The sequence below is a fragment of the Aeromonas sanarellii genome (assembly GCF_000820085.1).
In the GTDB taxonomy this organism is placed as follows: Bacteria; Pseudomonadota; Gammaproteobacteria; order Enterobacterales; family Aeromonadaceae; genus Aeromonas; species Aeromonas sanarellii.
This window is the reverse complement of the sequence record NZ_CDBN01000077.1, coordinates 1-57,366: the sequence shown is the minus strand read 5'-3', so window position 1 is coordinate 57,366 and position 57,366 is coordinate 1. Positions and strand designations below refer to the sequence as shown.

The 57,366-nt window shown below is 65.2% G+C and carries 50 protein-coding genes (1 of these 50 only partly in view); 33 read left to right on the top strand and 17 right to left on the bottom strand.

Features of this window, described 5'->3' with window-relative positions:
* Both BN1132_RS15025 and BN1132_RS20050 read right to left on the bottom strand, forming a co-directional pair.
* Positions 1-183 carry the beginning of an amino acid permease gene (locus BN1132_RS15025; protein ID WP_042078547.1) on the bottom strand. Its footprint begins 1,194 nt before the window's first position, so the window shows 183 of its 1,377 coding nt (coding positions 1-183); its start codon is at positions 181-183; its stop codon lies beyond the left edge, outside the window.
* Positions 184-208: 25 nt separating this feature from the next.
* Complete coding sequence (locus tag BN1132_RS20050) at positions 209-493, bottom strand: hypothetical protein (protein WP_157005456.1); 285 nt, start codon at positions 491-493, stop codon at positions 209-211.
* 47 nt (positions 494-540) lie between these two features.
* On the opposite strand from BN1132_RS20050, the gene BN1132_RS15020 reads away from it, so the two are divergent.
* A complete protein-coding gene (locus BN1132_RS15020; RefSeq protein WP_084202974.1) occupies positions 541-834 on the top strand; it encodes a hypothetical protein in 294 nt (97 codons plus the stop codon).
* Positions 835-954: 120 nt separating this feature from the next.
* Here BN1132_RS15020 and ppsR read toward each other — a convergent pair whose 3' ends face one another.
* Positions 955-1,767: a posphoenolpyruvate synthetase regulatory kinase/phosphorylase PpsR gene (gene ppsR / locus BN1132_RS15015; RefSeq protein WP_042078546.1), complete on the bottom strand. Its 813-nt coding sequence runs from the start codon at positions 1,765-1,767 to the stop codon at positions 955-957.
* A gap of 307 nt (positions 1,768-2,074) precedes the next feature.
* Between ppsR and ppsA the strand changes: the two genes are divergently transcribed.
* Positions 2,075-4,447: a phosphoenolpyruvate synthase gene (gene ppsA / locus BN1132_RS15010; protein ID WP_042078545.1), complete on the top strand. Its 2,373-nt coding sequence runs from the start codon at positions 2,075-2,077 to the stop codon at positions 4,445-4,447.
* A 121-nt stretch (positions 4,448-4,568) separates the two neighbouring features.
* Positions 4,569-6,023: a molybdate ABC transporter ATP-binding protein ModF gene (gene modF, locus BN1132_RS15005; RefSeq protein WP_042078544.1), complete on the top strand. Its 1,455-nt coding sequence runs from the start codon at positions 4,569-4,571 to the stop codon at positions 6,021-6,023.
* 18 nt (positions 6,024-6,041) lie between these two features.
* Here the strand turns inward: modF and BN1132_RS15000 are convergent, their stop codons facing one another.
* The 3 genes from BN1132_RS15000 to BN1132_RS14990 form a co-directional block, all read right to left on the bottom strand.
* A complete protein-coding gene (locus tag BN1132_RS15000; RefSeq protein ID WP_244462950.1) occupies positions 6,042-6,233 on the bottom strand; it encodes a hypothetical protein in 192 nt (63 codons plus the stop codon).
* Positions 6,234-6,238: 5 nt separating this feature from the next.
* Positions 6,239-6,778 (bottom strand): hydrolase, encoded by a 540-nt coding sequence (locus BN1132_RS14995; RefSeq protein WP_042078542.1) that lies wholly within the window; start codon positions 6,776-6,778, stop codon positions 6,239-6,241.
* A 77-nt stretch (positions 6,779-6,855) separates the two neighbouring features.
* The gene (locus BN1132_RS14990) at positions 6,856-7,242 is read right to left on the bottom strand and encodes a VOC family protein (protein WP_042078541.1); all 387 of its coding nucleotides are present in this window, start codon (positions 7,240-7,242) and stop codon (positions 6,856-6,858) included.
* Positions 7,243-7,595: 353 nt separating this feature from the next.
* Between BN1132_RS14990 and BN1132_RS14985 the strand changes: the two genes are divergently transcribed.
* On the top strand, positions 7,596-8,417 hold the full coding sequence (locus BN1132_RS14985; RefSeq protein WP_042078540.1) for a MetQ/NlpA family ABC transporter substrate-binding protein: 822 nt from the start codon (positions 7,596-7,598) through the stop codon (positions 8,415-8,417).
* A gap of 62 nt (positions 8,418-8,479) precedes the next feature.
* Here BN1132_RS14985 and BN1132_RS14980 read toward each other — a convergent pair whose 3' ends face one another.
* A complete protein-coding gene (locus BN1132_RS14980; protein ID WP_042078591.1) occupies positions 8,480-9,202 on the bottom strand; it encodes a phosphatase PAP2 family protein in 723 nt (240 codons plus the stop codon).
* Between the two features lie 243 nt (positions 9,203-9,445).
* On the opposite strand from BN1132_RS14980, the gene BN1132_RS14975 reads away from it, so the two are divergent.
* The 7 genes from BN1132_RS14975 (at position 9,446) to dedD (ending at position 18,280) form a co-directional block, all read left to right on the top strand.
* Positions 9,446-10,573, top strand: coding sequence for a 4-phosphoerythronate dehydrogenase (locus tag BN1132_RS14975; RefSeq protein ID WP_042078539.1), 1,128 nt, complete (start codon positions 9,446-9,448; stop codon positions 10,571-10,573).
* Between the two features lie 140 nt (positions 10,574-10,713).
* Positions 10,714-11,730, top strand: coding sequence for an aspartate-semialdehyde dehydrogenase (locus BN1132_RS14970; RefSeq protein WP_042078538.1), 1,017 nt, complete (start codon positions 10,714-10,716; stop codon positions 11,728-11,730).
* Between the two features lie 286 nt (positions 11,731-12,016).
* A complete protein-coding gene (locus tag BN1132_RS14965; RefSeq protein WP_042078537.1) occupies positions 12,017-14,122 on the top strand; it encodes a FimV/HubP family polar landmark protein in 2,106 nt (701 codons plus the stop codon).
* 164 nt (positions 14,123-14,286) lie between these two features.
* Positions 14,287-15,096 carry a tRNA pseudouridine(38-40) synthase TruA gene (gene truA / locus BN1132_RS14960; RefSeq protein WP_042078536.1) on the top strand — a complete coding sequence of 270 codons (810 nt, stop codon included), beginning with the start codon at positions 14,287-14,289 and terminating at the stop codon, positions 15,094-15,096.
* A 119-nt stretch (positions 15,097-15,215) separates the two neighbouring features.
* The gene (gene accD, locus BN1132_RS14955) at positions 15,216-16,079 is read left to right on the top strand and encodes an acetyl-CoA carboxylase, carboxyltransferase subunit beta (protein ID WP_042078535.1); all 864 of its coding nucleotides are present in this window, start codon (positions 15,216-15,218) and stop codon (positions 16,077-16,079) included.
* 2 nt (positions 16,080-16,081) lie between these two features.
* Entirely contained in the window at positions 16,082-17,335 is a 1,254-nt protein-coding gene (gene folC / locus BN1132_RS14950) for a bifunctional tetrahydrofolate synthase/dihydrofolate synthase (protein WP_042078534.1), read from the top strand.
* A gap of 144 nt (positions 17,336-17,479) precedes the next feature.
* On the top strand, positions 17,480-18,280 hold the full coding sequence (gene dedD, locus BN1132_RS14945; protein WP_042078533.1) for a cell division protein DedD: 801 nt from the start codon (positions 17,480-17,482) through the stop codon (positions 18,278-18,280).
* A 107-nt stretch (positions 18,281-18,387) separates the two neighbouring features.
* Here dedD and BN1132_RS14940 read toward each other — a convergent pair whose 3' ends face one another.
* From BN1132_RS14940 to BN1132_RS14930, 4 genes are all read right to left on the bottom strand, one after another.
* On the bottom strand, positions 18,388-18,732 hold the full coding sequence (locus BN1132_RS14940) for a TusE/DsrC/DsvC family sulfur relay protein (protein ID WP_042078532.1): 345 nt from the start codon (positions 18,730-18,732) through the stop codon (positions 18,388-18,390).
* Positions 18,733-18,892: 160 nt separating this feature from the next.
* Positions 18,893-21,034 (bottom strand): YccS family putative transporter, encoded by a 2,142-nt coding sequence (yccS, locus tag BN1132_RS14935; RefSeq protein WP_042078531.1) that lies wholly within the window; start codon positions 21,032-21,034, stop codon positions 18,893-18,895.
* 1 nt (position 21,035) lies between these two features.
* Positions 21,036-21,203, bottom strand: coding sequence for a hypothetical protein (locus BN1132_RS20045; RefSeq protein WP_157005453.1), 168 nt, complete (start codon positions 21,201-21,203; stop codon positions 21,036-21,038).
* Between the two features lie 95 nt (positions 21,204-21,298).
* Positions 21,299-21,955, bottom strand: a complete 657-nt coding sequence (locus BN1132_RS14930) for a Bax inhibitor-1/YccA family protein (protein ID WP_042078530.1) — start codon at positions 21,953-21,955, stop codon at positions 21,299-21,301.
* Positions 21,956-22,421: 466 nt separating this feature from the next.
* Here BN1132_RS14930 and BN1132_RS14925 point away from each other — a divergent pair, with 466 nt between their 5' ends.
* Positions 22,422-22,676: a DUF6719 family protein gene (locus tag BN1132_RS14925; protein WP_157005451.1), complete on the top strand. Its 255-nt coding sequence runs from the start codon at positions 22,422-22,424 to the stop codon at positions 22,674-22,676.
* 90 nt (positions 22,677-22,766) lie between these two features.
* Here the strand turns inward: BN1132_RS14925 and prpF are convergent, their stop codons facing one another.
* The 4 genes from prpF to prpB all read right to left on the bottom strand — a co-directional run bounded on the left by prpF (position 22,767) and on the right by prpB (position 28,777).
* A complete protein-coding gene (prpF, locus tag BN1132_RS14920) occupies positions 22,767-23,966 on the bottom strand; it encodes a 2-methylaconitate cis-trans isomerase PrpF (RefSeq protein WP_042078528.1) in 1,200 nt (399 codons plus the stop codon).
* A gap of 71 nt (positions 23,967-24,037) precedes the next feature.
* A complete protein-coding gene (gene acnD, locus BN1132_RS14915; protein ID WP_209428976.1) occupies positions 24,038-26,656 on the bottom strand; it encodes a Fe/S-dependent 2-methylisocitrate dehydratase AcnD in 2,619 nt (872 codons plus the stop codon).
* On the bottom strand, positions 26,656-27,813 hold the full coding sequence (gene prpC, locus BN1132_RS14910; protein ID WP_042078526.1) for a bifunctional 2-methylcitrate synthase/citrate synthase: 1,158 nt from the start codon (positions 27,811-27,813) through the stop codon (positions 26,656-26,658). Before prpC ends, acnD begins: the two co-directional genes overlap by 1 nt.
* A 64-nt stretch (positions 27,814-27,877) precedes the next feature.
* On the bottom strand, positions 27,878-28,777 hold the full coding sequence (prpB, locus tag BN1132_RS14905; protein ID WP_042078524.1) for a methylisocitrate lyase: 900 nt from the start codon (positions 28,775-28,777) through the stop codon (positions 27,878-27,880).
* Positions 28,778-29,159: 382 nt separating this feature from the next.
* On the opposite strand from prpB, the gene BN1132_RS14900 reads away from it, so the two are divergent.
* The 12 genes from BN1132_RS14900 to BN1132_RS14845 all read left to right on the top strand — a co-directional run bounded on the left by BN1132_RS14900 (position 29,160) and on the right by BN1132_RS14845 (position 44,870).
* Positions 29,160-30,140: a quinone oxidoreductase family protein gene (locus BN1132_RS14900; RefSeq protein ID WP_042078523.1), complete on the top strand. Its 981-nt coding sequence runs from the start codon at positions 29,160-29,162 to the stop codon at positions 30,138-30,140.
* Between the two features lie 71 nt (positions 30,141-30,211).
* Positions 30,212-31,060 (top strand): TauD/TfdA dioxygenase family protein, encoded by an 849-nt coding sequence (locus tag BN1132_RS14895; RefSeq protein WP_042078522.1) that lies wholly within the window; start codon positions 30,212-30,214, stop codon positions 31,058-31,060.
* An 80-nt stretch (positions 31,061-31,140) separates the two neighbouring features.
* The gene (locus BN1132_RS14890) at positions 31,141-32,190 is read left to right on the top strand and encodes a beta-keto acid cleavage family enzyme (protein ID WP_042078521.1); all 1,050 of its coding nucleotides are present in this window, start codon (positions 31,141-31,143) and stop codon (positions 32,188-32,190) included.
* A gap of 188 nt (positions 32,191-32,378) precedes the next feature.
* The gene (locus BN1132_RS14885) at positions 32,379-33,713 is read left to right on the top strand and encodes an MFS transporter (protein WP_042078519.1); all 1,335 of its coding nucleotides are present in this window, start codon (positions 32,379-32,381) and stop codon (positions 33,711-33,713) included.
* A 75-nt stretch (positions 33,714-33,788) separates the two neighbouring features.
* Complete coding sequence (locus BN1132_RS19735) at positions 33,789-34,787, top strand: DsbA family protein (RefSeq protein ID WP_084202970.1); 999 nt, start codon at positions 33,789-33,791, stop codon at positions 34,785-34,787.
* A complete protein-coding gene (locus BN1132_RS14875) occupies positions 34,775-35,800 on the top strand; it encodes a YeiH family protein (RefSeq protein ID WP_042078518.1) in 1,026 nt (341 codons plus the stop codon). The genes BN1132_RS19735 and BN1132_RS14875 overlap by 13 nt, the downstream gene beginning before the upstream one ends.
* Positions 35,801-35,973: 173 nt before the next feature.
* On the top strand, positions 35,974-36,669 hold the full coding sequence (locus BN1132_RS14870) for a CoA transferase subunit A (protein ID WP_042078517.1): 696 nt from the start codon (positions 35,974-35,976) through the stop codon (positions 36,667-36,669).
* Positions 36,670-36,671: 2 nt separating this feature from the next.
* Entirely contained in the window at positions 36,672-37,301 is a 630-nt protein-coding gene (locus BN1132_RS14865) for a CoA transferase subunit B (protein WP_042078516.1), read from the top strand.
* A 456-nt stretch (positions 37,302-37,757) separates the two neighbouring features.
* Positions 37,758-39,671 (top strand): DUF1302 domain-containing protein, encoded by a 1,914-nt coding sequence (locus tag BN1132_RS14860; RefSeq protein WP_042078515.1) that lies wholly within the window; start codon positions 37,758-37,760, stop codon positions 39,669-39,671.
* A 29-nt stretch (positions 39,672-39,700) separates the two neighbouring features.
* Positions 39,701-41,059, top strand: a complete 1,359-nt coding sequence (locus tag BN1132_RS14855) for a DUF1329 domain-containing protein (RefSeq protein ID WP_042078587.1) — start codon at positions 39,701-39,703, stop codon at positions 41,057-41,059.
* 142 nt (positions 41,060-41,201) lie between these two features.
* A complete protein-coding gene (locus tag BN1132_RS14850) occupies positions 41,202-42,287 on the top strand; it encodes a WD40/YVTN/BNR-like repeat-containing protein (protein ID WP_052447028.1) in 1,086 nt (361 codons plus the stop codon).
* Between the two features lie 69 nt (positions 42,288-42,356).
* On the top strand, positions 42,357-44,870 hold the full coding sequence (locus tag BN1132_RS14845; RefSeq protein WP_042078514.1) for an efflux RND transporter permease subunit: 2,514 nt from the start codon (positions 42,357-42,359) through the stop codon (positions 44,868-44,870).
* A 229-nt stretch (positions 44,871-45,099) separates the two neighbouring features.
* Here the strand turns inward: BN1132_RS14845 and BN1132_RS14840 are convergent, their stop codons facing one another.
* A complete protein-coding gene (locus BN1132_RS14840) occupies positions 45,100-46,152 on the bottom strand; it encodes an AraC family transcriptional regulator (RefSeq protein WP_042078585.1) in 1,053 nt (350 codons plus the stop codon).
* 298 nt (positions 46,153-46,450) lie between these two features.
* On the opposite strand from BN1132_RS14840, the gene BN1132_RS14835 reads away from it, so the two are divergent.
* The 3 genes from BN1132_RS14835 to BN1132_RS14825 all read left to right on the top strand — a co-directional run bounded on the left by BN1132_RS14835 (position 46,451) and on the right by BN1132_RS14825 (position 50,432).
* A complete protein-coding gene (locus BN1132_RS14835; protein WP_042078513.1) occupies positions 46,451-47,029 on the top strand; it encodes an RBBP9/YdeN family alpha/beta hydrolase in 579 nt (192 codons plus the stop codon).
* A 71-nt stretch (positions 47,030-47,100) separates the two neighbouring features.
* Positions 47,101-48,759 carry a fatty acid--CoA ligase gene (locus BN1132_RS14830; protein ID WP_042078512.1) on the top strand — a complete coding sequence of 553 codons (1,659 nt, stop codon included), beginning with the start codon at positions 47,101-47,103 and terminating at the stop codon, positions 48,757-48,759.
* Positions 48,760-48,878: 119 nt separating this feature from the next.
* Entirely contained in the window at positions 48,879-50,432 is a 1,554-nt protein-coding gene (locus BN1132_RS14825) for a methyl-accepting chemotaxis protein (protein WP_042078511.1), read from the top strand.
* Between the two features lie 123 nt (positions 50,433-50,555).
* Here the strand turns inward: BN1132_RS14825 and BN1132_RS14820 are convergent, their stop codons facing one another.
* Complete coding sequence (locus tag BN1132_RS14820) at positions 50,556-52,148, bottom strand: GGDEF domain-containing protein (RefSeq protein WP_042078509.1); 1,593 nt, start codon at positions 52,146-52,148, stop codon at positions 50,556-50,558.
* A gap of 89 nt (positions 52,149-52,237) precedes the next feature.
* On the opposite strand from BN1132_RS14820, the gene BN1132_RS14815 reads away from it, so the two are divergent.
* The 6 genes from BN1132_RS14815 to BN1132_RS14790 form a co-directional block, all read left to right on the top strand.
* Positions 52,238-52,882 carry a TIGR01621 family pseudouridine synthase gene (locus BN1132_RS14815; RefSeq protein ID WP_042078508.1) on the top strand — a complete coding sequence of 215 codons (645 nt, stop codon included), beginning with the start codon at positions 52,238-52,240 and terminating at the stop codon, positions 52,880-52,882.
* A complete protein-coding gene (locus BN1132_RS14810; protein ID WP_042078507.1) occupies positions 52,879-53,529 on the top strand; it encodes an HAD family hydrolase in 651 nt (216 codons plus the stop codon). The genes BN1132_RS14815 and BN1132_RS14810 overlap by 4 nt, the downstream gene beginning before the upstream one ends.
* A 236-nt stretch (positions 53,530-53,765) precedes the next feature.
* Positions 53,766-54,896: a 4-hydroxyphenylpyruvate dioxygenase gene (gene hppD, locus BN1132_RS14805; protein ID WP_042078506.1), complete on the top strand. Its 1,131-nt coding sequence runs from the start codon at positions 53,766-53,768 to the stop codon at positions 54,894-54,896.
* Entirely contained in the window at positions 54,889-56,037 is a 1,149-nt protein-coding gene (locus BN1132_RS14800) for a homogentisate 1,2-dioxygenase (protein ID WP_042078505.1), read from the top strand. The genes hppD and BN1132_RS14800 overlap by 8 nt, the downstream gene beginning before the upstream one ends.
* Positions 56,038-56,047: 10 nt before the next feature.
* Entirely contained in the window at positions 56,048-57,046 is a 999-nt protein-coding gene (locus BN1132_RS14795; protein ID WP_042078504.1) for a fumarylacetoacetate hydrolase family protein, read from the top strand.
* A 68-nt stretch (positions 57,047-57,114) separates the two neighbouring features.
* Positions 57,115-57,366, top strand: a 252-nt coding sequence (locus BN1132_RS14790) for a glutathione S-transferase N-terminal domain-containing protein (protein WP_042078583.1), incomplete at its 3' end; no start/stop codon positions are given.

The window sequence follows — 57,366 nt, the reverse complement described above, 5'->3', positions numbered from 1 at the left end:
GATGAGGAAGGCGATGAAGCCGCCGATGGCGTAACCCAGCAGGACGGAGGGACCCGCCATCTTGATGGTGTCGGCAATGCCGAGGAACAGGCCGGTGCCGATGGCACCGCCCAGTGCGATGAGCTGGATATGGCGGTTTTTCAGGCCGCGCTTGAGCTCTTCGCCGTTTTGTTGAAGATCCATTCTTCCTTCCTTAACGTCGCTGAATTCACTCGTCTTCCGCCTCGTCGGCCATGGCACTTCCTGTGCCAGGCGCAGCATCTTGTGCCGAAAACGTGACGAAATCCGTATTTATATCGTTACGGTTCGCCGCCTGCTGTTTTTTATGGCGGCTACCAACCCGAGCAGAATAGTGATAAACGCTCGCCCATGCACCTGTTTTCATCATCATCAGCTGGCTTTTTGTGCGCCATGCAGGTTTTTTATGATCTGGAAAGGGGTTCTGGAAGTGATTGGTTGTTTTGTGGTCAGTTGGATTTTCGGTATTTGACAAGTTGCCAGAAATATGGGTTATTGCCGGCTTCTCCAGAAGGGACTCATATGATCGAGCGTGTTGTCGGTGGTCTGTTGACTGCCGTGCTGTGGCTGGGTGTCTGGCTTTCCCCCATGTTGTTGACGATGGCGATGGTTTGCCTCGTGGTCTGGGGATGGCTGGGGGCGGAGTATCTGGTGAGCCATATCGTCATGGTGCTGGCCCTGGCTGCGGGCCTCGGCCTGTTCCCCGCCTGCTGGCTGAGCGAGCGGGTGCGCAGGTGCCACGGCTTGCCGGGTTTTTATGGCATGTTGATGAACAACAGGGAGCTCAACAAGCCGGTTTCCCCGCCCAATCCCTGAGCAGGATGACGCCAGCCACCCCGCTGGCGTCATCGGCTTCACATCCCTACCGTTTCAATCGTTCACTTATCTTGACAGTGGTGATTGTGCTGGTGTTTCTCGCTGCTGTGATTCGCATCGTCAGCAGAGTTGGCGGCGCAACCCGGTGGCTTCCAGGATCTTGGCGCTGATCTCCTCCACCGAGTGGGAGCTGGTATCGAGGAAGCGGATCGCCTCCTGGCGGAACAGCCGCTCGACGCTGGCCAGCTCCTGCTTGCACTGATCAAGCGAGGAGTAGCGGCTGTTGGCACGGCGCTGGTTGCGGATCTCGTGCAGCCGCTGTGGCGCTATGGTGAGGCCGAACAGCTTGTGGCGGTTGGCCTTGAGGGGGGCGGGTAGATCCAGGGAGCCCATGTCCTGCTCGATGAAGGGGTAGTTGGCGGCGCGGATGCCGAATTGCAACGCCAGGTAGAGGCTGGTCGGTGTCTTGCCGCAGCGGGAGACACCGATGAGGATGATGTCCGCCTCGTCATACTCCTTGGTGGTGATGCCGTCGTCGTTGGCCAGCGCGAAGTTGACCGCCTCGATGCGATCGTCGTAGAGCTTGCGGTTCTCCATGCCGTGGGTGCGGTGGAGCCTGGGCTCGGCCTTGATCCCGAGCTCCTGTTCGAGGGGGCTCACGAAGGTGTTGAGAAAGTCGTGGCTGCTGGCCTGGGCCTTGAGCACTTCTTCCCGTACTTGCGGGTCGACTATGGTGTGAAACAGGATGGGGCGAACCCCGGTCTGGCGGAACTGCTCGTCGATGCGGGCCCGCACCTGGCGCGCCTTCTCCAGGGTTTCCACGAAGGGAATGGTGACCTGCTCGAAGGCCAGGGGAAACTGGCTCAGCACGGCGTGACCGAAGACTTCGGCGGTGATGGCGGTGCCGTCGGATACATAGAATACGGTGTGCACTGGGGGCTCCTGTGGTGCGCTCCGGGGGATGACGAGAAACAAGTATCTCTCGAAACCATATCGTTTTTGTCAACAGATCTGCCGTGCCCAAGTTGTGAACTCGCTTGCAAACCTGAGTCGTTACCTTTTTGTGTCGCTATTGTAGAATGCCTGTGTCAAACGACCATCCCCAACTCTTGCTCGGGGATTTTTTTGACCATAAATAGAAAACGTTTTCACGGTCGTTGGCAACAGACACTAACAAAAACACATGACTTGGCACAGCAGGTGAGTTGTCACCCTGGCCCCCCAACCTGGAGACATGCAAATGCAACAGTACGTACTCTGGTACGAACAGCTCGGTATGCAGGACGTAGAGCGCGTCGGCGGCAAGAATGCATCCCTTGGCGAGATGATCAGCAACCTCTCCGGTGCCGGCGTGTCCGTGCCGGGTGGCTTTGCGACCACCGCCTTTGCGTTTAACGAGTTTCTGGAGTTAAGCGGCCTCAACGGCAAGATCCACGACCTGCTCGACAGCCTGGACGTGGACGACATCGCCGCCCTCAACCGGGCCGGCCAGCAGATCCGCGACTGGGTGGTGGAGGCGCCGTTCCAGCCCGCGCTGGAGCAGGCGGTGCGCGAGGCCTACACCAAGCTGAGCGCCGGGCTCGAGGCCTCCTTTGCCGTGCGCTCCTCCGCCACTGCCGAGGACATGCCGGACGCCTCCTTCGCCGGTCAGCAGGAGACCTTCCTCAACGTGCGCGGCATAGATGCTGTCATGACCGCCATCAAGCATGTGTTTGCATCCCTCTTCAACGATCGCGCCATTTCCTACCGGGTGCATCAGGGCTATGACCACAAGGGCGTCGCGCTCTCCGCCGGGGTGCAGCGCATGGTGCGCTCGGACTTGGCCGCCTCCGGCGTCATGTTCACCCTGGACACCGAATCCGGCTTCAACGATGTGGTCTTCATCACCGGCGCCCAGGGCCTGGGGGAGATGGTGGTGCAGGGGGCCGTCAACCCGGACGAATTCTATGTGCACAAGCCGACCCTGAAATCGGGTCGCCCCGCCGTGGTGCGCAAGACCTTAGGGTCAAAGCTCATCAAGATGACCTACTCCGACGACGCCGGCCACGGCCGTCAGGTGAAGGTGGTCGACACCACCGATGCCGAGCGCAGCCGCTTCTGCATCACCGACGAGGAGGTGATGGCCCTGGCCAGGCAGGCCCTCATCATCGAGCAACACTACGGTCGCCCGATGGACATCGAGTGGGCCAAGGATGGTCAGGATGGCAAGCTCTACATCGTTCAGGCCCGTCCGGAAACCGTGCGCAGCCGTCAGGAGGCGAACACCCTCGAGCGCTTCGCCCTCAAGCAATCCGGCAAGGTGCTGATCGAGGGGCGCGCCATCGGCCACAAGATTGGTGCGGGCCCGGCCCGGGTCATCTCCTCCATCAGCCAGATGGATGAAGTGCAGCCCGGCGACGTGCTGGTCACCGACATGACGGATCCGGATTGGGAGCCCATCATGAAGCGGGCCTCCGCCATCGTCACCAACCGGGGCGGGCGCACCTGCCACGCCGCCATCATCGCCCGGGAGCTCGGCATTCCGGCTGTGGTGGGCTGCGGTGACGCCACCGACCGCATCCAGGATGGTCAGCTCATCACCGTCTCCTGCGCGGAAGGGGACACCGGCTTCATCTATGACGGCGAACTCGACTTCGACGTGGCGGTGACCGAGGTGGGCAACATGCCGCGCCTGCCCATCAAGGTGATGATGAACGTCGGCAATCCGGACCGCGCCTTCGATTTTGCCCAGCTGCCGAATGCCGGCGTGGGTCTGGCCCGCCTCGAGTTCATCATCAACCGCATGATAGGGGTCCACCCCAAGGCGCTGCTGGAGTTCGACAAGCAGACGCCCGAGCTGCAAGCCACCATCAATAAGATGATCGCGGGCTACGAGAGCCCCCGCGAGTTCTACGTCGCCAAGCTGACCGAGGGCATCGCCACCCTGGCCGCCGCCTTCTGGCCGGAGCGGGTCATCGTGCGGATGTCGGACTTCAAGTCCAACGAGTACGCCAACCTGGTGGGGGGCCGTGGCTACGAGCCCCACGAGGAGAACCCCATGATCGGCTTCCGTGGCGCGTCCCGTTACATCGCCGACAGCTTCCGCCCCTGCTTCGCCCTGGAGTGCGAGGCGATGAAGCGGGTGCGGGATGTCATGGGGCTGACCAACGTCGAGGTGATGATCCCCTTCGTGCGCACCGTCGGCGAGGCTGAGCAGGTGGTGGAGATCCTGGCGGAGAACGGCCTGCGCCGCGGCGAGCGGGGCCTCAAGGTCATCATGATGTGCGAGCTGCCCTCCAATGCGCTGCTGGCGGACATGTTCCTCGAGCACTTCGACGGCTTCTCCATCGGCTCCAACGACATGACCCAGCTCACGCTTGGACTTGATAGGGACTCCGGACTCATCGCCCACCTGTTCGACGAGCGCAACGAGGCGGTCAAGGCGCTGCTGGCCATGGCCATCGCCGCCGCCCGCAAGGCGGGCAAGTATGTCGGGATCTGCGGCCAGGGGCCGTCCGATCATCCGGACTTCGCCGCCTGGCTGGTCGAGCAGGGCATAGACTCGGTGTCCCTCAACCCGGATACCGTGGTCGATACCTGGCTCTATCTGGCCGAGCAGCACAAGGCCGGCTAAGCCCGTCCCCCGCTCTTCAACGATACGGCGCCGCAATGGCGCCGTTTTTGTCTGCGCCCCCCTTTTTCTGTTACAAGGGGAGGGCAGCAAGGCTGCTTCCCGCGACTCACAGGACGACCCCATGACCTCATTGCAGTGGCAATCCGCCACCCTGGCCCTGCGTGGCCAACACTCCCTGATTATTCCCGAACTCTGTCTCACCCCGCAGGCCTGCTGGTCCTTTGTCGGCAGCAATGGCAGCGGCAAGACGGCGTTGGCGTCGGCCCTGTGCGGCGAGCTGGCGGTGCGTACCGGGGTTGTGACGGGTCGGGTCCGGGCCGAGCGACTCTCGTTCGAGTCGCAGCAGCAACTGGGCGAGCGCGATTTCCAGCGGCGCAACACCGACATGCTGGGGGAAGAGGAGGAGGCGGGCTACCAAGTGTCGACCCTGATGCTGGAGGAGGGGGGTGAGGAGGCGCAGGCCCGCTCGCTGCTGGCGCGCTTCGGCATCGAGTCCCTGTGGGATCGTCCCTACCGTTACCTCTCGAGCGGGGAGGGGCGCAAGCTGCTGCTGGCCCGGGCCCTGTTGGGACGGCCCGAGCTGCTGGTGCTGGACGAGCCCTTCGATGGGCTGGATCAGGGGGCCAGAGCCTCCCTGATGTCGCTGCTGGCACACCTGGTGAGCGAAGGGCTGCGTCTGGTGGTGATCGTCAACCGCTTCGACGAGATCCCGCCCTTTGCCACCCACCTTGGCCTGCTCGGCGAGTGTCGCCTGCTGCTGGCGGGGGAGCGCGATGCCGTGCTCGGCAGCCGGGAGGTGGCCCAGCTGGCGCGCGCCGAAGCCGTCTCCCCCCGCTTGCCGCCTCCGCTCGCGACTCCCGTGCCCTTGCCTTCAGGCCCACGGGTGGTCATGAAAGCCATGCGTATCGCTTACGGGGACCAGGTGGTGATCGACGGGCTCGACTGGACCATTGCCGAGGGGGAGCACTGGCAACTGGTGGGACCGAACGGGGCCGGCAAGTCGACCCTGCTCTCCCTCATCACCGGGGATCACCCGCAGGGTTACAACAATGAGCTCCATCTGTTCGGGCGGCGGCGGGGCAGCGGCGAGAGCATCTGGGAGATCAAGCGCCATATCGGGCTCGTGAGCCCGGCGCTGCATCTGGACTATCGCGTGAGCTGTTCGGTGCTGGCGGTGATCCTCTCCGGCTTCTACGACTCCATCGGGCTTTATACCCGCCCGGGGGATCGTCAGCTGGCGATGGCCAACGAGTGGCTGGCCCTGCTGGGGTTAAAGGAGCAGGGGGCTCAGCCCTTCCACAGCCTCTCCTTCGGCCAGCAGCGGCTGGTGCTGATCGCCCGGGCCCTGGTCAAACATCCGCCGCTGCTCATCCTGGACGAACCTCTGCAGGGGCTGGATCCCCTCAACCGCCATCTGGTGCGGGCGTTGGTGGTGCGCCTCATCGGCGAGGGTACCCAGCTGCTGTTCGTTTCCCACCATCCGGAGGATGCCCCCCCCGGCCTCACCCACCGACTGAGTTTCGTGCCGAGGGAAGAGGGGGGTTATGACTATCTGCAGGAGCGCCTGGGGGACTGAGCCGCCCGGGCGGTATGATCAGAGAGGGGTCGGTTCGGCGAGGAGCGCAGGCAGGCCCAGCAGCACCCACCACAGCCCGAAGAAGAGCATGATCCCCAGCCAGAGCCAGGCCAGATAGTGGCGGGTGGCCGCCATGCCCGTCATGGTTACCGTGAGCGCCACCCCGAAGGCGATGAGGGCAAACATCAGGGGCGCCATGTTGTCCATCATGGCGGTCACTTCACCAGGGAGAGGATCTGGCGAAACGCCGGGTGGCGGCAATCCCCCATCAGATCAAAGAGGCACATCTCCACGGAGGTGAGGGCCGCCCCCCTGGCCGCCAGCTGACCGATGGCGAGATCCCGGTTGGCGGCACTGCGGGACGACACCGCATCCACCACCAGGGAGACCCGGGCGCCGCCCGCCAGCAGTCCCAGCACGCTCTGGTAGACGCAGATATGGGTCTCGATGCCGCACACCAGCCAGTGGCTGACTCCCGTCCTCGCGAGGGTGTCGGCCACGGCCGGCTCCCCCAGTGCACCGAAGCTGAACTTGGTCAGCACGGGATCCTCCGCCTGCAGCGGCCGCAACTCGGGCACGGTGGCGCCGAGTTTCTCGGGATTTTGCTCCAGCCAGACCACCGGCAGGCCCAGCGCCTTCGCACCCTGCACCAGCCTGGCCGTGTTGGCGATGAGCGAGTCGCTCCCCTCCACCAGGCGGGCGAGCTTGCCCTGGATATCCACGACCAGCAGGCCGACGTCGCGGCGTTCAAGCATGATTTTCTCCTCGTTTGTGGCGGGTTTCCTGGCCCCTAGGTCAAAGATACCGGCTTCTGCTGGCAAGCTGCGCCTCTTCACGCACTCGCCATGCCAGAGGGCGCAAGGTAGGCCAATGCCTCTATGTTGTTGCCGTCCGGATCGCGCAGGAAGGCGGCGTAATAATCGGGGGCATAGTGGGGGCGCAGCCCCGGCTGCCCGTTACAGGCAAAGCCGGCCATGACGCCAGTCCGATGGAACGCATCCACCTGCGCCGCGGTGCTGGCCGCGAAGGCAAGATGGCAGGGGGCGCCCTGGTCGCCCCGCTCAATCAGGAAGCCTACCTTGTCGTGACCAAGCCGGCCGAAACCTGCGGCGTCTTTGTCTGCCCATTTGAGTTCTATCAGGAGGGGCGCCAGCACGGTTGCGTAGAAGCGTTGGCAGTCGTCGAAACGCACCACCTTGATTTCAACATGATCGAACATTGCCACTCCTTGTGCTGAATGGATGAAGGGGGTGAGGGCAATGTCGCCCCTCGGAGCCACCTGCCGTATTCCCCGAATGATGGGGGCCGACTGACCACAGTAGGCCATATGCTGCCTTCTACGGGATGGGAGAAAGCCGCAACTGTGTGTTCTGTCAAAAATTTTCTATCCAGGCACCGGCCTGGCTCAGCCAGCATTCGGGCAAGCTTGCCCGGTTTTGTTGCTTGGCGAAGGGAACACGCTCTGTTATGGTGGTCTCAATTAGCCGTTTGGATGGCTAGATGGTTGTGGTGTTTCTTCTTCCACGATACCCACGACCACCGTTTTGATCATCATGTAGACAGGGAGTTTCTATGCAGCGTCGTACCTTCTTCACCCTCTCCGCCCTGGCCCTGCTGGCCGGCAGCCTGCCGCTTTCCGTTCTGGCCGCCGATCCGGCCAAGAAGGAGATCGTCATCGGCACCACGGTCGGGGACTTTGCCGACATGGTGACCGACTCCATCAAGCCGCAGCTCGAGGCCAAGGGCTACCAGGTCAAGCTGGTGGAGTTCACCGACTACGTGACCCCCAACATCGCCCTGGCCGATGGCTCGCTGGACGTGAACTGCTTCCAGCACAAGCCCTATCTGGATAGCTTCTCCAAAGACAGGGGGTTGTCGCTGGCGCCCATCACCCAGGTGCCGACCGGCCCTATGGGGCTCTATGCCGGCAAACTGGGGGAGCTGAAGGCGGTGAAAGAGGGGAGCTCGGTCGCCATCCCGAACGATCCCACCAACCAGGCGCGGGCGCTGCTGATGCTGCAGGATCTGGGCTGGCTGACCCTCAAGGAGGGGATAAACCCCCTCAAGGCGAGCGAGTTCGACGTGGTGAACAACCCCCACAACCTCAAGCTGGTGCTGCTGGAGGCGGCGCAACTGCCGCGCTCCCGTGAGGACGTGGACTTCTCTGTCATCAACGGCAACTTCGCCGCCTCGAGCGGCATCCCGTTCAGCTCCGGACTCTTCCTCGAGCGCAGCTACGACTTCATCAACTGGGTGGTGGTGAAGAGCGCCGACGCAGACAAGCCGTTCGCCAAGGACGTGGCGGCCGCCTACAACTCCCCCGAGTTCAAGGCCTACGCCGTCAAGCGCTTCGTCGGCTACAAGTACCCCGAGGGCTGGCAGCAAAAGGGCTGAGGCTGAAGCAGCAATGAAAACGGGCACCCAGGTGCCCGTTTTCATTGGACAAAGGGGAGGCGTCAGTAGTGGCGCAGCCACCAGCGGGCGGCCAGGAGCGCGGTCAGGCTGCCGAGCAGGGCGCTCGCCAGCACGTCCAGGGGCCAGTGCATGCCGATCAGGGTGCGCGACAGACCGATGCCGAGGGCCCAGAGCGGCAGCAGCCAGACCCCGGCGGGGGCGCGGGCCAGCCAGATCAGGCCGAAGAACTGGGCCAGGCTCATGGCGGCGATGCTGTGGCCGGAGGGGAAGGCGTAGTTGACCTCTGCCTGCCAGTGCTGGCCGAGCCAGGCGGGCAGCGCCAGCAACTGGGTCGCGGCGTGGACCTGTTCGCCGCGAAGCGCCAGGCTGCCGGCATAGAACTGGCGGATGGCGGGGATAAGTTCCTGGCGTTCCAGCCAGAGAAGGTAGGGTCTGGGCTCCTCGGTCAGCTGTTTGACGAGACTCTTGATGATCCAGTCGCTCGCCAGTACGGCAAACATGGCGCCGGCCAGCGCCAGCAGGGCGCGACCATCCAGCGTCAGCTTGTGTCGGGTCAGCAGCAACAGGGCGGCAACGGTGACGGCGATGCCCGGCAGGTCCACCATCCGGGTCAGGGCATAGGGCCACCAGAGCCAGCCCGAGTGCAGGGCGTCGCTCATGAAGGGCTGCCAGGGCAGGCAGACGAGCAACAGTAGCGGCAACAGCAGCACGGCGTTGAAGCCAAGCACCTGACGGCGGGGCAGTGAAGAGGAGTGGGTCGGCATGGCGGAGCTCTGGTCGGTGGCGCTGGGCGCGGCTAACAAGGAGGCGCCATTGTGCCAGCCAGGCCCCAGCGGTCAAGCCGGGGGCGGCGTGGGGCAACATGCTGTTACACAGGGAGGTCGCCAGCCCGTGGCGGCGCCGCCCCTCTGTGCCGGGTGGGGAGTTCGAGAACAAGCCTCTGAAAATTCGGTGCGTTTGGGCTAGAATGGCGCGCCTGTGGCCCTTGTGGATTGAGACCCGTGTCGATGAAGATCGTCGTTGATGAAAATATGCCCCATGCCCTGGAGCTGTTTGCCGAATTTGGTGAAGTGATCCCCCTGCCGGGAAGAGCAATAACGGCGGCGGATCTGCAAGAGGCGGACGTGCTGCTGGTGCGCTCCGTGACCCGGGTCAACGAAGCGTTGCTGGCGACCAGCCCCAGGCTGGGCTTCGTCGGCACCGCCACTATCGGCACGGACCACATCGATCAGGGCCTGCTGGCGGCGCGGGGCATTCCCTTCTTCAGCGCCCCCGGCTGCAACAAGGTGTCGGTCGGCGACTATGTGCTCTCGGCCCTGCTGGTATTGGCCGAGCGTCACGAGCTGAACTTGAGCGAGATGAGCCTCGCCGTCATCGGCGCCGGCAACACCGGCGAGAGCGTGGCCGGCAAGGCCGAGGCGCTCGGCATGAAGGTGCTGCGCTGCGACCCGCCCCGGGTCCGTAGCGGCGCGGCCGGCGACTACGTGGACTACCGGACCGCCCTTGGCGCCGACATCGTCAGCTTCCATGTCCCCTATACCCGCGAGGGACAGGATGCCACCTTCCACCTGCTGGGGGAGCGCGAGATAGCGGCCCGTCCGGCCGGGCAGATCCTCATCAACGCCTCCCGCGGCGAGGTGTGGGACAACCGGGCCCTGCTCGCCCGCCAGCAAGGCCCGGCCCCACTCAGGCTGGTGATGGACGTCTGGGAAGGGGAGCCCGAGCCCCTAGAAGCCCTGGTGCCTTACACCGAGATAGCCACGCCGCACATCGCAGGTTACAGCCTGGAGGGCAAGGCCCGCGGCACCTGGATGCTCTATGAGGCGCTCTGCCGGCAGCTGGGGCGCATGCCGCGCCAGGATCTGCAATCCCTCTTGCCCGCCCCCGAGGTGCGCGACGTGACGCCGGGTCAGCCGGCGGATCAGGGCCTCATCAAGCAGCTCGTCCACCTCATCTATGACGTGCGCCGGGACGACGCCCGTTTTCGCAACCGGATCGGGCTGCCCGGTAGCTTCGACGAGCAGCGCAAGCGCTACCCGGAGCGGCGCGAGCTCTCCTCCCTGCAGGTGAAGGGCCCCTTCGCCGACGACAGGCTGGCCCGCCTGGGCTTTGCCGTCGTGGGCGCATCAACCTAATTTCAACGGCGAGGATCCGGGCGCAAGGCCGGTTCTTCGCCTCGGCCCGGCGTGGTGCCGGGCCGCCATCAGACGATCACGCTTGCCACCCGGAGGCCCCATGCCCGGCCCCGACAGGCAGCATCACAGGAGAGACAACAGTGAGTCAGCAATTCAACGTAGCGGTATTGGGCGCGAGCGGCGCCGTGGGTGAGGCCATGATCGAGATCCTGGAGGAGCGCGGCTTCCCGGTCGCCACCCTCTATCCGCTGGCCTCCAGCCGCAGTGCCGGCGACACGGTGCGCTTTGGCGGCAAGAACGTCGAGATCCTGGACGTGGAGGCGTTTGACTGGAGCCAGGTGCAAGTAGCCCTCTTCTCCGCCGGGGCCGAGGTCTCTGCCAAGTGGGCGCCGATTGCCGCCGAGCACGGCTGCATCGTCATCGACAACACTTCCTGCTTCCGTTACGACGAGGACATCCCCCTGGTGATCCCGGAAGTGAACCCGGACGCCCTGGCGGATTTTCGCAACCGCAACATCATCGCGAACCCGAACTGCTCCACCATCCAGATGCTGGTGGCGCTCAAGCCCCTGCACGACGAGGTGGGCATCGCCCGCATCAACGTGGCGACCTACCAGTCCGTCTCCGGCTCCGGCAAGGAGGGGGTGAGCGAGCTGGCGGGCCAGACCGCTCACCTGCTCAACGGTCGCCCGGTGGAGCCCGCCCTCTACCCGCAGCAGATCGCCTTCAACCTCATCCCGCAGATCGACGCCTTCACCGACAACGGCTACACCCGCGAGGAGATGAAGATGGTGTGGGAAACCCAGAAGATCCTGGGGGATGCCAGCATCGCCGTGAACCCCACCTGCGTGCGGGTGCCGGTCTTCTACGGCCACGCCGAGGCGGTCCACGTGGAGCTGCATCAGCCGCTGGACGCCGAACAGGTGAAGGAGCTGCTGCGCCATGCCCCGGGCGTCACCCTGTTTGACGACGAGCACGACTATCCGACCCCGGTGCGCGACGCCACCGGCAAGGATGAGGTGCTGGTCGGACGGGTGCGCCAGGATATTTCTCACCCTTGCGGTATCAATATGTGGATCGTGGCCGATAACGTTCGTAAGGGCGCGGCGACTAACAGCGTGCAGATTGCCGAACTGCTGGTGCGCGACTACCTCTGATGCCGGCCTGCGGCGGGGAGGGAACCCCGCCCTTGCGCCGGCGCCGTGGCGCCGGGATGTGACCGGGAACCCACTCTCCGGTTTTTGGAATCTTGAGAGATATCAGTGAACTAGGTTTTTTTCTACACTCTGGTTCGCGTCCGGGGCTCTTATTTGGCAGCGGCCGGGCGCGAAATATGTCGGATCGCTGGCTTGAGACCGGCGCCTGATTTATATTGAGCCGATTGTTTTGGGGTAACTATCCAGATTTTTCAATGTGATAGGGCCGTCATACGAAGGAACGAATATGGGACATTCCCGCATAACGCTGGCAACGCTACTCGCATTGGGGCTTCTGGGCACGGTTCAGGCCGACGAGGCGGGGCGAGAGCCTTTCTTTGTCGAGCTCAAGGGGCCGGACGGCTCACCGCCCCCCGCGGTGCAACCAGAGCCCCAGGCCCAGCCCGTGGCCCCCGTCGTATTGCCCAAGGCAGAGCCGATAGTGCGTCAGGTGGCTTCTGCGAAGGCGGGCAGTTATGGTCCCGTTCGTCCCACCGATACCCTCTGGAGCCTGGCGAGCAAGCATCGCCCCTCCAATCGGGTGAGCGTCTACCAGACCATGGTGGCCATCTATGACAAGAACCCCAGAAGCTTTGCCGATGGCAACATCAACCACATTCTGGTGGGCTCCCACATCCTGCTGCCCACGGCGGCCGAGGCGGGCCGCATCACGGATGCCGAGGCGCGCCGCCGCTTCAACAGCGACAACGCCAGCTGGAAGGGGCTGAGCCCCAAATACCTGGCCAGCAAGCAGGCTCGCACCGCGCAGCCCGTCGCCAGTCAGCCTGCGCCGGCCAAACCTGCTGCCGCCCCCAAGGCGGCCCCGATCCCGGCGGCGCCCAAGGTGACCGCTCCTGCCACCGAGGTGAAGGAGACCGCCAAGGCCGCGCCCGCCCCCGTGGCGGCGAACAGTGCCGCGAGCAGCGCCGCCGGCACGGCGCCAACCCCTCTCCCCGCTACCCCGGTGGGCAAGCCCTCCACCGAGATGGCGCTGGCGCTGGAAGATGCCAACGCCCAGCTCGGCCAGGTCACCGAGATGAACCACAGGCTCAAGCTGCGTCTGCAATCCCTGACCGAAGAGGTGGAGACCCTCAAGGCCCAGTTGCAGGATCAGACCGCGCTGCAAAAGGAGGTGGCGGAGCTCAAGGCCAAGCCGGTGCCCCCCGTGGTGGCACCCGCACCCAAGCAGAGCTGGCTGATGGAGCTGCTCTCCTCGCCGCTCAACCTCGCCATGATCATCCTGCTGCCGGTGCTGCTGGTGCTGGCCCTGGTGACGCTCTGGCTGCGGGCCCGCGCGCGCCGCGAGCTGGAAGAGCAGGAGAAGAGCCTGTCCGAATCGACCTCCATGGTGATGGGGGACGAGAGCAGCGAGTTTGATCAGCTGATGACGGTGGGCATCACGGATGAAGACCCCCTGCACCCCATGCCGGATCTCAACGAACCGGATGGCAGCGGGAAACAGGGCGGGGCCGATGCCTCGGCCGACGTCATCTTCAGTGATGACGAGACCGCCCTGTCCGCCTTCGACGTGGAGCCCGCGGTGGCGACGGCGAACCGGGATCCGGATCTGGTGCCAGAGCTCGATCTGGCCCACGAGGGGGGCTTCGATCTCCCCGTGGTGCCCGAACTGGATCTCTCCGACGAGTCTGATGCCGCCCCCCGTGCCCGCGACGAGGTCATGACGGAGGAGGAGCTGCAGGCCGCCCTGTTTGCCGAGCTGGATGCGGATCTCGAGGCGGATCTGGCCAAGGCCCAGGCAGAGAGCCGGAGCCGCCGTGACGAGCCGTTCGACAACTTCGACTTGAGCGATGTGGAGACCGGCTTTGGCGAGCCAGCCCAGGACGCGCCTGCCGCCAAGGACGCTCAGGAGGGGGCCGGCTATGGCAAGGATGACGTGGACGACATGCTGGCCGAACTCGGGCTGGAACCCACCAAGGGGGCGAGCCCGGCCTGGGATCCCAACGAGCTGGCCCTGGCGGACTTCGAGGATGCCTTCGCCGAGGTGGAGCCCCATGCAGGCGATCTGAAGCCCCGCGAGCAAGTGCAGGCCAACGACTACGTGGAGATAGACAAGCTCCTGGCCGAGGCCAACGCCAGCAGCACGGAGCAGGAACCCTATCAGGGCTTCTCCCTGGACGTGGGGCTTGACGGTTTCCCCGAGGTGTTGCCGGAGTCCAACGGTTTCGACGTGGATGCCGACGACGGCGGGGTGGGGGCCAAGCTGGATCTGGCCCGGGCCTACCTCGAGATCGACGACAAGGAGAGCGCCCGGGAGTTGCTGGAAGAGGCCGCAGCCCAGGGCAGCGAGCACCAGCGCGCCGAGGCACAGAAGCTGCTCAAGCGCCTGGGATAAGGGCCGTTTGCCGGCGAACGAACCAAGAGGGCAGCCTGCGGGCTGCCCTCTCTTTGATGGCCACGAGTGCCGCCGCCTCCACGGTCTGGGACTTTTGAGCCCGAGCGCGTATAATCCGCCCCGTTTCTTTCACCGCATCCTTTCATCAGAAGACACCGTTATCCATGCGAATTGCCCTAGGTATTGAATATGACGGCAGCCGGTATTTCGGCTGGCAGCGTCAGCGCGAAGTGATCAGCGTCCAGGAGGAGCTGGAAAAAGCCCTCAGCCGCATCGCCAACCACCCCGTTTCCATCCAGTGTGCCGGTCGCACCGATGCGGGGGTGCACGCCACCGGCCAGGTGATCCACTTCGATACCGAGTCCAATCGCGCCGAGGGGGCCTGGACCCTGGGGCTCAACTCCAACCTGCCCCCTGACATCGCCGTGCGCTGGGTCAAGGAGGTGGACGAGCACTTCCACGCCCGCTTCAGCGCCACCGCCCGTCGCTACCGTTACGTCATCTACAACCACAACTACCGCCCGGCCATTCTCGGCAGCGGCGTCAGCCACTACCACGAAACCATCGACGCCGAGCTGATGCACCAGGCCGGCCAGTCCCTGCTGGGCGAACACGACTTCAGCACCTTCCGGGCCGTCGCCTGCCAGTCCAACACCCCCTGGCGCAACGTGACCCACCTGTGCGTCAGCCGCTCCGGCCCTTATATAGTGCTCGACATCAAGGCCAACGCCTTCCTGCACCACATGGTGCGCAACATCACCGGCTCCCTGCTGCTGGTGGGGCAGGGTCTTCAGCCGGTGGAGTGGATTGCCGAGGTGCTGGCGGCGAAGGATCGCAACCTGGCGGGCCCCACCGCCAAGGCGGGCGGCCTCTATCTGGTGGACGTGGATTACCCGGCCGAGTTCGGCCTGCCCCAGTTGCCCCTCGGGCCGCTCTGGCTGCCGGACTCGGCACCGGGTACGACCAGTTTTTAGTAACTGGGCCCGAAAATTTGTGGTTTAATGATCCGTCGTTTATTGCCATCGAGCCCTTAAGTCATTGAACAATCTAGGCTCGATGTGTTTTGTCAGGCACAAATGCATTAAGGAATTCCATGAGCTGGCTTGAGAAGATCCTTCCCAAGAGCAAGATCACCACACCGCGTCGTCACAACATTCCGGAAGGGGTGTGGACCAAGTGTACTGCTTGCGAACAGGTGCTCTACCGGGCAGAACTGGAGCGCAATCTCGAAGTGTGCCCCAAGTGTGATCATCATATGCGCATCAGCGCCCGCGCCCGTCTCGAGAGCTTCCTCGACGTCGATGGTCGCAGTGAAGTCGCGGCCGAGCTGGAGCCGCAAGACATCTTGAAATTCAAGGATTCCAAGCGCTACAAGGATCGTCTGTCTGCCGCCCAGAAAGAGACGGGAGAAAAAGATGCGCTGGTGGTGATGAAGGGGACCCTCAAGGGGGTGCCGGTCGTCGCCTGTTCGTTCGAGTTCTCCTTCATCGGTGGCTCCATGTCCTCCGTGGTCGGCGCCCGCTTCGTGCGCGCCGTCGAGGAGAGCATCAAGGAGGGCCGCGGCCTGGTCTGCTTCTCCACCTCCGGTGGGGCGCGGATGCAGGAAGCCCTGTTCTCCCTGATGCAGATGGCCAAGACCAGTGCGGCGCTCGACAGGCTCACCAAGGCGGGCCTGCCCTTCATCTCCGTGCTGACCGATCCCACCATGGGGGGCGTCTCCGCGAGCCTGGCCATGCTGGGTGACATCAACGTGGGTGAGCCCAAGGCGCTGATCGGCTTCGCCGGCCCCCGCGTCATCGAGCAGACCGTGCGCGAGAAGCTGCCGGAAGGCTTCCAGCGCTCCGAGTTTCTGCTGGAGAAGGGCGCCATCGATCTCATCATCGACCGCCGCGAGATGCGCAACCGCCTGGCCGGCCTGCTGGCCAAGCTGATGAACACTCAGGTCATCGAAGACTGAAGATGAGTTCACACATGCAACAATCCCAAAGCCGGTCGCTGGTCGACTGGCTTTCTTATTTGGAGCAGATCCACCCGGTCAACATCGACATGGGGCTGGAGCGGGTCGGCGCCGTCGCCCGGCGCATGGGCCTCACCGCGCTGCCGTTCAAGGTGATCACGGTGGCGGGCACCAACGGCAAGGGCTCCTCCTGCGCCATGGCCGCCAGCATACTGATGGCGGCGGGCTACAAGGTGGGGGTCTACTCCTCGCCACACCTGTTGCGCTTTGCCGAGCGGGTCAGGGTGAATGGGGCCGAGCTGCCCGATGAGGAGCACTGCGCCGCCTTTGCCGAGGTGGAGGCGGCCCGGGGCGACATCGCCCTCACCTTCTTCGAGTTCGCCACCCTGGCGGGTCTGTGGCTGTTTCGCCGCTCCGCCCCGGATGTGCTCCTGCTGGAAGTGGGGCTGGGGGGGCGGCTCGATGCCACCAACGTGGTGGAATCGGACGTCGCCATGATCACCTCCATCGCGCTGGATCACTGCGACTGGCTCGGGGATACCCGGGAGGCGGTGGCAGTGGAGAAGGCCGGCGTCTATCGCAAAGGTAAACCCGCCATCAGCGGGGAGCCCAATCCGCCTGCGACCATAGCGAGCGAAGCGGCGCGCCTCGGCGCCTGCCTGCGTCAGGTGGGCCGCGATTTTCGTGGGGACGAGCACGAAGGCGACTGGGATTACCACGGCCTGCACCACTGGCTGGGGCTGCCCAAGCCGGCCCTGCCGCTGATGAACGCGGTCACCGTGCTGGCGGCGCTGGAGTCCCTCGGCCTGCCGCTGGCGGAGTCCGCCATCCGCGAAGGGCTGGCCAATGCCCGCCTCGCGGGGCGGATGCAGCGTCTGCAAAGCGATCCCGCCGTCATCGTCGACGTGGCCCACAATCCCCATTCGGCGGCCTATCTCGCGAACCAGCTGCGCCTGCTCCCCTGCAAGGGCAAGCGCCGTGCCGTGGTGGGCATGCTCAAGGACAAGGACATGGCGGGTTCCCTTAAGGAGCTTCAGGGGCTTGTCGATGGGTGGTATCTCGCGAGCCTTCACGGTCCCCGTGCCGCCACGGCGGCCCAGCTGGCCGCCGCCCTGGGTGAACAGGGGCCGGTCGCGCAGTTTGAGTCGGTGAGCGAGGCTTATGAGGCTGCTCTGGCCGTATCGAGTCCTGATGATATGGTCATCGTGTTCGGCTCGTTTTACACTGTCGCCGACGTGCTGGCGGCGAGCGCCTGAGCCGTTTCTGCGCATCATGGGTCCAGCGACACGGGCAGGGCGCTGCCTGGTGCTGAGGTTTCAAAACGGAATGGCGTGAGGGGCCGTTCATGGTTGATGCCGGCAAAATTGCAAAAATACTAAGCAACATGGGTGGGAATTAACTTGGCTTCGAAGTTTCAAAACAGATTGGTGGGGACCGTCATCCTGGTCGCCCTGGTGGTCATCTTTCTGCCGGACCTGATGGACGGCAACAAGCTGGAGCAGAAGGACGAGGCCTTCGCCAAGATCCCGCTGCGTCCGGAGCTGGAGCCCGCCAAGCCCGACCTTCAGGTCTCGGCGGCGAGCACCCTGCCGGCCGAGCATCTGGCGAGCCAGCAGCAGGCCTCTGCCGCGACCCAGTGGCAGGTGGAGGAGATCGGCGACACCGTGACCCTGGCCAATCAGGCGGGAATCAACCCGACGGTGACCAACCAGGCGCCCGTCACCCAGCAGCCGGTGCAGGCCGTGGCACAACCCAAGCCGCAGCCCAAACCCGAGCCCAAGCCGGAAGTGATCGCCAGGAAGCCGGTGGAGCAACCCAAGCCCAAGCCGGTGCCCCCCAAGCCGGTAGAGGTGCAAAAGCCGGTGGAGGCCAAGCCGCAGGCGGGCCAGATCAAATCCATGGATGATCTTATCGCGAGCAAGATGGCCCAGCCGGCCCCGGCTCCTGCCGCCACGTCGACCCAGGGAAGCTGGATCCTGCAGCTCGGCGCCTTCAAGAATGCAGACAGCGTCAATGCCCTGGTGAGCAAGCTGAGGGCGGCGGGCTACTCGGCCCAGACGTCGCCGAGAACCCCGGTGCAGGGGCAGATCAACCGGGTCTTCATCGGGCCGGATGTCTCCAAGGCGAAGTTGCAGGGCATGCAGAGCCGGATCAGCCAGATGACCGGCTTGAGCGGCTCAGTGGTGGCCTACAACCCCTGACAGGGTGATGAAATGAAAAGACCGCGCCTCATGGCCACATGGGCGCGGTCTTTTTTTTTGTGTCCAAAACGGGGAGGGGAGTATGGCCATCGGGCAGCCGAGGAGGCCTAGATGCACTTCACCGGCTTGGGCAGGCCCGCGATCTTGGTGGCCTGCTTGGCGGGGCCTTCCGGGAACAATTTGTAGAGGTAGCGGCTGTTGCCCTTCTCCGGGCCGTACTGTTTTTCCATCGCCTTGACCAGGGCGCGGATGGCGGGGGAGGTGTTGAACTCCAGGTAGAATGCCCGCACGAACCGCACCACTTCCCAATGGGGCGCCTCCAGCACTATCCCCTCCCGCTCGGCCAGCACCAGCGCCAGCGCCTCGCTCCAGTCCGTGACATGACGCAGATAGCCCTGGGCATCGGTCTCGATGGCCTGGCCGTTGAATTCCAGCTGATGATGCTCAGACATAAGGGCTCCTCACAAAGGGGCTGTCGGGACTGGGTTATTGGGATTGGGCGGGCATGGTAGCGCCTTGACCCCGGATCGGCAACCGGTGCTGAGGCACCGCCACGCCCCTTTACCGATCATGGCCCTGCCGCCAGGGGTTCTGGTCGCGAGATCAGCGTCCTCAGGCCTGATCCTGCCGGGTCAACAACTGGCCGTCGTTGGCGAGCATCAGCAACTCGTCCGCTAGCTGGCTGATGAGGGTGAGCTGCTGGCTCAGCATCAGCTGCTCCTCGCTGCTCTCCGGAGCGATGGCCGGACAGGCTCCCGCGAGCGGGATCGGCATCTCCCCCGCCAGGTGGCCGGCGGCCTGCTCCAGGGTCTGGCTGATGTGGCGGCTGATCTCCTCCAGCCCCTCGATGGGCTCGAGTTTGTCGCGATGGGCCCCGAGCGCCGAGATGTAGGAGAGCAGGGCATGATTGCGCCAGGTGAGGGTGAAGCAGAGGTCGAGGAAGCGGCGGCGCTTGCTCGGCTCCACCAGCATGCTCTGCCAGGCCATGGCCAGCTCGCTGTCGGCGAGGTGGGCGCACTTGCGGGCCACCCGGTAGTCCAGGGATTCATCCCGTTGGCGATGCAGGCTGGCGAGCACCGCCGAGAGGTACTTCGCATTGGCGGACAGGGAGTTGGCAATCAGGGTCGGCAGCCGCTTGTATTGCCAGTCCGGCCAGAGCCAGGCCACCAGGGCGTAGGAGAGCAGGCAGCCTAGCAGGGTATCGAGCAGGCGGGGCCCCAGGATGGCGAAGCCGATGCCATCCAGCAGGTTGAACGCCATCAGCACATAGAGGGTGATGAAGCAGACGGCGGCGCTGTAGTTGCTGCGCACCTGGGTGAAGAACAGGAAGGCGGCGAGCCCCATGATCCCGAGCTGCAGGTGCAGCTCGGGGAAGAGCCAGAGCACGGGCACGCCGATGAGGATGCCGGCGAAGGTGCCGAGCATCCGCTGCACCAGGCGACGGCGGGTGGCGCTGTAGCTCGGCTGGCAGACGAAGAGCACGGTGAGCAGGATCCAGTACCCCTTGTCCAGGCTGAATGCCTGCAGGATGCCATAGCCCACCACCAGGCCCAGCGAGAGCCGCAGGGCGTGACGAAACACCATGGAGTTCGGGGTCAGGTGCTGCCTGAGCAGGGTCAGCAGGGGCAGGGCGACCGGTCGTGCCAGGGGAGGCAGGCTGGTGGGCGGCGCGGCGGGGTTTTGCAGCTCCTCGGCGCTTTGCAGCAGCTGGTTGATGCTGGCCAGGTTGCGGCGCAGGAACTTCATCGGCGTCAGCAGGGTCTTGGGGTAGTGCTGCTTGAGGTGGGTGAACTCCAGCTGATCGCCGAGGGCCTCCAGGGTCCAGTGAATGCGTTTGTGGTGGGTGTAGGGCTTGTGCACCAGGATGGCGTAGCCGAGCTGCTGACAGGCGTCGGCAAGTTGTGACAGCACCTCCTGGAAGCCGTCGAGGACGATGCCCTGCTTGAGCTCGGCTTCCAGCTTGCTGTAGGGGTAGTGGCTGGAGGTGGCCCGCTCCTGGATCTCCAGGGCAAGCAGGTAGAGGCGCAGCAGGCCCGCGAGCTCGGGGGCCACCCCGTGGCGGCCGGGGGCATGAAGACGGGCATTGAGCGCCGTCTTGGCCTGGTTCAGGGCGTTGACCAGGTTGATGTTGAGCTGGGCCAGGTTGTGGCGGATGGCCTGGGCGCCGTGCTCGTCCGCCGGGAAGAAGCGGGACTTCTCCTGCAGGTAGCGGGCGAGGGCGAAGTAGCTCTGGGCCAGCTGCTCGTGCAGGGTCTTGTAGGGCAGCAGCCAGAGCCAGACCAGCGACACCAGGCCGTACCAGAGGGCGCCAGCTCCCAGTGCCAGCGGCTGATAGAGCAGATCCGGTGCCTTGGCGGCCCCCAGCATGGTGTAGATGGCGATGAGCAGGGAGCCGAAGCTGATGGTGGCGTAACGCTGACCGAGGGCTCCCACCATCACGAAGAGGAAGGTGGACCCCGCGAGTCCCAGGGCAAACAGCCAGGGGGTGGGGAAGAGGTATTGCACGCACAATGAGGCGAACAGGAAGCACACCAGCGTCATGGCGAGGTTCTTGACTCGGCCCCAGAGGCTGTCGTCGGTCTCGGCGATGGCGCCCGCCACCACCCCGAGGGAGAGCAGCACGGTGAGCTGGATGTCACCGGTGGCCAGCGCAAAGGCGAGCAGCCCCAGGATGGCGAGCAGGACCTTGAGGGCGAAATAGATGTGGCTGTCTGTCAGTAGCCGGCGCAGCAAACTGGAGAAGTCCATGGGCATGCTAGGCACCACCCTTGAGCGAAGTGACATCGATGCGGCTGTCGGTCAGCAGCCGGCGCAGCAGTCCGGAGAAATCCATCGGCATGGGATGAAGGCAACCCTTGAGCGAAACGAAAGCGAAAGCATAACCCGTCGACAACGAAACGGCCCTGATTTGGATCAGGGCCACTTCGCTTCATATCCTTGATTTGCAACTTATCCTGACAGAAACAGGTGCCAATAAAAACCCCGCCGAAGCGGGGTCTTGTGCATCTCAAGCATCCATCAGTTGCGGTTGCCGCCAAGCAGGCTCAGCAGGCTCAGGAAGATGTTGTAGATGGAGACATACAGGGTGACGGTGGCGGAGATGTAGTTGGTCTCGCCGCCGCGCACGATCTGCTGGGTGGTCAGCAGGATGGCGCCGGAGGAGAAGAGCATGAACATGGCGGACAGGGCCAGGCTCAGGGCGCTCATCTGCAGGAAGATGTTGGCGACCATGGCCACCAGCAGCACCCAGAACCCGACGAACAGCATGCCGCCGAGGAAGGAGAGGTCACGCTTGGTGGTCAGGGCATAGGCCGACAGGCCGAAGAAGGTGAGTGCGGTACCGCCCAGCGCCGTCATCACGATCTCGCCGCCGCCGTTGTTCATGTACATGTTGATGATGGGGCCCAGGCTATAGCCCAGCAGGCCGGTCAGGGCGAAGGTGAATACCAGCCCCATGCCGTTGTCGCGGTTCTTCTCGGTCAGGAACATCAGACCGTAGACGCCGATGAGGAACACGGCCCAGTGCAGGGGGGGCAGGTTCATCACGGTCGCAACCCCGGCTACCACGGCGGAGAAGCCAAGAGTGAGGGAGAGCAGCATGTAGGTGTTGCGCAGCACCTTGTTGGTGTCGCGCACGGCACCCTGGGTGCCAGTATAGATAGAACGGGTATCCATCTTGATGTCCTCTTGATTTCCGGGTGAAGCAACCCATTGTGCTTCGTTAACGCATTGTATGCACTGAATGTGTGGATGACGAGCGCTGATTTCAAGCGCCTCCCCACCTGCGAGGTGCCTACTATCCCGGAGCAAAGATGTATTGCGCATGAACAAGTGGAGGGCGTTGCCATTCTGGGCCGCACCGCTTCCCTGTCCATGGCAGGGCGTCCCCCTTCCCCGGCCTGGCTGTCGACCAGCCAGAAGGCGCCCCTGTGCGGCATGAGGGCCGAGGACTCTCCTCCCTCCTCGGTTGTCAGGGTTGGCCTGCGGCAGGGGAGGGCGTGCGTCGGCTGTGTCTGGAATCGTCGGAATGCCGCCCGTGACGGGTTTCGGCCCAAGGGGCGGGATGGCTACACTCCCCTGAGTCGATGCGGGCCGGGCGCCTCTAGCCCGGCGCATCCGGATCACACAGAGGGAGTGGCCTATGGCGGTTGCATGGAAGAGGGTGAGGTGGCTGGCGGCATTGCTGGTGGCGGGACTGATGACGGGGTGCGCCGCCCTGGTGCCGGCCCCCATCGAATATCTGAGCCAGGATCCGCCCCCGGGGGCGCTGCCCCATGGGCAGAAGCGCTATGTGGATGATGGCAGGTGTCCGGCCGGTCAGGTGAAGCAGTTGATCGGAGGGGATGCGAAGAAGAATATCCCGCGCCAGGTGGAGTGCGTGCCGCGTCCGCAATGAGGCGGGACTCTGCTGGGTGAACTCACTGCAACAAAGAGAGCCGGGGCGATCGCCTCGGCTCTTTTCTATGGTTGCACGCCGACGGGGTGGCTAGAACGCATCCCCCGGCACCCGTACCCAGCCTTCCATCAGGATGCGGGCGGAGCGGGACATGATGGCCTTGGTCACCACCCACTGGCCGTCAACCAGGCGGGCCTCTGCGCCCACCTTCAGGGTACCGGACGGATGGCCGAAGCGCACCGCCTCGCGCTCGCCGCCGCCGGCGGCAATGTTGACGAGGGTGCCGGGAATGGCCGCGGCGGTGCCGATGGCCACCGCGCAGGTGCCCATCATGGCGTGGTGCAGCTTGCCCATGGAGAGGGCCCGCACCAGCAAGTCGATCTCGCTCGCGTTGACCTCCTTGCCGCTGGCGGTGCTGTAGTCCTTCGCCGGCGCCACGAAGGCGATCTTCGGGGTGTGCTGGCGGGTCGCGGCCTCTTCCTGAGTCTTGATCAGCCCCATGCGCAGGGCGCCGGCGATGCGGATCTGCTCGAAACGGGCCAGGGCTTGTGGATCGGTGTTGATGGCCTCGCGCAGCTCGGTGCCTGTGTAGCCAATTTCTTCGGCGTTAACGAAGACCGTGGGGATGCCGGCGCTGATCAGGGTGGCCTTCAAGGTGCCGCTCTTTACAACAGAATCCGGCACCTCCAGCTCATCCACCAGGTTGCCGGTGGGGAAGAGGGCGCCGCCCTCCTCGCCATCGTCTGAGGGGTCGAGAAACTCCAGCACGATCTCGGCGGCGGGGAAGGTCACCCCGTCCAGCTCGAATGCGCCGGTCTCCTGCACCTGGCCGTTGGTCACCGGCACCTGGGCGATGATGGTCTTGCCGATATTGGCCTGCCAGATCCGCACCACGCAGATGCCGTTGTCCGGGATGCGGGCCGGATCCAGGAGTCCTGCGTGAATGGCGAAGGCCCCCGCGGCGGTGGAGAGGTTGCCGCAGTTGCCGCTCCAGTCCACGAACGCCTTGTCGATGGCGACCTGGCCGTAGAGGTAATCCACATCGTGATCGGGCTGGCTGCTCCTGGAGAGGATCACGCACTTGCTGGTGGAGGAGGTGGCGCCCCCCATGCCGTCGATGTGGGCGGCGTAAGGGTCCGGGCTGCCGATGACCCGCATAAACAGCTTGTCGCGGGCCGGACCCGGCTGCTGGCAGCGTTCGGGCAAGTCCTGCAGACGGAAGAAGACCCCCTTGCTGGTGCCGCCGCGAATATAGGTGGCCGGGATTCTGACTTGTGGTGTGTGGGCCATAGAGATTGTCCTGATCGTGCTTGTTCGGGATAGAAGACGGCAGCTAGGGTGGCTGCCGTCTTGAGGTGGCGTTAGCTCGCGGCCTTGTGCGCGGTCGACGCCAGGAAGTCCTGGGCGAAGCGTTGCAGCACGCCACCGGCCTCGTAGACCGAGACCTCCTCGGCGGTGTCGAGGCGGCAGGTCATGGGCACCTCCAGCACCTCGCCGCTCTGGCGGCGCACAACGAGCACGAGATCGGCGCGCGGCTGGCGCTCACCCACCACATCGTACGTCTCGGTGCCATCGAGGCCCAGGGTGAGGCGGGTGGTGCCCGGCTTGAACTCCAGCGGCAGCACCCCCATGCCGATGAGATTGGTGCGATGAATGCGCTCGAAGCCTTCCGCCGCTATCACCTCCACCCCGGCCAGCCGCACCCCCTTGGCCGCCCAGTCACGGGACGAACCCTGACCGTAGTCGGCGCCGGCGACGATGATCAGCGGCTGCTTGCGCTCCATGTAGGTCTCGATGGCTTCCCACATCCGCATGACCCGGCCCTCCGGTTCGACCCGGGCGAGGGATCCCTTCTTCACCGCGCCGTTCACCACAGCCATCTCGTTGACCAGCTGGGGGTTGGCGAAGGTGGCGCGCTGGGCGGTCAGGTGATCGCCGCGGTGGGTCGCATAGGAGTTGAAGTCCTCCTCCGGCAGGCCCATCTTCGCCAGGTACTCGCCCGCCGCGCTGCTGCGCAGTATGGCGTTGGAGGGGGAGAGATGGTCTGTGGTGATGTTGTCCGGCAACAGCGCCAGCGGCCGCATCCCCTTGAGGGTGCGCTCACCCGCCAGGGCCCCCTCCCAGTAGGGGGGGCGACGGATATAGGTGCTCTGCGGGCGCCAGTCGTAAAGCGGCGCCACCTTGGGGCCTTTATCCTCCTCGAGGGTGAACATGGGGATATAGACCTGGCGGAACTGGGACGGCTTCACCGAGGCCTTGACCACGGCGTCGATCTCCTCGTCGCTCGGCCAGATGTCTTTGAGGCGAATTTCCTTGCCGTTCACCACCCCCAGCACATCCTTTTCGATGTCGAAGCGGATGGTGCCGGCGATGGCGTAGGCCACCACCAGGGGCGGGGAGGCGAGGAACGCCTGCTTGGCGTAGGGGTGGATGCGGCCGTCGAAGTTGCGGTTGCCCGACAGCACCGCCGTGGCGTAGAGATCCCGGTCGATGATCTCCTGCTGGATGGCGGGATCCAGCGCACCTGACATGCCGTTGCAGGTGGTGCAGGCAAACGCCACCACGCCGAAGCCGAGCCGCTCAAGCTCGCTGTCCAGCCCCGCCTCTTTCAGGTAAAGCGCGACTGTCTTGGAGCCGGGGGCCAGGGACGACTTGACCCAGGGTTTGCGCATCAGACCGAACTTGTTGGCGTTGCGGGCCAGCAGGCCCGCGGCGATGACGTTGCGCGGGTTGCTGGTGTTGGTGCAGCTGGTGATGGCGGCAATGATGACGGCGCCATCGGGCAGCAGGCCGTCCGCCTCCTGGGCGCGGGCCTTGACCAGATCCACCGCGATACCGCGCTCCGCCAGGGCGGAGACCGGCAGGCGGCGATGGGGGTTGGAGGGGCCCGCCAGGGTGCGTACCACGGTCGACAAGTCGAAGTGCAGCACCCGCTCGTACTGGGCTGCCGCCAGGGCGTCGGCCCAGAGGCCTGCCTCCTTGGCGTAGATCTCAACCAGCCTGACCTGCTCGTCGTCACGGCCGGTGAGCTTGAGGTAGTCGAGGGTCTGCTGGTCGATGAAGAACATGGCCGCGGTGGCGCCATACTCCGGCGCCATGTTGGAGATGGTGGCGCGATCGCCGAGGGTGAGGGCGGCGGCGCCCTCGCCACGGAACTCCAGGTAGGCGCCGACCACCTTCTGCTGGCGCAGGAATTCGGTGAGGGACAGCACCAGATCGGTGGCGGTGATGCCGGGGCCGGGCTTGCCGGAGAGCTCGACGCCGACGATCGAAGGCAGCCGCATCCAGGAGGCGCGCCCCAGCATCACGTTCTCGGCCTCTAACCCGCCCACCCCCACCGCGATGACGCCGAGGGCGTCCACGTGGGGGGTGTGGCTGTCGGTGCCGACGCAGGTATCCGGGTAGGCCAGGCCGCGATCGGCGTGGATGACCGGCGACATCTTCTCCAGGTTGATCTGGTGCATGATGCCGTTGCCTGGCGGGATCACCTCGATGTTCTTGAACGCCTGCCTGGTCCAGTTGATGAAGTGGAAGCGATCCTCGTTGCGGCGATCCTCGATGGCGCGGTTCTTCTCGAACGCCTGCGGATCGAAGCCGCCGCATTCGACGGCCAGCGAATGGTCGACGATCAGCTGCACCGGCACCACGGGGTTGACCTTGGCGGGATCGCCACCCTGATCGGCGATGGCGTCGCGAAGGCCCGCGAGGTCCACCAGGGCGGTCTGGCCCAGGATGTCGTGGCACACCACCCGCGCCGGGAACCAGGGGAAGTCGCGATCGCGCTTGTTGTGCACTATCTGGCCGAGGCACTCGCCGAGGATGGCCGGATCGCACCGGCGAACCAGGTTCTCGGCGTGGACGCGGGCGGTGTAGGAGAGCTTGTCCCAGGTGCCGGGCTGGATGGCTTCGACCGCCGCACGGGCGTCGAAGTAGTCGAGCGCCGTGCCGGGCAGGGGCTTGCGATATTGAGTGTTGATCATCACTTGCGCTCCTTGAGCGGCACGAACTGGAGATCCTCCGGGCCGACGTAGTTGGCGCTCGGACGAATGATCTTGCCGTCGATGCGCTGCTCGATGACATGGGCCGACCAGCCTGAGGTGCGGGCGATGACGAACAGCGGGGTGAACATGGCGGTGGGCACGCCCATCATGTGGTAGCTGACGGCGCTGAACCAGTCCAGGTTCGGGAACATCTTCTTGGCGTCCCACATGACTTCTTCAAGGCGCTCGGCGATGTCGAACATCTTGGTGTTGTGCTGCTCCTGGCTGAGCTCGCGCGCCACCTCCTTGATCACCTTGTTGCGCGGGTCCGAGACGGTGTAGACAGGGTGGCCGAAGCCGATGACCACCTCTTTCTTCTCGACCCGGGCGCGAATGTCGGCCTCCGCCTCGTCCGGGTTCTCGTAGCGCTTCTGGATCTCGAAGGCCACCTCGTTGGCGCCGCCGTGCTTGGGTCCGCGCAGGGCACCGATGGCCCCCGTGATGCAGGAGTACATGTCGGAGCCGGTGCCGGCGATGACGCGGCCGGTGAAGGTGGAGGCGTTGAACTCATGCTCGGCGTAGAGGATGAGGGAGGTGTGCATGGCGCGCACCCAGGAGTCACGCGGCTTGTGCCCGTGCAGCAGGTGCAGGAAGTGGCCGCCGATGGAGTCGTCGTCGGTCTCTACATGGATGCGCTTGCCGTTGTGGCTGAAGTGGTACCAGTAGAGCAGCACGGATCCGAGGCAGGCCATCAGCTTGTCGGCGATGTCGCGGGCACCCGGGTGGTTGTGATCGTCCTTCTCCGGCGACAGACAGCCCAGCACGGAGACCGCGGTGCGCATCACGTCCATGGGGTGGGCGCTCGGGGGTAGCTGCTCCAGGGCGGTCCTGACCCCGGTGGGCAGGCCGCGCAGGGCCTTGAGCTTGGCCTTGTAGGCGGCGAGCTCCGCCACATTGGGCAGATGGCCGTGCACCAGCAGGTGGGCTATCTCTTCAAACTCGCAGCTGGTGGCCACGTCCAGGATGTCGTAGCCACGGTAGTGCAGGTCGTTGCCGGAGAGGCCGACGGTGCACAGGGCGGTGTTGCCGGCGGCGGTGCCGGAGAGGGCGACGGATTTCTTCGGCTTGAAGCCGGTGGTTTCGGGAATGGCGCTCATCACATGTTTCCTCATTCAGTCCGTTGAAGCGCCGGCCGCCAGCATGAGACGGCCGGTCGCCGTCTTATTCCTTGGTAGACAGGTCCTTGGTGAAGAGCCTGTCCAGGGTCTGCTCGTAATGGTGATAGCCGAGGAAGTCGTAGAGGGACTCCCGGGTCTGCATGGTGTCGACCACGGCGCGCTGGTGGCCGTCGCGGCGAAGCTGCTGATAGACGTTGAGGGCGGCCTGGTTGGCGGCGCGGGCGGCGCTCAGGGGGTAGAGCACCATGTCGACGCCGTGGGCAGCGAGTGCCTCCTTGTCAAACAGCTCCGTCTTGCCGAATTCGGTCATGTTGGCGAGGATGGGCACCCCGGCCGCCTGCTTGAAGCGATCGTACTGCTCCAGCTCGGTCACGGCCTCGGCGAAGATCATGTCGGCGCCTGCCTCCACATAGGCGGCGGCGCGTTCCAGGGCCGAGCCCAGCCCCTCTACCGCCAGGGCGTCGGTGCGGGCCATGATGACGAAGCTCTCGTCCTGGCGGGCATCCACCGCCGCCTTGATCCTGTCCACCATCTCGGAAACCGAGACCACCGCCTTGTTCGGCCTGTGGCCGCAGCGCTTCTGGGCCACCTGATCCTCCATGTGGACGGCGGCCACCCCGCCGCGCTCGAAGGCGCGAATAGTGCGTGCGATGTTGAAGGCGCCGCCCCAGCCGGTGTCGATGTCCACCAGGAGCGGCACCTGGGTCGCGGCCGTGATGCGCTCGGCGTCGATCAGCACGTCGTTCATGGAGGTCATGCCGAGATCCGGCAGGCCGAAGGAGGCGTTCGCCACCCCGGCGCCGGAGAGGTAGAGGGCCTGGAAGCCGCTGCGCTCGGCCATCAGCGCCATGTAGGCGTTGATGGTGCCGACGATCTGCAGGGGCTTCTCGTTGGCCAGGGCAGTGCGAAAACGCGTCCCGGCCGAGGGGGATAGGTTGGACATGGTGACTCCTTTCATGGGGTGCTTGTCTGCTGTGGATGCTGGCTGTGAATACCATCATCTCACACTACGTTTACGTCAACGTCAATTATGCTTAGGTCCAAGGCCCGTCAATCTGCGGGCACCGGCGGCTTCCCTTCTGATAACTGCTTTTTATTCAATCGGATAGCTCTTCCTTCCCCAGGTGCGCCTGGTCAATGTCATGGCGCCGCCGTGGTGGTTCAGGGCCGATTCTGGCCTCTTCCCCGAGGGGGGGCAACGGATTAGCAGGGGGGTGTCATGAGATGAAAAGTGGCTGTCGCCCGATGCAAAGCGGACGTTCATGTAAATCCCTAGATTCACTCTGGACGATGTTTTCACCCATGAATGAATCTGGAGAACAGCCATGGCCAACGCCATACGCTTCTATGAAACCGGGGGCCCCGAGGTCCTGCGCTACGAAGAGGTCTCGGTCGGTGAACCCGGACCTGGCCAGGTACGGCTGCGCCACGCCGCGGTCGGCCTGAACTACGCGGACACCTATTTTCGCAACGGCACCTACCCGATCCCGCTGCCCAACGGCCTGGGGGTTGAGGCGGCCGGGGTGGTGGAGGCGGTGGGCGAGGGCGTCACCAGCGTCGCCGTCGGCGATCGCGTCACCTACACCGGCTTCATCAATACCCTCGGCGCCTATTCGACCGAGCGACTGATCCCGGCCGCCCCCCTCATCAAGCTGCCGGACAACATCTCCTGCGAGACCGCCGCCGCCATGACCATGCGCGGCCTCACCGCCGCCTACCTGATGCGCCGCATCCACGACTTCAAACCCGGTGACAGCATACTGCTGCACGCGGCGGCGGGCGGGGTTGGCCTCATCGTCGCCCAGTGGGCCAGGCTGCTGGGGCTGACGGTGATCGGCACCGTCTCGAGCGACGCCAAGGGCGAGCTGGCCCGGGCCCACGGCTGCGACCACATCATCGACTACAGCCGCGAGGATGTGGCCACCCGGGTGCGCGCCCTGACCGGCGGCGCCGGCGTCGACGTGGTGTTCGACAGCGTCGGCAAGAGCACCTTCATGGGCTCGCTTGATTCCCTCAAGCGCCGCGGCCTCATGGTCTGCGTCGGCACCGCCTCCGGCCCCATCGAGGGCTTCAACCCCCAGTTGCTGGCCATGAAGGGCTCTCTCTATCTGACCCGTCCGGCGCTCGCCGACTACATCGCCGATCCGGCGGAGAAGACGGCCCTGGCGAACGAGCTGTTCGACCACGTGGCCAGCGGCCGGATCAAGATCGAGATCAACCAGCGCTACGAGCTGCAGGATGCGGCGGCGGCCCACCGGGATCTGGAGGCGCGCAAGACCACGGGCTCCTCCGTCTTCGTTATCTAGGGCCCGAGCTCTCCGCCCCATGGGGCGGGGAACTTGTCCGGTCGCCTGACTTGTCATCTAGGGAGAGAGACATGCGTGTAGAACAACTGACTTGCCATATCGGCGCCGAGCTCAGCGGCGTCCAGCTGGCGGATGCGGCCCACGACGCTGGGCTGTTTGCCGAGATCCGCGCCCAACTGCTGAGGCACAAGGTGCTGTTCCTGCGGGATCAGGAGATGAGCCGCGCCGATCACGTGGCCTTCGCCCGCCGCTTCGGCGAGCTGGAGGATCACCCGGTGGCGGGCAGCGACCCGGATCACCCCGGTCTGGTGCGCATCTACAAGTCGCCGGAGGTGCCCAACGATCGCTACGAGAACGCCTGGCACACGGATGCCACCTGGCGCGAGCAACCCCCCATGGGCTGCGTGCTGCGCTGCGTGGAGTGCCCGCCGGTGGGGGGGGACACCCTCTGGGCCAACATGGCGGCGGCCTACGCCGCGCTGCCGGAGGAAATCAAGCAGAAGATCGCCGGCCTGCGCGCCCGCCACAGCATAGAGGCGAGCTTCGGGGCGGCCATGCCCATGGAGAAGCGGCTCGCCTTGAAGGCCATGTTCCCGGACGCCGAGCACCCCGTGGTGCGCACCCACCCGGAGACGGACGAGAAGATCCTGTTCGTCAACGCCTTCGCGACCCACTTCACCAACTACCACACCCCGGCGAATGTCCGTGTCGGCCAGGACTACAGCATGGGGGGCAGCGATCTGCTGCGCTACCTCATCAGCCAGGCCTATATCCCCGAGTTCCAGGTGCGCTGGCGCTGGCAGCCGGGCAGCGTGGCCATCTGGGACAACCGCAGTACCCAGCACTACGCCGCCATGGATTATGCCCCCTGCCATCGCAAGATGGAGCGGGCCGGGATCATGGGCGACAAGCCCTTCTGATCAATCCCCGGGCCCGCGCCCGGGGGATGTCACCACGCCAGGCGCTTCATGGAAGGCCAGCCAATTTAAGGAATGAACAGATGCAATTCTTTGACGATTCCCTGCACCCGGAAAACATGGAGAAGGTGGTCATCACCGTCGCCCCCTACGGCCCCGAGTGGGCGCCGGGCGACTTCCCGGAAGACATACCGGTGACCATGGAGGAGCAGGTCCAGAAGGCGGTCGACTGCTACGAGGCGGGCGCCACCGTGCTGCACCTGCATGTGCGCGAGCTGGACGGCACCGGCTCCAAGCGTCTCTCCAAGTTCAACGAGCTGATCGCCGGGGTGCGCAAGGCGGTGCCGGACATGATCATCCAGGTCGGCGGCTCCATCTCCTTCGCCCCCGAGAGCGAGGGGGAGGCGGCCAAGTGGCTCTCCGACGACACCCGCCACATGCTGGCGGAGCTGACCCCGAAACCGGATCAGGTCACGGTGGCCATCAACACCACCCAGATGAACATCATGGAGCTGCTCTATCCGGAGTACCTGGAAGGCACCTCGCTCGCGAACCCAGCCTACCAGGCCGCCTACAGCGAGATGACGGTGCCGGCCGGCCCGGCCTGGGTGGCCGAGCACTTGAAGCGCCTGATGGCCAGCGGCATCCAGCCGCACTTCCAGCTGACCGGGATGCACGCCCTGGAGACCCTGGAGCGGCTGGTGCGCAAGGGCATCTACATGGGCCCGCTGAACCTCACCTGGATCGGCATCGGCGGCGGCTTCGACGGCCCGAACCCGTTCAACTTCATGAACTTCGTCCACCGTGCGCCAGACGGTGCTTGCGTCACCGCCGAGTCCCTGCTGAAAAACGTGCTGCCGTTCAACATGATGGCCATGGCCATGGGGCTGCACCCGCGCTGCGGCATCGAGGACACCATCATAGGCCAGCACGGCCAGCGCATGAGCTCGGTGGAGCAGATCCAGCAGTGCGTGCGGGTCGCCCACGAGCTGGGCCGCGAGGTGGCCAATGGCAAGGAGGCCCGCGCCATCTACCGCATCGGCGTGCAGTACGACAGCATCGAGGAGACCCTGAAGGCCAACGGCATGGCGCCGAATCGCGTCCCGGGTCAGCTCGGCGTGCCGCAGCGCTGAGCCAGTCGGGTCGCGGTGTGAAAAAGAAACGCCGCGACCCGCCAACACCGTTTGCCAAGAGGGCGTCAGCCCTTGCACTATGCAGCATCCGGAAAGCTGAGCGATGTATCAGTAGTGGGTGCCCGGTGGCTCCGGCCACCGGGACCCAGACCGGGAACCTGCCAATTTGGAGTAGCACGAGGGATTGTATGGCTACGTATCGTATCGATGACGACGCCGAGGCCGGCAAGGTTGCCGTGCCCCGCCGCTATGCCTGGATAGTGTTTGCGCTGACCTTCGGTCTGCTCATCTCCGACTATATGTCGCGCCAGGTGCTCAACGCCGTCTTCCCCATGCTCAAGGGGGAGTGGGCGCTCTCGGATACCCAGCTTGGCCTGCTGAGCGGCATAGTCGCGCTCATGGTCGGGCTCTTGACCTTCCCGCTCTCTTTGCTCGCCGACCGGTTCGGGCGGGTGAAGAGCCTGGCCCTGATGGCCGCCCTCTGGAGCCTGGCCACCCTGGGCTGCGCCCTGGCCCAGAACTACGAACAGATGTTCGTCGCCCGCTTCCTGGTGGGAGTGGGGGAGGCCGCCTACGGCAGCGTCGGCATCGCCGTGGTGGTCTCCGTCTTCCCGCGGGAGATGCGGGCCACCCTCTCCGGCGCCTTCATCTCGGGCGGCCTGTTCGGCTCAGTGCTCGGCATGGCGACCGGGGGCGTGCTGGCCCATTTTCTGGGCTGGCGCTGGGCCTTCGCCGGCATGGCCCTGTTCGGCCTGGTGCTGGCGGCGCTCTACCCCATGGTGGTGAAGGAGTCGCGCATCGCGACCCCTTGCCGCACAGCCAGGGGCAAGGCTGGAGAGCGCAGCCCGCTGCGCAGCCTCTACTCCAGCCGCTCGGTGATCGCCGCCTATGTGGGCAGCGGCCTGCAGCTGTTCGTCGGCGGCACCGTCATCGTCTGGATGCCGAGCTACTTCAACCGCTACTACGGCATGGCGACGGACAAGGCGGGGGCGGCGGCGGCCATCATAGTGTTGTGCAGCGGCGCCGGCATGATCCTGTGCGGCATGCTGAGCGACAGGCTGTGCAAGGCGCGGCCGGATCGCAAGATAAGCCTCGCCATCGCCTATTGCCTCGGCAGCTGCGTCCTGCTCTCCCTGGCGTTCGCGCTGCCGGTGGGCCTGGCGCAGATACTCCTGATCTGCCTCGGCATGTTCATCGCCACCGGCACCTCGGGCCCGGCCGGCGCCATGGTGGCGAACCTGACCCACGCCAGCATCCACGGCACCGCCTTCGCGACCCTGACTCTGGCCAACAACCTGCTGGGCCTCGCGCCCGGCCCCTTCATCACCGGCAAGGTGTCCGACCATATCGGGCTGGACAACGCCTTCCAGCTGGTGCCCCTCATCAGCATCGCGGCGGCGCTCGTCTTCCTCTACGCCAGGCGCCACTACCACAAGGACGTGGCCCGGCTGGAGGGGGAGGCGCAGCCCAGGGGCGCCGGCGCCTCCGTCATCGAGCCGGCCCCCGCCGAGGCGAGGATCTGAGGCCCTGGGGGCACATGAGTTTTATCCGTCCGGCGACGATCGCCGGATAGGGGTTGATCACAGGGAGACAAGGGCATGGGCAGTACCCTGCACAATACGCTGAACATAGAGGTCTATTTCGATTTCATCTGTCCCTGGTGCCTGATCGGCAAGCGCCAGCTGGACCAGGCCCTGGCACTGCTGCGGGCCGAGCGCCCCGGGTTGCAGGTGACGCTGCGCTGGCGCGGGGTGCAGTTGCTGCCCCAGCTGCCGGCCGGGGGGGAGGATTTCAACGCCTTCTACCTGCAGAGGCTGGGGGGCGAGCAGGCGCTGCGCCTGCGCCAGGCCCAGGTGCGCGAGGCTGCGGCCGGCGTCGGCGTGACCCTGGACTTTGGCCGCATCCCCCGCATGCCGAACACCGCCGATGCCCACCGCCTGTGGCAGCGGGCCGGCGAGCTCGGCACCCCTGAGCAATGCGAGGCGCTGCTGGAATCCCTGTTTGCCTGTCACTTCCAGCAGGGGGGGGATCTGGGGGACTGTCATACCCTGCTCGATCTGGCTGCCGCGGCCGGTTTCGCCACCGACGCCCTGGTGGGCGGCCTGGAGGGGGACGGCAGCCCCTTCTGCGGTACCGCCGAGGGGGCCGCCAGCCGAGGGGTACCCAGCTTCGTGCTGGGGGGACGGGTTCTCTCCGGGGCCCAGCCGGTGGAGCGCCTGCTCGCCAGCCTGCGTCAGGCCGTCGTGACCGAGGGCACGGCGGCGCAAAGGCGCATCGCCGTGCCAGCCAGCCGGGTGCCGGCGCCGGGCAAGCGCGCCCTGATCGAGGAGGGGGGCAGGAGCCTGGTGCTGTTCAACATCGATGGCCGCTTCCACGCCATCGACGACGGCTGCCCCCACCAGGGGGCGTCGCTCTGCGGCGGCAAGCTGGAGGGAGAGGTGATCCAGTGCTGCGCCCACGGCCTGCGCTTCAACCTGAACACCGGCTATCTGCTGGGCTCCACCCAGCTCAGGGTCAACCGCTACCCGGTCGAGCGGGCGGGCGACCAGCTCCATATCGTCGTTGCACCGGAGGAGGACATCCCATGCACGCGTTGAACCCCGCCGTCACCGCCCGCGTCTCGCGGGTGCGCGAGCTGGCCCCCGGCATGGCGGTCAGCCTGGTGGTGGCCGCCGCCGCCACCTTCCTTTCCGAACACTACGGCGCCCCCGTGCTGCTGTTTGCCCTGCTGCTCGGCATGGCCCTGAACTTCCTCAGCGCCGAGGGGAGCTGCAAGGAGGGGATCGCGTTCACGGCCCGCAGCGTGCTGCGCATCGGGGTGGCCCTGCTCGGCATGCGCATCACCCTGGGCCAGATCGCCGAACTCGGCTGGATGCCGGTTGTCCTGGTGGTGACCCTGGTGGTGGTGACCATAGGCCTGTCGGTGGTGGTGGCCAAGGCGATGGGCTTCCAGCGTCTGTTCGGCATGCTGACCGGCGGTGCCACCGCCATCTGCGGTGCCTCCGCCGCCCTGGCCCTGGCCGCCTCCCTGCCCAATCATCCCCAGAAGGAGCGCGCCACCCTGTTCACGGTGATCGGGGTCTCGGTGCTCTCGACGCTGGCGATGATCACCTACCCCATGATCGCCCGTTTCTTCGAGCTGACGCCGGTGGAGGCGGGGGTCTTCCTCGGCGCCACCATCCACGACGTGGCCCAGGTGGTGGGGGCGGGCTACAGCATGTCCACCGAGACCGGGGACGTGGCCACCGTGGTCAAGCTGATGCGGGTCGCCATGCTGCTGCCGGTGATCGTCGCCGCCGCCATGCTCACCCGGATGCAGGGGGCGGACGGCGCCTTGGACAAGCGCCCGCCGCTGCTGCCCATGTTTGCCGTCGGCTTCCTGGTGCTGGCCTGCATCAACAGCACCGGCTGGGTGCCCGCCCTGGTCCAGAGCGGGGTCAACGATCTGTCGCGCTGGTGCCTGGTGATCGCCATCGCCGCCATCGGCATGAAGACCCAGTTGAAGGAGCTGGCCTCGGTCGGCATCAAACCCATCCTGTTGATGGTGGGGGAGACCGCCTTCCTCGCCGCCCTGGTGCTGGTGCTGATGCACTGGGGCATCAAGCCGTAACGAATAGAGAAACCCCACCCCTCCCCTTGGCAGGGGTGGGAGCTAAATAGCTCCTCCCTCTTATGAAGGGGGAGGCTGGGAGGGGGTTGTGAATGCGACACTGCGCCGAATAACGAAAACGGTCATAAAACGAACGCGCCCCCGTGGCCAACGGACTAGCCAGAGAGGTATCCATGAACAAGATTTATCCCAGCGCCCAGGCCGCCCTCGGCGATCTGGTGCAGGACGGCATCACCATCGCCTCGGGGGGCTTCGGCCTGTGCGGCATCCCCGAGCGGCTGATCGAGGCGCTGCGCGAGACCGGCAAGCGCGGCTTCACCGTCATCAGCAACAACTGCGGGGTGGACGAGTTCGGCCTCGGGCCGCTGCTCTACAGCCGCCAGATCAGGAAGATGATCTCCTCCTACGTGGGGGGCAACAAGGAGTTCGAGCGCCAATATCTCGCCGGCGAGCTGGAGCTGGAGTTCACCCCCCAGGGCACGCTCGCCGAGAAGCTGCGGGCCGGCGGCGCCGGCATTCCCGCCTTCTTCACCAGGACCGGTTACGGGACCCTGATCGCCGAGGGCAAGGAGACCCGTCAGTTCGACGGCGAGTGGTACGTGATGGAGCGCTCCCTCACCGCCGATCTCGCCATCATCAAGGGCGCCAGGGCGGACAAGGCGGGCAACCTGATGTTCAACAAGACCGCCCGCAACTTCAACCCGCTCTGCGCCAAGGCGGGCCGGGTCTGCGTCGCCGAGGTGGAGGAGATCGTCGAGGTGGGGGAGCTGGCCCCGGACGAGATCCACCTGCCCGGCATCTATGTGCAGCGGCTGGTCCTGAACCCCAACCCCGAGAAACGTATCGAAGTGCGGACAGTGAGGAGTTAACCATGGCCTGGACCCGTGAAGAGATGGCGCAGCGCGCCGCAAGGGAGCTGCAGGACGGCTTCTATGTGAACCTCGGCATCGGCCTGCCGACCCTGGTGGCCAACTATATCCCGGAGGGGATGGAGGTGTGGCTGCAGAGCGAGAACGGCCTGCTCGGCATAGGCCCCTTCCCGAGTGAGGAGGAGCTGGATCCGGACCTCATCAACGCCGGCAAGCAGACCATCACCACCCTGCCCGGCAGCAGCTTCTTCGACAGCGCGGAGAGCTTCGGCATGATCCGCGGTGGCCACATCAACCTGGCGTTGCTCGGGGCCATGCAGGTGTCCGAGCGCGGCGATCTCGCGAACTGGATGATCCCCGGCAAAATGGTCAAGGGGATGGGGGGCGCCATGGATCTGGTGGCCGGGGTCAAGCGGGTGGTGGTGCTGATGGAGCACTGCGCCAAGAACGGTGAGCACAAGATACTGGAGTGGTGCAACCTGCCGCTGACCGGGGTCGGGGTGGTGGATCGCATCATCAGCGATCTCGCCGTGCTGGACGTCACCCCGCACGGCCTCAGGCTGGTGGAGCTGGCCCCCGGCATCGCATTCGAACAGTTGCAGGCCGCGACCGGCTGCGCCATCGCGCGCTGAGCGCGCGGTTTTCCGGCGGGGAAGGGGCCTGGCCTTTCCCCGCCGTTTTTATTTTCCTCGCCCCGTTTTCCTTCGCCCCGAACGCCCCTCCCACGCTACCTGACCCTGCCGCCCGACAGGGCTGATCGGCCCGGCATCGGGGCTGGTTGACACCGCTTTCAGCCCCCTTTGCCATCGCCCGACGGCGCTGTCACCAAATGAAAAGTGGCTGACGTTCAATGGCAAGCGTGGTCCCGGAGGGAGGCCTTACAGTCGACGCACAAGAAGAGAGAGACCGCGTCATCAGCGCGAGCGACACCCCGGGGCCGATGCAAAAACAGAGCTGCATCCAGGAGCCGAACAAGGCGGTGCGCCATAGCCAGGTCATCCCGCTTGCATCAATAAAAAAGCCAACGGAAACGGCGTTCAGACAGATAACAACAACGACATCAGATGACGACACTCGGAGAGACTGTAATGGATTACAAGCACACGAGTCATGGTTGCGGTGCCCTGCGCCTCAGCCTGCTGGCGACGGCCATCGCGGCCGCTCTCCTGCCCAGCGTTCAGGCGGTCGAGATCGACACGGACAGCGAAGAGTGGTCCGTGCGCTTCGACAACACCGGCAAATTCAACTACGGCGTGCGCACCGAGAGTGCGGACGACCGCATGCTGGCCACCCCCAACAACAACGACGGCGACTACAACTTCAAGGACGCCGGTGACACAGTCACCACCCGCTTCGATCTGCTGACCGAGCTGGACGTGGTGAACAAGGGCAACACAGGTTTTCGCGTCAGCGCCGCCAGCTGGTATGACTACGCCTATCGCGACGTGGGGGCCGATGACAACCCCTTCATCAACGGCAACAACGTCAGCTCCGGGATCGTCGGCCAGCCGCCCGTGGCGGCCAACCCTCACCTGAGCGACTATGCGAACCGCTACTACCACGGCCCCTCCGGCGAGATCCTCGACGCCTTCGTGTTCCACAGCATGGAGGTCGGCGAGGAGTCGCTGCTGAGCTTCAAGGTGGGCCAGCACAACGTCTACTGGGGGGAGACCCTGCTCAACCCGGTGCACTCCCTGAGCTACGGCCAGTCGGGCCTGGATCTCGCCAAGCTGGCGGCGTCCCCGGGCACCGAGGCGAAGGAGCTGTTCGTGCCGCGCAACCAGGTCTCCGCCTCCTTCACCCTGAACCCCGAGTGGACCTTCGCCGCCCAGTACTTCCTGGAGTGGGACGCCGCCCGCCTGCCGGAGGCCGGCACCTACTACGGCAGCTCGGATCTGGTGGGCTTCGGCGCCCAGTCCTTCCTGCTGGGGCACACCGGCGGGCCGGGTCTCGCCGGGCCGAACGGCACCCTGACCAACATCCGCCGCGGCACCGACATCGAGCCGGGCAAGCACGGCGACTGGGGCATCATGGCCAAGTGGTCCCCCGAGGCGCTGGACGCCACCCTGGGGGCCTTCTACCGCCGCACCGCGGACATCCTGCCCCAGGCGGTGCTGGATGCCCGCGGCATGACCATTCGCGGCGCCGCGCCGCTGCCGGGCGGCGCCATCCCCAACCTGCGCCAGTCCATCGCCACCACCAGCTACTCCCTGGCCTACGGCGAGAGCATCGACATCTTCGGCCTGAGCCTCTCCAAGGACATCGCCGGGGTGAGCGTGGGCAGCGATCTGAACTATCGCCACAAGATGCCGCTCGCCAGCATACCGGCGCTGCTCAGTGCCGCAGGGCCTGGTGGACTGGCCAATGGCTTCGGTGCCTTGCCCCCCCGCCACGCCGGTACCGGGGTGATCACCGATGATTCCGACGGCTACAGCGCCACCGGCGACACCCTGCACTGGACCCTGAACGGCCTGATGACCATGGCCGACACCCCGCTGTTCGACGGCGCCGCCCTGCTGGCCGAGCTCTACTACAGCAACCTGCTGAGCCTGGACGAGCACAACAAGGCGCTCTACAAGGGCGAGGAGAGCTACCAGGGCATCGACAAGCCGACCCGTGACAACTGGGGCCTGGCGGTCAACTTCACCCCCACCTGGTATCAGGTCTTCCCGGGCGTCGACATGACCATGCCGCTGTCGGTGAACTGGGGTCTGTCCGGCATCTCGCCGGTGCAGGCGGGCGGGGCGAAGGAGACCGGCAACTACGCGGTCGGCCTCGGCGCGACCATCTACAACCAGTACTTCGTCGATCTGAAGTACGTGGACTCCTTCGGCAAGTCCGCCGACTGTAACGATGGCGCCAGGGACGGGGCTACCCCCAACGCCCTGGACGGCGCCCAGCGCACCACCTGTTATGCCGGCGGCTACTCCTCCTTCTCCGGTGGCGGCGCCACCACGGAAGACAGGGGCGCCATCTACCTGACCCTGAAGACCACCTATTGAGTCAAGCGACCGAGTCGGAGAACGAGATGATGAAACCTACACAAACATTGCTGGCCCTCTCCCTCGCCCTGGCCTTTGCCGGCCAGGCCCAGGCGGCCGTTTCCGCGAGCGAGGCGGGCAAGCTCGGCACCAGCCTGACCGGGGTGGGCGCCGACGCGGCGGCCAACGCCGATGGCTCCATCCCCGCCTATACCGGCGGCCTGACCACACCGCCGGCTGGCTTCAAGGCGGGCGACAGCATGCGCCCTGACCCCTATGCGAGCGACAAGCCCCTGCTGGTGATCGACGGCAAAAACGCAGGCCAGTACAAGGGGGCGCTGACCGCCACCACGGCGGAGCTGCTCAAGCGCTTCCCTGACTTCCGGGTGGATGTCTACCCGACCCACCGCAGCGTGGCGCTGCCCAGGGAGGTGTTGGACAACACCAGGCTGAACGCCGTCAGCGCCCAGACCCTGGAGGGGGGGCTCGCGGTGGACAAGGTGCTGCCGGGCATTCCCTTCCCGATCCCGCAGACCGGGGCCGAGGCCATGTGGAACTTCCTGCTGCGCTATCAGGGGGTGAACATCGCCACCAAGTACGACTCCTGGAACGTCGATGCCGCAGGCACGGCGGCGCTCTCCACCACGGGGCAGGCGTTCATCAACTACGCCATCTACGAGGACATGAAGAAGCCCATCTCGGCCAAGGACACCTACTACCAGATGAAGCTTTACTACACCGGGCCCGCCCGCCGCGCCGGTGAAGCCATCATGCTGCGCGATGCCGCCAACCCCTTGGAGCAGCCGCGCAAGGCCTGGCAGTACCTGCCGGGGCAGCGCCGGGTCAAACTGGCGCCGAACCTGGCCTATGACACCCCGAACCCGGGCACCTCGGGCGCCGGCACCTATGACGACGTCTTCGTCTTCAACGGCGCGCTGGACCGCTTCGACTGGAAGCTGGTGGGCAAGCAGGAGATGATCGTTCCCTACAACACCTACAAGCTGACCTATGAGCCGAACGCCAAGGCGCTGACCACCCCGAACTTCCTGTCGCCGGATCACGTGCGCTGGGAGAAACACAGGGTCTGGGTGGTGGAGGGGACCCTCAAGGCCGGCGAGCGCCACATCTACGCCAAGCGTCGCTTCTACCTGGACGAGGACAGCTGGATGGCCCTGGCGTCCGATCAGTACGACGCCCGTGGTCAGCTCTATCGCGGCTCCTTCGCCTTCCTGAGCCAGAGCTACGACAAAGAGACCCCGGATGCTACCCCCTTCATGATCTATGACCTGGTGGCGGGCACCTACAACATCAACGGTGTGGTGGGCCCCCATGGCGGCATCAAGTATGGCGCCCCCCTGTCCAAGGCGAAGTGGTCGCCGGAGTCACTGGCGGGCGCCGGGATCCGCTAAGCGTTGATGATCTCCACTGACCTCCCTCCCGGCCACCCCCTTCGAAAGGGGGAGGCGTGAAGTGCTCCCTCCCCTTGCCAAGGGGAGGGCCGGGGTGGGGTTGTTGCGACCATCCGATGGGTTTTGAAGACAAGGAAGTGGTATGGGTTCATTCAACAAGTTGGCGCCCTGGCTGTGCGGCGCCCTGCTGATGGCAGGGCCCGCGCAGAGCGCGGAGACGATCACGGCGGCGACGGCCTATGTGGACGTGCTGGACTTGCCGGCCAAGCCGAGCGCCCTGGCCAAGCAGAGCCCCTTGCTGGATCTGGCCCGAGCCGGCAGCCGGCTGGTGGCGGTGGGGCAGCGGGGTCACATCCTCTACTCCGACGATGAAGGCAAGGGTTGGCAGCAGGCCAGGGTGCCGGTGAGCGTGGATCTCACCGCCGTCGCCTTCCCCAGCCCCGAGCAGGGCTGGGTCGTGGGCGGGGACGGGGTCGTGTTGCACAGCGCCGACGGCGGGGCCAGCTGGCAGAAGCAGCTGGATGGCCGCCAGATAGGCGAGCTGGTGCGCGCCTATTACGCCGAGAAAGCCAAGGCCGAACCGGACAACGAGCAGTGGGCCGCGCTCGTGGAGGAGGGGCAACGCCTTATCGAGGAGGGGGCGGACAAGCCGCTGCTCGACGTCTGGTTCGCCGACGACAGGGTCGGCTATGTGGTCGGGGTGTTCAACCTCATTCTGCGCACCGAGGATGGCGGCCAGCACTGGACGCCGATGCAGGATCGCACCGACAACCCGGACGGGCTCCACCTCAACGCCATCGCCCGGGCCGGGGAGAGCCTCTATCTCGCCGGCGAGCAGGGTCTGCTGCGCCAGTGGGATGAGGCGGCGCAACGTTTCGTGGCGCTGCCATCCCCCTACGAGGGGAGCTTCTTCGGCCTGATCGGCCGCCCCGGCGAGCTGCTGGTCTATGGCCTGCGCGGCCACGTCTATCGCAGCACGGACGGTGGCGCAAACTGGACTCAACTCGCCAGCAAGCTGCCCATCAGCATCAGTGCGGCGGTGCAGGATGCCGGGGGGCATGTCCGCCTCTTCACCCAGGCCGGCCACATGCTGCGGGTGAATGGGGATAGGCCTCTGCAACTGGTGGCCGAGGCGGAGCCCTCGCCGGTGGCGGGCGTCCTGTTGACGCCCCGTGGCACCCTGGCGCTGGTGGGTCACCGCGGCGTGCGCACCCTGGCGGTGAATTGAGGCCGTCACAGGCTTTGCCAAATCAGGCCGTCAGGATGACGGCCCCATCACGATAACGAGGATCCAGAGATGGGCCATGTGAAGCAAGATGCGATGCCGGTGATCCGCGAGCTGGCGGATTTCGATCGGCGCTCCGGCAACCTGCTGGAACGGCTGGTGTTCAACCACAGAGCCCTGTTCATGCTCTTTATGACGCTGGCGACCCTGGTGCTCGGCTATATGGCGACGACTCGCCTGGAGCTGCGCCCCAGCTTCGAGAAGATGATCCCCCAGAGCCAGCCCTACATCAAAAACTTTCTGGAGAACCGCCAGTCCCTGCGCGGCCTCGGCAACTCGGTGCGGGTGGTGGTGGAGAACACCCAAGGGGACATCTTCGATCCCGGTTATCTGAGCGTGCTCAAGCGGGTCAATGACGAGCTATTCCTCACCGAGGGGGTGGACCGCGCCTGGATGAAGTCCCTGTGGAGCCCGGCGGTGCGCTGGACCGAGGTGACGGAAGAGGGCTTCCAGGGCGGCCCCGTGATGCCGGACGCCTATCAGGGCAAGCCCGCCGACATCGAGCAGCTGCGCCAGAACATCCATCGGGCCGGCATCGTCGGCAGCCTGGTGGCGAGCGACTTTAAATCCAGCATGCTGATCGTGCCCCTGCTGGACAAGGCCTCGGCCACAGGCCAGCCCCTCAACTATCACGAGTTCTCCCAGCGCATCGAACAGCTGCGCAGCCAGATCGAGTTCGACGGCAAGCCCCACCAGGCGGGGGAGGAGGGGACGGGCAAGTACAAGATCCGGGTCATCGGCTTCGCCAAGCTGGTGGGGGATCTCATCGACGGCCTGATCCAGGTGATCATGTTCTTCGGCCTGGCGGTGGTGACCTCGCTGGCCATCATCTTCCTCTACACCCGCTGCGTGCGCAGCACCCTGCTGGTGGTGGGCTGCTCGCTGATCGCCGTGGTGTGGCAGCTCGGGCTGGTCGCCTGGCTTGGCTACGCCATCGATCCCTATTCGGTGCTGGTGCCCTTCCTCATCTTCGCCATCGGGGTCTCCCACGCGGCCCAGAAGATGAACGGTATCATGCAGGACATCGCCCGCGGCACCCATCGCCTGATCGCCGCCCGCTACACCTTCCGCCGCCTGTTCCTGGCCGGGGTCACGGCGCTGCTCGCCGATGCGGTGGGCTTCGCGGTGCTGATGCTGATCGACATCCCGGTCATTCAGGATCTTGCCATCACCGCCAGCATAGGGGTGGCGGTGCTGATCTTCACTTCCCTGCTGCTGATGCCGGTGGCGCTCTCCTTCGTGGGGGTCGGGCGCAAGGCGGCGGAGCGGGCCCTCAGGATCGACACCAACGCCGCCGCCAACCAGGGTTTCGGCAAGCTCTGGGCGCTGCTGGACTGCTGCACCGAGCGCAAGTGGGCCACCTTTGTGGTGGCGTTGGGTCTGGCCATGGGGATCGGCGGCTACCTGGTGAGCCTGAACCTGAAAGTCGGCGATCTGGACAGCGGGGCACCTGAGCTGCGGGCCGATTCGCGCTACAACAGGGACAACGGCTATATCACCAGCCACTATGCGCTCTCCAGCGATCTGTTCGCGGTGATGGTCAAGACGGCGCCGGAAGGTTGCCTCAACTATCAGACCCTGATCCTGGCGGATCGCCTGGGCTGGGAGCTGCAGCAGCACCCGGGGGTGCAGGCCACCAGCTCCCTGGTCAACGCGGTGCGCCAGATCACCGCCGGCACCTACGAGGGCAACCCCAGGCTCGCCAGCATACAGCGCAATCAGAACGTGTTGAACTACGCCGCCCAGCAGGCCTCGGTCAACAGCCCCGAGCTGTTCAACACCGACTGCTCCCTGATGCCGGTGATCGCCTACCTCAAGGATCACAAGGCCGAGACCCTGAGCGGCGTGGTGGCCATCGCCGATCGGTTCGCCCGGGAGAACTCGTCGTCGGATCGCCAGTTCCTGCTCGCCGCGGGCTCGGCCGGCATCGAGGCCGCCACCAACCTGGTGGTGCACGAGGCGAACCGCACCATGCTGCTCTACGTCTACCTGGCGGTGACCGTCTTCTGCCTCATCACCTTCCGCAGCTGGCGGGCGACCGTGGTGGCCCTGGTGCCGCTGATGCTCACCTCTGTGTTGTGCGAGGCGCTGATGGTAGCCATGGGGATAGGCGTCAAGGTGGCGACCCTGCCGGTGATCGCGCTCGGGGTCGGCATCGGCGTGGACTACGCGCTCTACCTGCTGAGCGTGCAGCTGCACTACCAGCGCCAGGGCATGTCGCTGGTGGAGTCCTACCGCAACGCAGTGGCCTTCACCGGCCGGGTGGTGGGGCTGGTGGGGATCACCCTGGCCGCCGGTGTGGTGGGCTGGGCCTGGTCACCGATCAAGTTCCAGGCGGATATGGGGATCCTGCTCACCTTCATGTTCCTGTGGAACATGCTGGGGGCGCTGATCGGGGTGCCGGCGCTCTCCTACTTCCTCTTGCGCGGCACCCGGCCCGCCCTGGCCGGGGAGAAGGGGGCAGAACCCAGTGCGAGCGCGCCCCAGGGGAGGATGGCGTCGCCACTGCCGGCCGATGCCCGCTAGGAAGCGGCAAGGGGCAACAGAGGGAGGCGTCAGGCCTCCCTCTTCTTTTGGACGTGATCTGCTGAGGGGCTGGGTGGGATGGCAACGGGATGCGGGAGTGTCGTGATGCAGGTTTCCAGCGTATCCCTTGCTTTGCTGTGGATGAGGAGTTCCCCATATGAGGAAAAGCGGAACGTAAAGAGGGAGGCTGATGCCTCCCTCTTTACGTCTGGCGAAGGGGAATGATGATCTAGCCGTAGGCCAGGCTGGTGCGCACGTTCTGGGCCGCCTTGGGCACTATCTTGTTGCGGGTGCGCCAGGTGGCCGGCGGCATGCCGAACTGGGCGTTGAACCAGCGGGTGAAGGAGCTCGGCATGGAGTAACCCAGCATGTCGGCGATGTGGCCCAGCGAATAGCCGGAGTTTTGCAGGTAGCGCATCACCAGGTCCCGGCGTACCTCGTTGACCAGCTCGCTGAAGGTGGCGCCGCTCTCCTCGAGGTGGCGCTGCAGGGTGCGCACGTTCATCCCCAGGGTGCGGGCGATCTGCTCTATGGTGGCGCGCCCCATGGGCAGCAGCAGGTAGATGGCCTTGCGCACGTCGGTGAGCAGGGATTGCTGGGTCTCCACCACCAGGGTGTCCAGGTACTGGCGCGCGTGGCGGGCCATGGCCTGGTTGGCCAGGGGATTGGGAACGTCCAGATCCGCGGCGTGGCAGACGATGCCGTTGAACTCGCTGCCGAACTCCAGCTTGCAGCCGAACAGCCGCTTGTGGATGGAGAGATCCGCCGGCGCGTCATGGGTGAAGTTGACGCTGATGGGATGCCAGTTGGCGCCGACCCCGACCTGGGAGGCGCAGAAACGGTACATGACGCCGACCGCGAGCTCCGTGGTCTGGCGCGACGGCATGGGGGTGTCGGTGATGATCTCCTCGCGGATGATGACCGTCTTGCCCGCCTCCTCGATGTAGATGGCCAGGGCGTTGTTGAACAGGTGGATGTACTGCACCATCACCTGCAGGGCCTCGCGCAGATTGGGCTGGTAGCTCAGCAGCAGGCTCACCTCGCCAAAATCCGACAGCTGGCGATGCTCTGCCATGCGCAGCCCCAGGCTCTGGCAGTCGCCGGTGCGGGCGGTGAGCTCCAGCAGGTTGATGATGGTGGCGACCGGGATGCGCTGATTCGGGACATCCAGTATGGAGGCGCTGAGCCCGGCCTGGGACAGCAGGCTGGGGGTGTTGAGGCCCAGTTGGCGGGCGACGTCGAGGTAGTTGGTGAGGGTAGCGGCTCTGGCAAGAAGGGTCATGATGCAGTTCCCATGGCGACAGCTCATCTGCTGGTTGTTAACCATTTATTATCATTTCGGCTACATCATGGGAAGGCTTATTAACTTATCTATTAGTCGCAGATCCCAGGGGGTGAGCTCGCTCACAGTCCGCTTCCGATGGCGTCCCGACCCCGTGATCGCCGCCTTGTCCGGCCGAGTCTCTGTCGCAAAAAGACAACTCCATGGCACCCAAGGTAAAGCAGCCGAATGGCGAGCCCCTTACTGTGGCTTCCATATCGGCCGGCTCTCGCCGGATAGCCAGGACAGGGGGAGTGAGATGAAACAAGGGCAACCCAGGGCCAGGGTGCTGATAGTGCCGGGCCTGCGCGATCACGTGGCGGATCACTGGCAGACCCTGCTCGCCGCCGAGCTGGAGCAGGTGGTCACCGTGCCGCCACTCACCTCGGACAAGCTGAGCTGCAAGGCCAGGGTCGAGGCCATCGAGGAGGCCCTCGCCGCCATCGAGGGGCCGGTGATCCTGGTGGCCCACAGTGCCGGGGTGCTGATGGTGGCCCACTGGGCTGCCCAGTACGGCGCAATCAGACAGCACAGGGTCCAGGGGGCCCTGCTGGTGACGCCACCGGATCTGGATGCCGACTGGCCGTCCCACTATCCCAGCAAGGAGGCCATGGCGGCCGGCGGCTGGCACCCCTTGCCGCGCACCGGGTTGCCGTTCCCGAGCCTGGTGGCCATGAGCCGGAACGATCCCCTGGCGAGTCCGGAGGCGGTCCGCGCCCTGGCCCGCGACTGGGGGAGCGAGCTCGTCGACGTCGGCGCCGTGGGGCACCTCAATCCGGCGAGCGGCTTCGGCCCCTGGCCAGAGGCCCGGGCGCTGCTGGCACGCTTCGAGCGCTGATCATCCCATTCAGGGGACGGAGTCTCCCCTGCAGTCCACAAGCCTGTGACCATGAACCGAAAGGAGTCCCTATGGTGAAGACCCGCATCATTGCGCCGGCAGAGGGCGCCCACGCCTATCCGCTGCTGATCAAGAGCCTGCTGCTGTCCGGGGGGCGTTATCACCCGGAGCGGGAGATCGTCTACGCAGACAGGCTGCGCTACGACTATCGCACCCTCAAGCAGCGCATCCACCGCCTCGCCAACCTGCTGACGGCGGCGGGAGTGGGCCCCGGCGACACCGTCGCCCTGCTGGACTGGGACAGCCACCGTTCCCTCGAGTGCTTCTTCGCGGTGCCCATGATAGGCGCCGTGCTGCACACGGTGAACGTGCGCCTCTCCCCCGAGCAGATCGCCTTCACGATGAACCACGCCGAGGATCACCTGGTGCTGGTGCACGACGACTTCCTGCCGGTGCTGGAAACCATCCAGCACCAGCTGCCCACGGTACGCGGCTATGTCCAGCTGACCGACGACAAAGCGACACCGACCCGCCTGCCGGTGCTGGGGGAGTACGAGACGCTGCTGGCCGGGGCGGGCGATCACTTCGACTTCCCCGACTTCGATGAACACTCGGTGGCGACCCTGTTCTACACCACGGGCACCACCGGGGATCCCAAGGGGGTCTATTTCAGCCACCGCCAGCTGGTGTTGCACACCCTCAACGAGCTGGGGACCCTGGCGGCCCATGCGGGACAGTCACTGCTCTGCTCCGACGATGTCTACATGCCCATCACTCCCATGTTCCACGTCCACGCCTGGGGCGTGCCCTATGTGGCGACCATGCTGGGGGTGAAGCAGGTCTATCCTGGCCGCTACGAGCCGAACAAGCTGGTACGCCTCTATCGGGACGAGGGGGTGAGCTTCTCCCACTGCGTGCCGACCATCTTGCAGATGATCCTCGATTGCGAGGAGGCCAAACAGACCTCGTTCGAGGGCTGGAAGATGCTGCTGGGGGGCAGTGCGCTGCCGCTCGGCCTCGCGGCCCAGGCCAGCCAGAAGGGGATCCGGGTGCACGCCGGCTACGGCATGTCGGAGACCTGCCCGCTCCTGTGCGTGGTGCACCTGACCGAGGCGGAGCTGGCGCTGCCCATGGCGGAGCAGTTGCCGCTGCGCATCAAGACCGGCAAGCCCATCGGCCTGGTGGATCTGCGCATCGTCGATCTGGCGGGCCGGGAGCTGCCCCACGACGGCGAGGCCATGGGGGAGATAGTGGTGCGCGCCCCCTGGCTGGTGCAGGGCTACCTGAAGGAGCCGGGCAAGGGGGCTGAGCTCTGGGACGGCGGCTGGCTGCACACCGGGGACGTGGCCTCCATCGATCCCCAGGGGACGGTGGAGATCAAGGACCGCATCAAGGACGTGATCAAGACCGGCGGCGAGTGGATCAGCTCGCTGGCGCTGGAGAACCTCATCAGCGCCCACGACGGGGTCCACTCGGTGGCCGTGGTGGGGGTACCCGACGAGCAGTGGGGGGAGCGCCCGCTGGCGCTGGTGGTCGGCAAGGAGGGAGTGAGCCTGGATCCCCAGGCCATCAAGACGCACCTGCAGGGGTTCGTGGAGAGCGGTTGCATCAACCGCTGGGCCATTCCCCGCCAGATCCGCATCGTACAGGAGATCCCCAGGACCAGCGTCGGTAAGGTGAACAAGAGGCTCATCCGGGAGCGGGAGCTCGGCGGGTCGGGGGGACACTGAGCCTCCCTCCGTCATACCTGAACCTGCCCCTAGGCCGCCCCCACTGTTTGAGGGGGCATATTGTTGGGACCAGAACGCTTGACTACGCTAATTGAGCCATTACATAAGAGGCGTGCGCTATGGGTAAACATCAGGTTCATCTTGTCAACGAAGAAGTGGATTTTCCCGCCAATGAACAGCTGGTCTCCACCACGGATCTGCAGGGGGTCATCACCTACGCCAATGATCACTTCTGTCGGGTGGCGGGATACAGCCGTGCGGAGATGATAGGGCAGCACCACAACATGGTGCGCCACCCGGACATGCCCAAGGCGGCCTTCGCCGATCTCTGGGGCAAGCTCAAACAGGGCAAACCCTGGCGCGGCATGGTGAAGAACCGCTGCAAGGATGGGCGCTACTACTGGGTCGATGCCTATGTCACCCCCATCTTCGAGCAGGGACGGATCAACGGCTACCAGTCGGTGCGCAGCCGCGCCACCCCCGAGATGAAGGAAGTGGCCGCCCGCACCTACGCCAGGCTGAAGGCGGTGGAGCGGGGGGAGCGCAAGGCGGGCCTGAGCCTGCGCCCCGTGCGCCCCGCGCTGGCCATCGTCGGCCTCTTGCTGATGCTGGCAGGGGGCGGCTATCTGATGGGGCCGTGGGCTCCCCTGTTCATGCTGCTGCCCATGGTGTGGCTGGGCCTTCTCTATCGCCACGCCCTCATCACCACCCCCCGCTATCTGCGCCAGCTGGCCGAGGAGTATGACAGCCTGACCCGGCTCATCTACTCGGGGGACGAGCCCAGCGCCATCGCCGATTTCCACATCAAGCTGCTGCAGGCCAGGATCCGCACCGTACTCGGGCGGGTGGACGATGCCACCCTCTCCCTGCAGGATCTGGCGGTGCACCTCAAGACCGCCTCCAGCGAGGCCAGCGCCGACATCGCCGAGCAGGACATCCAGACCCAGCAGGTGGCGACCGCCATCACCGAGATGGCGGCCACCGCCCACGAGATCGCCCGCAACATCCAGGAGACGGACAACCAGATCGCCCAGGCCAAGGCCCACTGCGAGAACACAGACCAGCAGCTGGAGGATACCCAGCAGAGGGTGACGGAGCTGGCGACCCAGGCAGAACATGCCTTCACGGCCGCGGTGGCACTGGCGGAGGAGTCGGATCGCATCGGAGTCCTGATGAGCGAGATCCAGGGCATCGCGGATCAGACCAATCTGCTGGCACTCAACGCCGCCATCGAGGCGGCGCGGGCCGGGGAGCAGGGGCGCGGTTTCGCGGTGGTGGCGGACGAGGTGCGCACCCTCTCCACCCGCACCCACAAGGCGACCGAGCAGATCCAGGGCAGCATAGGGCAGATCCAGCGCACCCTGAACAACTGGAAGGGGATGATGCAGCAGAACCTGCAGCAGACCCAGTCCTGCGTCGCCCTGACCCGGCAGGGATCGGAGAGCCTGCATCAGGTGCTGGCGGAGATAGAGCGGGTGGTCGACCTGTCGACCCAGATCTCGGCGGCGGCGGAGGAGCAGCAGGCGGTGGTCGAGGACATCAGCCGAAACGTCAACGTCATCTCCCAGCACTCCCACACCAACAGCAGCAAGATGCAGGACATGGACGCCTCGAGCGACATCCTGCTCACCAAGGCGCGCCAGCTCAAGTCCCTGGGGCAGACCTTCGGCTAGTCTCCATCCCCCTGAATGCAAAGAGGCCACCCCTGGGTGGCCTCTCTCTTGCGGGCGCGGGGCTCGCGGTGTTGGATGCGGGGCATGGCCCCCTCGGCCGGGCCCCCTCCGGCCATCGCGGCATCAGCCGGACTGTTCAGCCAGCGTCATGAGGCCGCCGCTCTTGTCGCAATACATGGCCCTGTCGGCCTGGATGAGCCACTGCTCCGGGCTCCAGTCTTGCTGGTACTGGCTGACCCCTATGCTGATCCCGACCCGCATGGGTTGATCACTCACCACGAAGGGGGCCTCCATGGCCTGGCGGATCACCCCGGTGACCGCCTCCGCCTGATGGGTGTCGTAGCCGGGCAGCAGCAGGATGAACTCGTCCCCCGCGAGGCGCGCGAAGAAGTGATGATGGCCGATGGCGTCGTGGATCCGCCGGGTCAGCTGACAGAGCAGCGCATCCCCCTGGCTGTGGCCGAAGTTGTCGTTGATGCGCTTGAAGTCATCGAGATCGCAAAACAGCAGGCAGCCCGGCTTGTCGCTCTGTACCTGCGTCTTCAACTGCTCCATCAGGCTCAGGCGATTGGGCAATCCGGTGAGGGGATCGCGCCGAGCCAGCTGCAGTATCTCCTGCTCCCGCTGCTTGCGCAGCGCCACCTCCCGGTAGAGCCGCTTGTTGTTGGCGAGCAGGTAGAGGGCGAGCAGCAGTATGATGGCGCCGGCTCCCAGGCTCAGCAAGAACCAGGGGCGCCAGAAGATCCACTGCTCGGACGGCACCCGGTAGAGGAAGCGGGTCAGGGACACCGGCCTGGCCACCAGCCCTATCTCGACCAGCTGCTGCATGATGTGGGCGAAGCGATCCGGATTCATATACCCGATCTCCACATAGAGCGGCTGGATCATCTCCTTGCTCATCTGCAACTCGTACTCCATGTGGGCTTGGCTGCGGTTGACACCATATTCGGTGCGCAGCAGGGCGATGGCCTCCTCGGGATGGGCGAGGGCGTAGCGCCACCCCTTGAGACTGGCGGCCCGAAAGCGCGCCACCCGATCCGGGTTGAGCTGTTCCTGCGTCTGGGTGGTGAAGAGGATGTCGCTGTAGAAGTCGATGCCGTAGTTGCGGGGATTGATGACGGAGACCGAGACGCCGCGCTCTTCCAGGTAGAAAGGCTCGTTGCTGAGGTAGGCGTTGAAGATGTCTATTTTGCCCTCGATCAGATCGTCGATGTTGACCGAGGTGGGCACCGGGATGAGCTGGCGCTCGTGCAGCCCCTGATAGTAGAGGGTGGCGAGCAGCTCGGCGTCCTGATGGCCGGGGAACATCATGATCCGTTTGCCACGCATGTCCGCAACGGTGAGAATGCCGCTGTCGCGACGGGCCAGGAAGATGGACGGGGAGTGCTGATAGACGCTGGCAAGTGCCAGCAGGGGTTCACCATTGGCGTAACTCGTCAGCACCTCGGTGTTGCCGACCCCGAAGTCGGCGCGGCCACTCAGCACCTCCTGGACCGGGCTTATCCCCTTGCCGCCCGGACGGATCTCGACATCCAGCCCGGCGTCGGCATAGTACCCCTTGGCCTTGGCCATGTGATAACCCACGAACTGGGGTTGGTGCAGCCAGCGCAACTGCAAGACCACCCGGTCCGGCAGCTCATGGGTGCGCTCACTGGCCAGGAGGGGGGAGGCGTAATTGATGCCAATCAACAACAGCCAAAACAGGCATTTTTTCATTCGTGCGATTCTTGTGCTGAGGGTCCATGGGGGATGGCCTGCAGGCCTGCATTCTAGTTGTTAACAAAATACATTCTAAAGGGTTATAGATGTACCGGATACAGTTGCAACACAAAGATTTCATGGTGATCAACAAGAGTCCAGGCCTTGGCATGCATGACGACGGCGGTGAGCCTGGCCTGGTCAGCCGGGTCAAGCAGGACACGGGGCTCACCCTCTATCCGGTCCACCGTCTGGACAAGATGACCTCGGGACTGGTGCTGCTGGCCCGCACGCCCGAGGCCAATCGTGCGCTCAGCATGGCCTTTGCGGCGAGGGAGGTGAGCAAGCAGTATCTGGCCCTCTCCGATCGCAAGCCGAAGAAGAAGCAGGGCTGGGTGAAGGGGGACATGGAGAAGGGGCGCGGTGGCAGCTGGATGCTGGTCCGCACCCTGAACAACCCCGCCATCAGCTGGTTCGATTCGGTGTCGGTGCGCGAGGGGCTGCGCCTCTATCGCATCAAGCCCCAGACTGGGAAGACCCACCAGATCCGGGTGGCCATGAAGAGCATCGGCGCCCCCATCCTCGGCGACGAGCGTTACGGCGGCACGGCGGCGGATCGCGGCTATCTGCACGCCTGGCGTCTCGCCTTCACCCTGGCGGGGGAGCCCTTCGATCTTGTCTGCCCGCCCGACGAGGGGGCGCAGTTTCTGCTACCCGAGCTGCACGCCGCCATCGCGGGACTTGGCGAGTGAGTGCCGCCGCGAAGGTGCCTGCCAGCGGCTGGATCCTGGCGGACTTTGACGACACCCTGGCGCCCGGTGACAGCCATGCCGGCCTGCTGCGCCATATCCTGCGCCGCCGTCTCTGGCCGCTGCTGCTGTGGCCGGTGATGGCGCTGGGCGGGCTTGTCTATCTGCTGCCAAGCCAGCGCCGACGCGGCATTTCGCTGATCTGGTGGGCTATCACCCTGGGGCTCTCGCCCCTGGCGTGGCGCCGACTGGTGCGGGAGTACTGCCTGACCCGGCCCGGCCTCTATCGGGAGGCGCGCGCCCTCTTGATGGGAGAGGGGCACCGCTGCTGGGTCATCTCCGCGAGCCCCCGCGCCCTGGTACGAGCCCAGCTCCATCGTCAACTGCCAAGGCTCCCCCATCGCATTCTGGGCTCACGCATGCACTATCGCCTCGGTGGTCTGGTGCCGCGTTGTTATTGCCACGGCAGGCACAAGTTGCAGCCCGAGCTCCTCACCCTGGACGCCGTGCTCACCCTGAGCGACAGCCTGCACGATCTGCCGCTGCTGGCGTTGGGGGAAGAGGCCTGGCTCGTTAATCCGACGCGCCGCCGTCTGCAACTGGCGCGGGCCCGCTTGCCCCACCTCAGGGTGAAAACCTGGCACCTGTAAGGCAAAGCTGACAGCCTTGTGGGGCGCCAAGGAGCGCAGCGCAAGGCTGGAACATGGTTGTCACACTTCATTTACATTTTTTGCCGCAGATCCCCGCCAAACTATCTGAATACCGCCTCTTCTCATCTTCGGCGCCCGCCTCTCTAATGAAACAAGTTGTTAACAAGGCCGTCTGGCTGCTGTCGAGCCATCCGGCGTGACCCATTTCGTTATCCGTTCATCGCAAGGAGCGCATCATGACGACCCCCTCTTCCCGTACTCACACCATCAACCCGCTTGGCACCGACGGGTTCGAGTTCGTCGAGTACACGGCGCCCGATGCCAAGGGCATTGATGCCCTCAAGGCGCTGTTCGTCTCCCTGGGCTTTGCCGAAGTGGCCAGGCACAGGCACAAGCAGTGCTGGCTCTATCGCCAGGGGGACATCAACTTCGTGGTCAATGCCGAGCCCCACTCCCAGGCGGAGGAGTTCGCCCGGGCCCACGGGCCGAGCGTCTGTGGCATGGCGTTTCGGGTGGCGGACGCGGGCCTCGCCCAGCAGTACGCCATCGCTCAGGGGGCCAAGCCGTTTGTGGGCAAGATAGGCCCCATGGAGCTCAACATCCCCGCCATCTACGGCATCGGCGAGAGCACGCTCTCCTTTGTGGACAGGTACGGCGAGCGGGGCTCCATCTATGATGTGGACTTCGTCTTCTACCCCGACTGGCAGGCGCGCATGGCCGAGGTGGATGCGGGGCTCTATGAGATCGATCACCTGACCCACAACGTCCATCGCGGCAACATGAACCTCTGGTCGAATTTCTACGAGCGGATCGGCAACTTCCGCGAAATCCGCTATTTCGACATCGAGGGCAAGCTGACCGGGCTGCATTCCCGCGCCATGACGGCGCCCTGCGGCAAGATCCGCATTCCCATCAACGAGTCGGCGGACGACAAGTCCCAGATCGAGGAGTACCTGCGCCAGTACAAGGGGGAGGGGATCCAGCACATCGCGCTCGCCTCCGCCGACATCTATCAGACCATCCGCACGCTCAGAGGGCGGGGGACCGGCTTTATGCCGACCCCGGACACCTACTACGAGAAGGTGGACAGCCGGGTGGCAGGACATCAGGAGGATCTGGCGGCACTGAAAGAGTTGCGCATCCTCATCGACGGCTCGCCGACGAAGGACGGCATCCTGCTGCAGATCTTCACCGACACCGTGATCGGCCCCGTCTTCTTCGAGATCATCCAGCGCAAGGGCAACGAGGGCTTTGGCGAGGGCAACTTCCAGGCATTGTTCGAATCCATCGAGCTGGACCAGATCCGCCGTGGCGTGCTGGATGGTGCCGAGCAGGGCCAGAGAAAGGGAGAACCGAACGATGCGTAACTGGATAAGCTTCCCCCATCGGGAGGGGACCCACTCCCGCCAGGCCCATGCCGATCTACCGGAGCAGGCCATCTACGAGCGCGAGCTGGGGCGTTCCGGCTTCTTCGGCCCCGCCACCCACATGCACCACAAGCACGCCCCCACCGACTGGAGCAACTGGGAGGGGCCGCTGCGGCCGCGGGCCTTCGATCTCAACGAGCTGCAGGATGAGGTGAACTCCCTCTCCCCCTGGGTGATGCCGGACATCCTCAGCAATCCCCATTGCCGCTACCGGATCTGGCGCCTGCATGAGCCCATGCCGTTCCTGGTGCGCAACGCCGACGGGGACGAGTTGCTGTTCATCCACGAGGGGGGCGGCGAGTTCTACTGCGACTACGGCCATCTCACGTTGAAAGATGGGGACTATGTGGTGATCCCCCGTGGCACCATGTGGCGCATCGAGCCCACAGCCCCCCTGTTCATCCTGATGATCGAGGCGACGGATGACAGCTACCAGCTGCCGGACAAGGGGCTGGTGGGCAACCACGCCATCTTCGATCCGGCGGCGCTGGACGTGCCCGCCATCAACGAGCGTTTCCTAGCTCAGCAGGACGAGAACCCCTGGTCGCTGCAGATCAAGCGCCACAACCAGGTCTCGGTCGTCACCTGGCCCTTCAACCCCCTGGATGCCCAGGGCTGGCACGGGGACTTGTGCGTGGTGCGCCTCAACTGGCGGGACATCCGTCCCCTGATGAGCCACCGCTACCATCTGCCCCCCTCGGCCCACTCCACCTTCGTGACGAGCCGCTTTGTCATCTGCACCTTCGTGCCGCGCCCCATAGAGAGCGATCCCGGCGCCTTGCGGGTGCCCTTCTATCACAGCAACGACGATTTCGACGAGGTGCTCTTCTACCACGCCGGGGACTTCTTCAGCCGGGACAACATCGAGCGGGGCATGGTCACCTTCCATCCCGCCGGCTTCACCCACGGCCCCCATCCCAAGGCGTTTGCGGCAGGGCTGGCCCATGCCAAGACCTTCACCGACGAGGTGGCGGTGATGCTCGATACCCGGGACGCCCTGGCCGTCGGCCAGCTAGGCGAGAAGGTCGAGAACCTCCAGTATGTCTCCAGCTGGCAGCGGCCAGAGACCAGCGGCAAATAAGGAATTCCACATGAAATTGGCAACCCTGAACAACGGCAGCCGCGACGGCGCCCTGATGGTGGTGAGCCGGGATCTTTCCCGCGCCGTGCACGTGCCGGCCATCGCCCCCACCCTGCAAGGGGCTCTGGACGCCTGGGACGAGGTGGCGCCACGACTGGCAAGCGTCTATCAGGAGCTCAACGACGGCACCTGCCCGGATGCCTTCCCCTTCGATGAGGGAGCCTGCCTCTCCCCGCTGCCTCGCGCCTACCAGTGGCTGGATGGCAGCGCCTACGTCAACCACGTGGAGCTGGTGCGCAAGGCCCGCGGCGCCGAGATGCCGGACAGCTTCTGGCACGATCCCCTGATGTACCAGGGAGGCTCGGATACATTCCTGGCTCCGCGCGGTCCCATCGTCATGGGTTCCGAGGCGTGGGGCATCGATTTCGAATCGGAAGTGGCCGTCATCACGGACGACGTGCCCATGGGGACGAGCCCGCAAGAGGCGGCCGGCCACATCAAGCTCTTGATGCTGGTCAACGACGTGAGCCTGCGCAACCTCATCCCGGGGGAGCTGGCCAAGGGGTTCGGCTTCTTCCAGTCCAAGCCCTCCAGCAGCTTCTCGCCGGTGGCCATCACACCGGACGAGCTCGGCGGCGACTGGCGCGATGGCAAGGTGCACCTGCCCCTGGTGACACACCTCAACGGCGCCCTGTTCGGGCAGCCCAACGCCGGGGTGGACATGACCTTCAACTTCTATGAGCTCATCGCCCACGCCACCAAGACCCGGTCCCTAGGAGCGGGCAGCATCATCGGCTCGGGTACCGTCTCCAATTACGACAGAAGCCTTGGCTCATCCTGCCTTGCCGAGCTGCGGATGCTGGAAATTATCGAGTCGGGTCAAGCCACTACACCCTTCCTGCGCTTTGGTGATACAGTGTCCATCGCGATGCAGGATCGCAATGGACTGAATCTGTTTGGCACCATTTTGCAGCGGGTCATGCCGGCGGACGCCAGCCAGACACAGTGAGAGGATCGGCGGGGACAGGGGCTGGCGAGCGGCAGGTGTCCTTGCACCTGCCAACACAGGGACAGACTATGTTGCAGTTGTTTGGATATTGGCGGTCATCGGCAAGTTATCGGGTGCGGATCGTGATGCAGCTCAAGGGGCTCGATTATGAGCAGCATCCGATCAATCTGCGGCAGGGAGAGCAGCGGGAGAAGGCCTATCGCCGGATCAACCCCCAGGGGCTGGTGCCGTTTCTGGTGGACGGCGAGGTACAGGTGGGTCAGTCGGTGGCCATCATGGAGTATCTCGACGAGACCTACCCCGCCCACCCCCTGATGCCG

What these genes read in the sequence shown, in the direction of transcription:
- prpC (WP_042078526.1), bottom strand. Translation starts at nt 27,813, where the DNA reads ATGAGCGCCATTCCCGAAACCACCGGCTTCAAGCCGAAGAAATCCGTC.
- BN1132_RS14895 (WP_042078522.1), top strand. Translation starts at nt 30,212, where the DNA reads ATGCGTGTAGAACAACTGACTTGCCATATCGGCGCCGAGCTCAGCGGC.
- BN1132_RS14885 (WP_042078519.1), top strand. Translation starts at nt 32,379, where the DNA reads ATGGCTACGTATCGTATCGATGACGACGCCGAGGCCGGCAAGGTTGCC.
- BN1132_RS14870 (WP_042078517.1), top strand. Translation starts at nt 35,974, where the DNA reads ATGAACAAGATTTATCCCAGCGCCCAGGCCGCCCTCGGCGATCTGGTG.
- BN1132_RS14865 (WP_042078516.1), top strand. Translation starts at nt 36,672, where the DNA reads ATGGCCTGGACCCGTGAAGAGATGGCGCAGCGCGCCGCAAGGGAGCTG.
- BN1132_RS14830 (WP_042078512.1), top strand. Translation starts at nt 47,101, where the DNA reads ATGGTGAAGACCCGCATCATTGCGCCGGCAGAGGGCGCCCACGCCTAT.
- BN1132_RS14800 (WP_042078505.1), top strand. Translation starts at nt 54,889, where the DNA reads ATGCGTAACTGGATAAGCTTCCCCCATCGGGAGGGGACCCACTCCCGC.
- BN1132_RS14825 (WP_042078511.1), top strand. Translation starts at nt 48,879, where the DNA reads ATGGGTAAACATCAGGTTCATCTTGTCAACGAAGAAGTGGATTTTCCC.
- BN1132_RS14820 (WP_042078509.1), bottom strand. Translation starts at nt 52,148, where the DNA reads ATGAAAAAATGCCTGTTTTGGCTGTTGTTGATTGGCATCAATTACGCC.
- BN1132_RS14925 (WP_157005451.1), top strand. Translation starts at nt 22,422, where the DNA reads ATGGCGGTTGCATGGAAGAGGGTGAGGTGGCTGGCGGCATTGCTGGTG.
- BN1132_RS14795 (WP_042078504.1), top strand. Translation starts at nt 56,048, where the DNA reads ATGAAATTGGCAACCCTGAACAACGGCAGCCGCGACGGCGCCCTGATG.
- BN1132_RS14985 (WP_042078540.1), top strand. Translation starts at nt 7,596, where the DNA reads ATGCAGCGTCGTACCTTCTTCACCCTCTCCGCCCTGGCCCTGCTGGCC.
- modF (WP_042078544.1), top strand. Translation starts at nt 4,569, where the DNA reads ATGACCTCATTGCAGTGGCAATCCGCCACCCTGGCCCTGCGTGGCCAA.
- BN1132_RS14980 (WP_042078591.1), bottom strand. Translation starts at nt 9,202, where the DNA reads ATGCCGACCCACTCCTCTTCACTGCCCCGCCGTCAGGTGCTTGGCTTC.
- BN1132_RS14890 (WP_042078521.1), top strand. Translation starts at nt 31,141, where the DNA reads ATGCAATTCTTTGACGATTCCCTGCACCCGGAAAACATGGAGAAGGTG.
- BN1132_RS14850 (WP_052447028.1), top strand. Translation starts at nt 41,202, where the DNA reads ATGGGTTCATTCAACAAGTTGGCGCCCTGGCTGTGCGGCGCCCTGCTG.
- BN1132_RS14875 (WP_042078518.1), top strand. Translation starts at nt 34,775, where the DNA reads ATGCACGCGTTGAACCCCGCCGTCACCGCCCGCGTCTCGCGGGTGCGC.
- BN1132_RS14845 (WP_042078514.1), top strand. Translation starts at nt 42,357, where the DNA reads ATGGGCCATGTGAAGCAAGATGCGATGCCGGTGATCCGCGAGCTGGCG.
- prpF (WP_042078528.1), bottom strand. Translation starts at nt 23,966, where the DNA reads ATGGCCCACACACCACAAGTCAGAATCCCGGCCACCTATATTCGCGGC.
- yccS (WP_042078531.1), bottom strand. Translation starts at nt 21,034, where the DNA reads ATGCCCATGGACTTCTCCAGTTTGCTGCGCCGGCTACTGACAGACAGC.
- BN1132_RS14900 (WP_042078523.1), top strand. Translation starts at nt 29,160, where the DNA reads ATGGCCAACGCCATACGCTTCTATGAAACCGGGGGCCCCGAGGTCCTG.
- hppD (WP_042078506.1), top strand. Translation starts at nt 53,766, where the DNA reads ATGACGACCCCCTCTTCCCGTACTCACACCATCAACCCGCTTGGCACC.
- BN1132_RS14965 (WP_042078537.1), top strand. Translation starts at nt 12,017, where the DNA reads ATGGGACATTCCCGCATAACGCTGGCAACGCTACTCGCATTGGGGCTT.
- BN1132_RS15000 (WP_244462950.1), bottom strand. Translation starts at nt 6,233, where the DNA reads ATGATGGACAACATGGCGCCCCTGATGTTTGCCCTCATCGCCTTCGGG.
- acnD (WP_209428976.1), bottom strand. Translation starts at nt 26,656, where the DNA reads ATGATCAACACTCAATATCGCAAGCCCCTGCCCGGCACGGCGCTCGAC.
- truA (WP_042078536.1), top strand. Translation starts at nt 14,287, where the DNA reads ATGCGAATTGCCCTAGGTATTGAATATGACGGCAGCCGGTATTTCGGC.
- BN1132_RS14835 (WP_042078513.1), top strand. Translation starts at nt 46,451, where the DNA reads ATGAAACAAGGGCAACCCAGGGCCAGGGTGCTGATAGTGCCGGGCCTG.
- BN1132_RS15020 (WP_084202974.1), top strand. Translation starts at nt 541, where the DNA reads ATGATCGAGCGTGTTGTCGGTGGTCTGTTGACTGCCGTGCTGTGGCTG.
- prpB (WP_042078524.1), bottom strand. Translation starts at nt 28,777, where the DNA reads ATGTCCAACCTATCCCCCTCGGCCGGGACGCGTTTTCGCACTGCCCTG.
- BN1132_RS19735 (WP_084202970.1), top strand. Translation starts at nt 33,789, where the DNA reads ATGGGCAGTACCCTGCACAATACGCTGAACATAGAGGTCTATTTCGAT.
- BN1132_RS14840 (WP_042078585.1), bottom strand. Translation starts at nt 46,152, where the DNA reads ATGACCCTTCTTGCCAGAGCCGCTACCCTCACCAACTACCTCGACGTC.
- BN1132_RS14930 (WP_042078530.1), bottom strand. Translation starts at nt 21,955, where the DNA reads ATGGATACCCGTTCTATCTATACTGGCACCCAGGGTGCCGTGCGCGAC.
- BN1132_RS14815 (WP_042078508.1), top strand. Translation starts at nt 52,238, where the DNA reads ATGTACCGGATACAGTTGCAACACAAAGATTTCATGGTGATCAACAAG.
- BN1132_RS14975 (WP_042078539.1), top strand. Translation starts at nt 9,446, where the DNA reads ATGAAGATCGTCGTTGATGAAAATATGCCCCATGCCCTGGAGCTGTTT.
- BN1132_RS14855 (WP_042078587.1), top strand. Translation starts at nt 39,701, where the DNA reads ATGAAACCTACACAAACATTGCTGGCCCTCTCCCTCGCCCTGGCCTTT.
- BN1132_RS14860 (WP_042078515.1), top strand. Translation starts at nt 37,758, where the DNA reads ATGGATTACAAGCACACGAGTCATGGTTGCGGTGCCCTGCGCCTCAGC.
- BN1132_RS14990 (WP_042078541.1), bottom strand. Translation starts at nt 7,242, where the DNA reads ATGTTCGATCATGTTGAAATCAAGGTGGTGCGTTTCGACGACTGCCAA.
- ppsA (WP_042078545.1), top strand. Translation starts at nt 2,075, where the DNA reads ATGCAACAGTACGTACTCTGGTACGAACAGCTCGGTATGCAGGACGTA.
- BN1132_RS14940 (WP_042078532.1), bottom strand. Translation starts at nt 18,732, where the DNA reads ATGTCTGAGCATCATCAGCTGGAATTCAACGGCCAGGCCATCGAGACC.
- folC (WP_042078534.1), top strand. Translation starts at nt 16,082, where the DNA reads ATGAGTTCACACATGCAACAATCCCAAAGCCGGTCGCTGGTCGACTGG.
- BN1132_RS14995 (WP_042078542.1), bottom strand. Translation starts at nt 6,778, where the DNA reads ATGCTTGAACGCCGCGACGTCGGCCTGCTGGTCGTGGATATCCAGGGC.
- accD (WP_042078535.1), top strand. Translation starts at nt 15,216, where the DNA reads ATGAGCTGGCTTGAGAAGATCCTTCCCAAGAGCAAGATCACCACACCG.